Genomic DNA, 55123 nt, shown 5'->3' with positions numbered 1-55123 from the left:
ACGAGCGCGCCTTCCTCCGGCGCTACCTCACCTGACCCAGTCGTGATCATGCGCGGGCTGGTCATCCTGCTGCTGTTCCTCGCCGTGTCGACGATGGCGTCACCGGCCGCGGGGGACGTGGTCGGCGCCGGCGCCGACGCGCGTTTCACCCAGACGATCGCCGGGACCGAGCTGACGGTGGTGGTGCGGAGCGCCGCCAAGGTCCCGGCCGACCTGCGCGTGGAGGTCGTCGCCTACCGCCCGGTGCCCGACCTGGCGGTGCACCTGGCGATCCGGTCGACGGAGACCGGGCACACCTCGCGCGCCACGGTGACGTTGAAACGGGACCGCCCCGGCGTCCACCCCGCCACCCTGCGGGTCACCCGGGCCGGGCCGCACGAACTGGAGCTGCGGGCCGGCGGCGACGTCTCCGTCGTGCCGTTCCGGATGCTCGTCTCGGCCGCCTCGCCGTGGGAGTTCCTCATCCACGGCGGGCTGTACGCGGCCGGCATCCTCGTCGTCGGCGGGCTGCTCACCGGCGGCCTGTCCCGCCGCCCCTCCGCGTTCGCCGTGTACGGCGGGGCGACGCTCGCCGTCGTGGCGCTGACCTCGGCCGCGCTGTCGCCCGCCCTGCCGCCGCCGGTCCCCGACGGGGCCGCGCCCGCCCCGCCCGTCCCGCAGACCGGCCGCCCCTACGCCCTGGCGCGCGTCGCCACCATCCCGGACCGGCCCGCGACCGGCGAGGACTTCACCCTCCGCCTGGACCTGCACGACGGTTCCACCGGCCGCCCGGTCGACGACCTCAACCTCTACCACCAGGCGCTCGCCCACCTGGTCGTGACCAGTGACGACGGCGGCTTCTTCCGCCATCTCCACCCGTTGCGCACCGCTCCGGGCCGGCTGGAGGCCCGGCTGCGCGCCGACCGGCCCGGCCGTTACCTGGCCTACGCCGAGGTGGAGCGTGAGGGCTCCGGCACCCAGCTCGTCTCGGCGGAGTTCACGGTCACCGCCGCGGCCGGCGCGCTCGCCGCACCCGCCGTGCCCGCCGAATCGGGGGCGGGCACGGGGGCGCCGGTGCTGACGCCGGCCCGGCCGGTGGCGGGGCGGCCGGTCACCGTCGAGCTGGACACCGGGCAGGGCGGCATCCAGCCGTGGCTCGGCATGGCCGGGCATCTGATCGTGCGCGACCGGGAGGGCGGCTTCCTCGGCCACGTGCACGAGTCCGGCTCGATGAACGCCGGCCCGGACGTCCGGCCGCCGCAGGAGGGCGCCGCCGCCTACGGGCCGCGGCTCCGGTTCACGTTCAGCTTTCCGGAGCCGGGCCGCTATCTCGCCTGGGTGCAGTACGCGAGGAACTTCCACATCGAAACGGTGCCGTTCGTCATCACGGTCGCCGGGGAGGACGTCACGCCATGAAACGGCTCATGATCGCCGGCATTCTCGTAGCGGTCGCGGTCCTGGTCTTCGCGCTCGGCGGCTGGGGTTCCGGCGACGTGGAGGCACGCGCCGCCGGCCGGCTCTACTCGGTCACCGTGACGGTGCGCGAGCCCGCCGCCCGGCCGCTCACCGTCGGCATCGAGGTGGCCCCCGCATCGGCGGACACCGTGACGGTCTCGACCGTGATGCCGCAGATGGGGCACGCCACCCCGGAGATCTCCGCCCGTCGCCAGGAGGCCGGGCGTTTCCTCGCCACCGGCGAACTGGTCACCATGAACGGCGTGTGGGAGTTCGCGGTGCGGGTGCACGGCGCGGCGGGCGAGGAGGTCGTCACCGTCCCCGTCCTGGTCGCCGGCTGACCCCGCGAAAGGGGTGACCCCGCGGCCGGCGGTGGGGTCGGGCCGCCGGCCGCGGGGTCTTCGGGGGGTGTCACAGGAGGGCGAGTGCCCGGACGGGGGCGCCGTAGCCGCCGCGCAGCTTGGCGGCGCCCACCACGAGGGTCGCGCCCCGGTCCGGAACGGTGTCCAGCGCGGCCAGGTTCTCTATGCCGTACCGGCCGGTGGTCAGCAGCATCCGGTGGACCAGCGGCTCGCGCCTCGTGCCCACGTCGAGGCTGCTCGTGTCGGTGCCGAAGCCGACGACGGACCGCTGGTTGATCAGGAAGTCCGCGGCCTCCGGGCTGATCCCGGGGAACCGCATCACCTGGGCGAGCGCGTCGAACTGGAGGTAGGCGGCCGGGTCGGAGACGCGCCGGTACCATCCGCTGTCGCTGGCGACGAAGGCGCGCTCGGGGATGGGGCCGTTCTTTCGCTCCCACTCCCGGAGGTCCTTCACGGTCAGCTCGGTGATGTTGTCCCGGGCGGCCCGTCCGGCGATGCGGACCACGCACAGGGGGACGACGAGGTCCTCGGCCCTGATCAGGTCCACGGTCGGCAGTCCCTCCCTGGAGTGCGCGGGCACGTCCATGTGGGTGCCGGTGTGCTCGTTGAAGGTCCACTCGGCGGTGTTGAACCCGGCGACGTCCTCGAACATCACCTGCCGTCGCACCGGCCTGCGCACGTAAAGCTGGAACACCGGGAAGTCGGGGCCGAGCGGGTGGGTGAGGTCGAGGACCTTCCCGGTGCGGGCCGCGGCGGCGGGCGGTGCGGCCGGCGGCGCGGCGGCCGGGTCCCCGGCGGCGCGGGCGGGCAGCCAGGCCACCGCCGCGCCCAGACCGCCGCCCACCACGCCCGCGAGCGCCGCCCGCAACGCCTGCCGCCGCCCGACACCCCGCTCCTCCCGGTCCCGGCCCCCGGGACCGGCACCCGCTCCGTCCCCGCCAGGGGAGCCGGGAGCGGCGGCTGTTCCGTCCCCGCCGAGGGAGCCGGGGGCGGCGGTGTCAGGGGGCGGTGGGCCGTGGGGGTGGCCGCAGGCGGCGCCGGGGGAGCCTTCGAGCGCGGCCATGATCGTCTCTGGGGAGCACATGGGACTGCCTTTCTCCGATCCGGCGCCCGGTTCAGCCCTGGGCGGGCGAGTCGGGCGCCATGGGCACCGGCTCGCGGCGTGGCGGCTTCGGCATCCCGGTGAGGGTGGTCAGGTCGAGCGTGGCGGAGGCGTCGGCGACGTATCCGTCCGGTCGTACCAGGACGAGCCTGCTGCCGTTCAGCGCGCCCGCAGGGGCGTACCCGGGAGGAAGCAGGTAGGCGTCCGGGCCGGCCCATTCGCCGTCCGCGTCCGGCTCGGTGGCGCTGAGCAGCACCAGCGGGCGCAGCCGGTCGGCCAGCGGCGCGACGGCGGTCAGCACGTTCCGCACCCGGACGGCGTCCGCGCCGTTCGCGCCGTCGGCGTCCGCGAGGACGACCAGCACGTGCCGCGGGTCGGCGAGCAGCGCGCTCAGGCGCACCTGGGGCCCCTCGCCCACCGGCACGAGATCGGTGTCGGCCAGCCCACGGGGGCCCAGCGCACGACGGCCGCCGCGCGCGCCCACCGCCGGGCTGCGCCGGTAGTCCAGGTCGTCCTGGGTCAGTGTGGGCACGATGCGGCGCTCCATCACGCCGGCCCGGTCGAGCGTGCCGAGCAGCGTGTCGCGCAGGACCCGGCCGATCGGCGAGCGCACGGTCCACAACCGGGTCTGCTGGTGCGCGCCGCGCAGCACCGAGGCGGCCACCGGCGAGCGCTCCGCCTCGTAGGCGGCCAGCAGGGCGTCGGCGTCGGCGCCGTCGTGGATGAGGGCGAGCTTCCAGCCCACGTTGGCCGCGTCCTGGATGCCGGTGTTCAGGCCCTGGCCGCCGGCCGGGCTGTGCACGTGCGCGGCGTCCCCGGCCAGCAGGCAGCGCCCGGACCGGTACCGCGCCGCCTGCCGCATGTGCACCAGGAACCGCGTGCTCCACCGCAGATCCCGGATCGTCACCTTGTACGGCGCCCGCTCGTCGGCGAGCCGCTGCAACTCCTCCAGGGTCGGCGCGGTGTCCGGCGAGCCGACCCCGGTCCCGTCGGCGAACACCCGCAGGCCGTCGCCGGGCAGCGTGACCAGCACCAGCACGCCCTTCGGGTGCAGGTGGTAGTGCGCCTCGCCGGGCGGCACCGGGCTGTCCACGTCGCCGTCGCCGAGCACGAAGCTCTGCGTGTAGGTCTGCCCGCCGAACGGGATGCCGGTGAGCTCGCGGACGCGGCTGTGCGCGCCGTCGCAGCCCACCACCCAGCTCGCCGCGAGCTCCTCGGTCGTGCCGTCCGGCCCGGTGAGCCGTACCTCGACCCGGTCGCCTAGGTCGCTGAGCGTGTCCAGCCGGGTCTGCCACTCGACGTCCACGCCGAGGTCGTGCAGCCGCTTGACCTGGATCTCCTCGACGGCCGGCTGGGTGATGCCGAGCATGGTCGGCATGCCGTTCGGCATCTCGGCGAGCCGTACGGTGGCGACGTTCCTGCCGCCTGACCAGTAGCGGGCGGCGCTCATCCGCAGGCCGGCGTCGATCACCTCGGCCGCGATGCCGTGCCGGGCGAGCACGTCCAGGGCGCCGGGCCACAGGGCCACCGCCCTGGCCTGGTTCGCCGGCCGCTCCCGCGCCAGGTCGATGATCCGGCAGGCCACGCCCTGCCTGCGTAGCTCCGTGGCGAGCGCGAGACCCGTGGGACCGGCTCCGACCACCAGCACGGGCAAAGAATTCTTCACGATGCCGAACTCCGTTCACTTCATAAATGATTTGGCGTCCAGGCCGGATCTTCGTCTGGCAGACTAGTCGGAGACGGCGTGTCGCCCATTCCCGTAAGGAAGTAGTTCGGGAAGAACTAACGACCCGGATTCGTGCCTCCAAGGAAACGCGCGATGTCTCTTAGGGCGTATTGACATGCTGCTTAGGATCCCTATCCCCGCGTGATGGCCCGGACGGCGGGTGAGCGCCGCATACCCTGCCGAGGTGAGCTGAACGGCTTTCTGGATTGTCAGCACAACTGAAGAAATGGGGATTTGATGATCCAGTTCGGTGTTCTGGGTTCTCTCGAAGTGCGGACAGCGGCGGGGGCCCGTTCGCCCAAGGGTCCCAAGGCGCGACAGGTCCTGGCCTTACTCCTGCTTCGAGCCAACGAGGTCGTCGACGTCCACACGCTCGCCGAGGAGCTGTGGGACGTGAACCGTGCCCGGGGTGGGGTGGGGGCCATCCGAACCCATGTCTACAACCTGCGTTCCGCGCTCGCGGCCGACGAGGTCACCAGCGCGGCGGCGGACATGCTGGTGACCGAGTCCACCGGCTACATGCTGCGGGTGGAGCCGGCCCAGCTCGACGCCCTGCGGTTCGCCGAGCTCGTGGAGCGGGGCCGCGAGCTGTTCGGCGCCGGGATGGTCGCGGAGTCCGCGCGCGGCCTGCGGGAGGCCCTGGCCATGTGGCGGGGGCGGGCGCTGGCCAACGTCACACCCGGTCCCGTGCTCTCCCGGCACCTCACCTACCTGGAGGAACTACGCACCAGGGCCATCGAAATGCGCGTCGAGGCGGACATGCTGCTCGGCAACCACCGGGAGCTGGTCGCCGAGCTGCGCACGCTCATCGCGGCCAGCCCGCTCAACGAGTGGTACCACACCCAGCTCATCGACGTGCTCTTCCGCTCGGGCCGCCGGGGCGAGGCGCTGCGGGCCTTCCACAGCCTGCGCAAGCTCCTCGACCAGGAGCTCGGCCTGGAGCCCTCGGCGGACGCCCGCAGGCTCCAGCACGAGATCCTGGCCGCGGGCTCCGAACGGGTGCCGGGCGACACCTGCGCCGTCTGCGCGCACGCCCGCTGACGGCGGAGGTAGGGATTTCTTTCCTTTACGCCGAGATGAATGGGGGTTACGTTACGTGTGCTCGGCAAACTCCGGTTATCCAGGGAGGGCGATCATGGCCGGATGCACCTGCGGACACGGGTCCTCGTGTTCCTGCTCCAAAGGCTGCAGCTGCGGCTGCAACGGCTGACCTTTTCAGCCCGGCTTCTCGGCCTGGCTTCTCGGCCTGGCTTCTCGGCCTGGCTTCTCGGTCAGGCTTTTCAGTCCGGCTTTTCCAGCTCGGCGTCGGCGGGCAGGTTCCGGTACTCGCGTCAGAGGATCGTTTCGCTTTTCGCACGCGAAGAACTCGCGGGCTGGGACCACGACCTCCGGCGCCGCACGCTCGCCGGTCTCCGCGCACCCTGACCGTCAGGGGCGCTCCTCCTCGGCGGAGAGTTCGAGGATGCGCGCGTGCAGGACGGACCGCTGGTGCAGGGCCGCCCGGAGGGCGCGGTGCAGGCCGTCCTCCAGATACAGCTCGCCCTGCCACTGGACCACGTGCGGGAACAGGTCACCGTAGAAGGTGGAGTCCTTCGCCAGCAGCGAGTGCAGGTCGAGCACGGCCTTGGTCGTGATCAGCGAGTCCAGCCGGATCTGCCGGGGCGGGATCTGAGCCCACTCCCTGCTCGACAGACCGTGTTCCGGATAAGGGCGTCCTTCGCCGACCATCTTGAAGATCACCCTATGCAGTTTATGGGGAAATCCGGGTTCGTGCCTTCCCGAAATGCCCTCCGCAGGTCAGATGCCCTGGGAGAAGGTGTCGCAGCGCCGCGGTTCGCCGCTCTCGTAGCCGGTGGTGAACCATTTCACCCGCTGTTCCGAAGTGCCGTGGGTGAACGCCTCCGGGTTCACCCGGCCGGTCGACCGCTCCTGGATCCGGTCGTCGCCGACGGCCGCGGCGGCGCTCAGCGCCTCCTCGATGTCGGACCGGGTGAACGGCTTCGCGTAGAAGCCGGTGTCCACGGCGTTCTTCGCCCACACCCCGGCGTAACAGTCGGCCTGCAACTCCAGCCGCACGGACCCGCTCTGCGCGCCGCTCCGGTCGCCCTGGACCTCGCTCATCGTGCCGGTGAGATTCTGCACGTGGTGGCCGTACTCGTGGGCGATCACGTAAGCCTGGGCGAACGGGCCGCCCTCGGCGCCGAACTGGCTCTTGAGCTGGTCGAAGAAGCTCAGGTCCAGGTAGACGCGCTGGTCGCGCGGGCAGTAGAACGGGCCGACCGAGGAGTCCGCCGTGCCGCACCCGGTCTGCACCACGCCGGAGTAGAGCACGGTCTTGGCCGGCCGGTAGGAGTCGCCGGCGAAGGCGCCCCGCCAGTAGTCCTGGATGCTGTTGACCACGCCGACGACGCGGCACTTCTCCGACTGGTCGGCGTCCTGACCGGTCCGGCACTGGGCGGACAGGTCGGAGTTCGGCTGGAGCTGCGGCTGTCCGGCGCCGGTGCCGCCGCCGGTGATCGCGCCGGGGTCGAATCCGAACAGCAGTGCGGCGATGAGCGCGACGATCCCGGTGATGCCGCCGCCGATGGCCAGCCCGCCGCCGGGAAACCCGCCTCTGCCGCCCGTGTCCTCGACCTGTGAGGAGTCGAGCTGGGCGTCGTCCCTGAAGTCCATCCCACGTCCCCTTCCGACCGGGGGCCCGGCCGTGCGACGGCAGGCCGGGCCGCCCGCCCCTCCTGCCCCGAGAGGACGGGGGCAATCCCTGCCCAGGTTCCGAAGAGAGCCGCCGGCACGGTGGAATCGCCTGGGAGCCTGGGACCGATCAACGCCCGCGGGTGCCGATGAGGACGGTGGCGTTGAGGTCCTCCGAGGTGGCGGTGCGGGGGAGGAGGCCGTGGGCGGTGAGGGTCTCCACGGCCTGGGGGGCCTGGTGCTCGCTGGTCTCGACGAGGAGGTGGCCGCCGGGGGACAGCCAGTGGGCGGCCTCGGCGATCACCCGGCGGACGATGTCGAGGCCGTCGGCGCCGCCGTCGAGCGCCACCCGCGGCTCGTGGATGCGGGCCTCGGTGGGCAGCAGCCGGATCGCCTCGGTGGGGACGTACGGCGGGCTGGCGACCAGGAAGTCGACCCGGCCCCTCAGCGAGGCGGGCAACGGTTCGTAGAGGTCGCCCCGGTGGACGCGGCCTCCGGCGGCGGCGAGGTTGCGGCGGGCGCACCGCACCGCGGCGGGATCCAGGTCGACGGCGTGCAACTCGACCGGTCCGAGGGCCGCGGCGAGCGCCGCCCCCAGCGCACCCGTGCCACAACACAGATCGACGACGACGGTCTCCGGCCGGTCGGAGCTGGGCGGGGTGGTCTCCGGGCGGTCGGCGGCACGCACGACGGTCTCCGGGCGGTCGGCGGCAGGCGGGGTGGTCTCCGGCCGGTCGGGGGTGGGCGGAGTGGTTTCCGGGGGGTTGGTGGTGGGTGGGTGGGGGAGGGCGGCGGCCTGGGTGACGAGGAACTCGGTGCGGCGGCGGGGGACGAACACGCCGGGGTCCACGGCTATGCGGAGGCCGCAGAAGTCCGCCCAGCCCAGGACGTGTTCCAGAGGGTGGCCGAGTGCCCGGCGGTCCACCATGACGGCGAGGTCGGCCGGGGTGCGTGCGGTGGAGACGATGAGTACCGCCTCGTCCTCGGCGAAGACGCAGCCGGCGGCGCGGAGCCTGGTGACGATGGCGGGGAGGGAGAGAGCGGACGAGGGAACCGACATGAAAGGCGCCTTTCGGAACTGCCGACGGGCGCTCTCCCGGCCGCCTACGTCGCGCGGGCGGAGGGGTCGTGAGGCGAGAGCACCCAGCCTGATCTGGCGGTAATGGGTCTCACCTCCCCAGGGACGTCCTCTGCTGGCGTCGGAAACAGTACCACCCGCCCCCGTCCGTGCCCCGTTGACCGGTCCGCCAAGGGGGAGGTCGGTGATCGCGTACGCCATGGTCCTCCGCGGGGGTGTGCCGGACCCCTGGTAAGGCGGTGCCCGTCTCGTCGCGCCGAGGGCTCCGGGACGGCGGTTGGCTGGAAGGAGCAACCGGCTGGAAGAAGGGCGAGACACGATGAGGCGCAGAATCCTCGGCGGAACAGGTATATCGGTCAGCGAGGTCGCTCTCGGCACGATGATGTTCGGCGCCATGGGCAACCCCGACCACGACGAGTCGATCCGCATGATCCACACGGCCCTGGACGCCGGCGTCAACTTCCTCGACACCGCCGACGTGTACTCCGGGGGCGAGTCGGAGGAGATCGTCGGCAAGGCCCTCAAGGGGCGGCGGGACGACGTCGTCCTCGCGACGAAGTTCTTCCACCCCATGGGGCCGGACGCCAACGACCGGGGCGGTTCGCCGCGCTGGATCGTCCGGGCGGTCGAGGCCAGCCTGCGCCGGCTCGGCACCGGTTGTCGGACCTGGCGGCCGAGGCGGGGATGCCGCTGACGCACCTGGCCACCGCGTTCGTCCGGGCGCATCCCGCCGTCACGTCGGTCATCATCGGCCCGCGCCGCCCGGAGCACCTGGCCGACCTGCTGGCCGGCGCGGATGTCGAACTGACCGGGGACGTCCTCGACCGGATCGACGAGATCGTCCCACCCGGCGTCAACCTCAACCAGGACGACATCTACCACACACCCCCGCCCCTGTCCGACAAGCGCCTCCGCCGCCGCTGAGGGTGTGCGTGCCCCTGTCCGCCAAGTGTCTGTGCCGTTGTTGAGGGTCTCCGGGGTTGTTGAGGGGCGGGTAAGTGCTGGTTAGGGGGTGGTTTTGGGTGGGTTTTTGGAGTTGTTTGTAACACTTGGGGTTCTCGTCCCACTTCCTCATGTCGGAACAACACCCGGGACGAAGGGGGGCAGGCGGTGACGGACGACGCTCAGCGGTTCACCACCATGTACGACGAGTGCCGGAACCGAGTGTGGGCCTACGCGGTCAGCCAGGCGGGCCGGCAGGTCGCGGACGAGGTGGTGAGCGAGACGTTCGCGATCGCCTGGCGGCGGTTCGACGACGTGCCGGATCCCGCCCTGCCGTGGTTGCTGGTCGTCGCGCGCAACGTGCTGCGCGACAACATCCGCGCCGAGATCAGGCGCGAGTCGCTCGCCGACGAGCTGCGGGCCTGGACCGAGGAGGACCACGCGGAACGGGTGGCCGAACGGCTGGCCGTACTCAACGCGATGGCCTCCCTGACCCAGGACGAGCGCGAGATCCTGATCCTCGTCGCCTGGCAGGGGCTCAGCAGGCGCGACGCGGCCCGCGTCGTCGGATGCTCCACGGCGGCCTTCCGGGTGCGGCTGCACCGCGCCCGCAGGCGGCTGGCCGAGGCGATGAAGACGGCCCCGGCGGCCCGTCCCCGGTCCCGGGTGGGCAATCTCACTGAGGAGTGGTCATGAACCCGATCGACCAGTTGCGGGCGGCCCGCCCGGCCCACCTCGACACGCCGGTGGACGAGCGCACCCGCGCCGCCGAGCTTTCCCGCGCGATGTCCCAGGCCAGGCCCCAGGCCAGGCCCCAGGCCATGTCCCGGGGGCAGGCGCGGGACCGCCGCAGGACCGTGAGGCCGGTGTGGGGGCTCGGCCTGGCCGGTGTGGCGGCGACCGCCGCCGTGGCCGTCGCGGTCACCGCGACCGGCGGCACCACGCCGACGCCGCGCGCCCCGTCCGCCGCCGCCGTCACGCAGAGCGGCCAGCCGGCCGTCCGCCTCTCCGCCAAGCAACTGCTGCTCGTCGCCGCCGAGTCGTCGCTGAAGGCGCCGGCGGCGAGCGGGGACTACTGGTACGTCGAAGGCGTGGCCGGCACCGCCGAGCAGGTGGGTACGGCGGAGCGCTACCTGGTGCACAGCACGACCCGCACCCGCCTGTGGGTGGCCCGCTCGCCGAAGGTCGAGAGCTGGTTCGTGAACCAGCACCTGGGCTCGAAGCCGGCCCCGGGCGCGGAGGACGCGTGGAAGCGGGACGGTTCGCCGACGGAGTGGGAGGTGTCGATGGACAAGCCTTCCGCCGCCGGGGAGAAGGCGATGAGCCTGACCCTCGACAGCAAGGGCGGCAAGCCGTTCGGCAACCCGATCAACGTGGGCGACAAGGTCTTCGAGCTGGCCGGCCGGAACGTCTCGGTGGCCCAGCTCCAGGCGCTGCCCGCCGACGACGCCGCGCTGAGGCGGTACCTGCTGGCGGGCTACGAGGGCCACGGCACGGAGTCGGACGAGAAGCAGGACGCGGACTCCTGGCTCTTCCAGGTGACCTCCGGCCTGCTGAGCGAGATGCCGGTGAAGCCCGCCGTACGGGCCGCGGCGTACCGGGTGCTCGCCGGGATCCCCGGGGTGCGCTCGCTCGGCGAGGTGACCGACGTGCTGGGCCGTAAGGCGCAGGGCATCGCGCGGACCGAGACCGGGCGGACCGGCAGGTACGAGCGGCAGCTCCTGGTGGACCCGGAGACCGGGGTCCTGCAGACCGACCAGATCGTGGCCGTCGAGCCGACCGGCCCGAACGCCTGGGCGAAGCCCGGCACCATCACCTGGTGGTCCGCCACCACCACGGCGACCTGGACGGATGACAAGCCGGTCAAGCCGTAACGCGCACGCCGAAAGCCCGTCCCGCCGTCGTCTCGGCGGGGCGGGCGATCGCGGTTTCAGGAGGGGACGGCGGGCCGCCCGGCCAGGTGCTGGTGGACGAGCCGGTTGAGGTCGTCGCGCAGGTCGAGGTCGCGGGCGACGTCCAGCAGGGCGCGGGCCAGGATCGGCTCGGGGGTGCGGTCGGCGACGACGAGGCCGACCCTGGGCGTCTGGGCGGGCCGTTCCATCCGGATCACCCGCATGCCCTCGGGCACGCCGAACATGTGCAGCCAGGCGTGCGCCACGACGCTGGACCAGCGGTGGGTGGCGACGTGCGCGTAAAGGGCGGAGACGGTGTCCGTCTCGATCGCGGGGACGGCGGTGACGCCGTTGGCGAGGAAGATGGCGTCCAGGATGCGCCGGTTGCGCATCTCGCCGGACAGCAGGCACAGCGGCAGGGCGCTCACCTCGGCCCACCGGACCACCTCCCGATCGGCCAGTTCGCCGTCGTCGGGGGTGAGAAGCAGGTAACGCTCCTCGTACAACGGGGTGGCCTGGACGCCGCACAGCTCGTCGTCGAGGTACGTCATGGCCACGTCGATCTCGAAGTCGGTGAGCTGCCGGTTGACCTCGCGGGAGGACAGCGAGGTCAGGGACACCCGGGCGTGCGGGTGGCGCTCGCAGAAGGGCGAGGTGAGCAGGGAGGCGGCGGGCAGCGCGGTGGGGCAGAATATCCCGCGATCACCCCTCTTCTGTCATCGCCCGGGGCCGGGCCCCCTCACCCGTAGAGGGCGGCGAGTCTGGCGGCGAGGCCGTCGAGGAGGCGGTCGAGGCCGTAGGAGCGACGGCACCGCCTGCGTCTACGCCGGCATGCGGGCCACTCCCAGAATCGGGTGAGGGTCAGAAGATCCTGCCGAGCACGCCGGACTCGATGACGATGAGCCCGCCGATCACGACGAACACCCCCGGCACGATCCACCGCCCGTACCGCTCGACGACCTCGATCACCTTCTTGTGCGAGCCGAGCCAGGACCCAGCCAGGCACCACAGGGCCACCCCGGCGGCGAACACGGCGACGGTCACCACCGCCGGCCCGGCGCCGATGGTACGGAACACCGGGGTGTAGATCGACAGGTTGTCCGCCCCGTTGGCGATCGTCACCCCGGCCACCGCGACCGCGCCGGAGGCCACCGGCGGCGGATCCGCGTCGCCATCCCCCGCCCGGACGGCCGCGACCAGGCCGCGCACCCCGAGCGCGAACGGGACCAGCCCCAGCAGGCCGACCCACCCGTCGGGCACCACGGTCAACCCCAGCGCGGCGACCGCCGAAACGGCCACCAGCACCGCGATCCCCGCATACTGCCCCACCCAGATCTGCCACGCCTTCGGCGCCCCACCCGTCCGCGCCGCCAGGAACAGAACGGTGAGCACGATGAGATCGTCCACATTGGTGCCCGCGAACATCCCGGCCGCCGCCACCACCGTCCCCGCGATACCGTCCATGCCGGCCGAACTTACCCGCATCAAGCACCGGCGGGCAGCGTCGAGCGCCGGCGGGGGAGCGGCGGCCCTGACGAGCAGCGTCAGCTCGTCGTGCAGGCTAAACACTCTGCGAAAGAAGCGACTGCTGAAGTAATGTCACGGAAAGGTCGGCTTATCTGGATAAATGGTCTTTAATTTGGGCTTTGGTCGAGGAGCGGGTGTGACCGGTTCGCGGTGGTGGGACCTGCTGATCGGCCTGGCGGTCGCCGTATTGCTGGCCTGGGCGGCGCTGGTCGCGGCACTCGCCCTCGCGCGCCCGCGCGGCGGCCTCCTGCGCGAGGCCCTGCGGCTGCTGCCGGACGTGCTGCGCCTGGTCCGCCGCCTGGCCGCCGACCCGGAACTGCCCCGCGGGGTGCGCGTCCGGCTGGGGCTCCTGCTGGCCTACCTGGCCCTGCCCATCGACCTCGTCCCCGACTTCATCCCCGTCCTCGGGTACGCGGACGACGCCATCATCGTCACCGCCGTGCTCCGCGGCGTCGTACGCCGTGCGGGACTCGGCGCCGTCCGCCGCCACTGGCCCGGCACCGACGACGGGTTCGCCGCCCTGTGCCGCCTGACCGGGCTCCCCCGGTAGTCTGGAAGAACGGCGGTGGGGCCCGCCGTCCCCGGGCGACGGGGAAAACCGCGGCCTGAGCGCCGCCAACGGTCCCTACCAGATGTGTCGTGTCCATGCTGGTAGGAGGATCGCCGTGGCAGACCGTTCCGTTCCCGCCGGCCCCGGCCGGCGGATGCCGCGCGAGCGGGCCGGCTCCTGGCCGGTGCTGGTCGTCGTCTCCGCCGGGGGCCTGCTCGGGGCGCTGGCCCGGTACGCGATCTCGGTGGCGTTGCCGCATCCGCCGGGGGCGTTCGCCTGGTCCACCTTTCTGGTCAACGTGTCGGGATGCCTGCTGATCGGCGTGCTCATGACCCTGATCGGCGACGTGTGGAGCGGGCGGCGGCTGCTGCGGCCGTTCCTGGGCGTCGGAGTCCTCGGCGGCTACACCACGTTCTCCACCTACGTCGTGGACATCCACCAGGCTATGACCGCCGGCGCGGCCGGAACCGCGCTGGCCTACCTGCTCGGCACGCTGGCCGGCGCCATGACCGCCGTGTGGGCGGGCGCGGCAGGCACCGCCTGGGCGCTGGAAACCGCCAAGGGAAGGAGGCGGCGATGAAGCTGGAAGGACCCGCGCTGCGGCTGACCGTCTTCGTCGACGAGACCGATCAGTGGCATCACCGGCCGCTGTACCACGAGATCGTGCACCGGGCGCACGCGGCAGGGCTGGCCGGCGCCTCGGTGCTGCGCGGCATCGAAGGATACGGCGCCTCCAGCCGCATCCACACCACCCGGATCCTGTCCCTGTCGGATGACCTGCCGGTGGCGGTCGTCATCGTCGACGCCGAGGACCGGATCCGCGCCTTCCTGCCGGAGCTGGCGGAACTGGTCATCGAGGGCCTGGTCATTCTGGACCCGGTCGAGGTGATCCACTACGTCGGCCGTCCCGGGAGGAGTGAGGACGGGTGACCGTGCTGCTCGTCGCGCTCGGCGCCGCGATCGGGGCGCCGCTGCGCTACCTGACCGACCGGTTCGTGCAGTCCAGGCACGACTCGGTGTTCCCCTGGGGCACCATGACCGTCAACGTCGCCGGGTCGCTGATCCTCGGACTGCTGGCCGGCCTGCCCGCGGGCACGGCGCTCACCGCCCTGGTCGGCACGGGCTTCTGCGGCGCGCTGACCACGTACTCCACCTTCAGCTACGAAACGCTTCGCCTCGCCCAGGAGGGAGCCCGCTTCTACGCCGCCGCCAACGTCGTGGCCGGTATCGTCGCCGGCCTCGGCGCCGCCGCACTCGGCTTCACCCTGGCCCAGGCGCTCACCACCTGATCCTCGGCCGGACACTCACCACCTGATCCCCGGCCGGACGCTCACCGCCCCACCCCTGGCCCTGACCAGCGCCGGGGGCAGGCCCGTCGGGCGCGAATCTCGCCCGCTCAGGAAACCGCCCGCGGAATCATCATCTCGCGAATCGGGCATATCCCGTAGGCTGATCGCTTCAAATCGATCATCGGAGACGCCCGTGAGCGACCCCAATCCCACTGCCGCCGATGAGTGGACCCAGTGGGACACCCACCCCTCGCCCCCCGCATACTGGCCGGGCCTCGGAGACGAGCACCGACGCGGCTTCGAGATCGACCGCAGGGGTGTGAAGGTGGTCGCCGGCGGTCTTCTCAAGCTCGCCACCGCCACCACCAGGTACGACGCCTACCCCAGGGACTACGGCTTGAACGACGACCACTGGGCGTTGCCGCGGGAGATCGGCAGGCTGCTCGTCAAGGCCGAAAACGTGTTCGCCTCGTACTGGCGGGATCTGCACTGCGAGACGGGGATGGCCGGGCTGCTGATCGAGCGTGCCTCCCAGCGATACGACCTCGCGGACCAGCCCTTACTCGGCGACATCCCCATGGCCGAGCTCGACAGGCGGGTCATCGGACTTCTGTCGGGCGATCTGCCGAGCAGCTTGCTGGGCGAGCTGAGCGAGTTCTACCCCAACGGCAGCGAGTCACTGGAACTGCCCGGGGCGATCGACTACGGCGTCGGCAACATGACCGCGGAGAAGGCGAAGCAGGACCTCATCCCCTATCCGGTCTTCGGCACCAGCGGTTTGATGTCCTTCGGGCCGGCCGGCGATGCGCTGGCCGAGCTCTCGTACGCGTTGGTCGGCCGCGCCCAGGACCTGCGGGATGCGCCGTGGATCGGCGACGCGGCGGACAGGGCGCAGAACGCGTTGCGTCAGATCCACGGGAACGCGACCGCGCTGGCCGCGGTCGCGGCCCGGCTTGACACGGCGGCCACCCGGTTCAAGGAGGTCGCCGAGTGGTGCAGGGACAACTTCGAACGCGCGGTGGACCCGGACCGCAGCGGCTGGGACGAGTTCTGGGATCTCGGCGGTACCCCCGACAGCCGGACCCGCAGCTTCCTTGCGGCACCGAACAGCGCGTTCAACGACATCTACGACAACATGCCCAAACTCCTCACGCAAGATCTGCCCGGCCTGCTCGTCACCGACCAGAAGCTCACCGACCTCCGGGAGAGCCTGCAGCGGGTTCGGACGCGACCCAAGACGTCAGAGTTCCTCAAGGAGAACGACGCGGCGTTCATGGTCAGCCGCGGCAGGACCCTTGAGGGGTACGAGGAAGCGGAGAAGGCGTTCGGCTGACCGGTGCTCCGGCCACGCCCGGAACGTGAGCGACCTTCCGCCGCCGTAGAGCACGGTGACCGTGCCGCTCGCCGTGCTCGGCGCCCCGGTGTGGCGATCATCACACGATCCGGGTTCCCGCCGGTGAAGCCCGCTGTGGCGGCCGTTGCTTACCTGGCGCGTAATCGCGGCTCCCGCCTCCCGGCTGACATCTTTCAGGTGTCGCACCGATAGAGCCGAAGGGGCCGACATGACCACCTTGACCGTCACCACCGACCGGACGAAGTTCCTGCGCCTCGCCCTCGCCGCGGACGCCGTCGTCACCGGCGGCAACGGGCTGATCTACCTCGCCTTCGCCGGCCCCGTCAGCACCCTGCTCGGCCCTGACGCCGGCCTGCTGCGCGGCATCGGCGCCTTCCTCCTGGCGTACGGCGTCGCGGTCGGCTTCCTGGCGAGCCGTCCCGCGATCAGCCCCGCCGCCACGAAGGCCGTGATCGCCCTGAACATCGCCTGGCCCCTGGCCAGTATCGCGGCAGTCGTCACGGGTGCCACCCACTTCACCACGGCCGGCGCGATCTGGGCCGTCCTCCAGGCCGTGGTGGTCGCCGGTTTCGCCGGACTGCAGATCACCGGCCTGCGCGGGACCCGCGTCAACTGAGACCCGGTCGCACAGCCGTTCTGCCGTCTCGTCAGATCCGCTGCCGGTCAGCGAGACGGGCTACCACGATCAGAAGTGCGTGGTGACGCCGAACGCCTCGCGCAGGCGGGCCATGTCGTGCAGGTCGCGTTCCCTGGGCCGGTAGCCCTGATGGAAGGCGATCTGGCGGTCGGCGGACAGGCAACGGACCCGCACGCCCTCTATCGTGCCTGTGACGAAGCCCGCGGCGGGGTAGAAGTACGCGCCGCCGCGGTCGTCCAGGTGTTGCACGGCCGAGCCGTCCTCCGCGAAGTGCAGGGGGTGCAGGTCGAGTTCGTGCTCCCGGTCGTCGGCCATGACGAACCTGGCGGGCCGCCCCGGCACCGCGCCGGGCCGCTCGGCGTACCCGAGCGACTCCAGCGTGGTGATCACCTGTGGCTCCTGCTCCGCGCGGTGGAGCAGGTCGAGGTCATGGTGCTCCCTGGTGACCCGCCCCACCAGGACGTCGATCCCCCAGCCGCCGGCCACCCAGACCTCGCATCCGGCGGCCTCCAGCACGTCCAGCAACCGCAGCATCTCCCCGATCGGCAGCACCGGCACCCCTTTCTCTCCAGGGGGAGACTACCGAGCGGTCCGACCTGTCTCCGGCGACAGCCCATGACGTGGCCCGCCTGACAGGTACCGTCCTCAGGGCGGATACGGAAGGAATGTGTCGGCCACGACGTCGGCGGCGTCCTGCGGCGAGTCGCAGCGGCGGTATAACCGGTGGGAGAGACCGACGGCGTTGGGAGGGGCTTTGCCTGAAGGGCACACGATCCACCGGCTGGCGGCCGAGTTCCGGGCGCGGTTCGCGGGCCGGGGTGTGCGGGTCAGCAGCCCGCAGGGCAAGTTCGGCGCCGCCGCCGCGCTGCTCGACCGGTCGGTGCTGACCGACGCGGACGCGTACGGCAAGCACCTGTTCCTGCACTTCGGTTCGGGGCCGGGGACGCGGATGGTGCGCGTGCACCTGGGGCTGTTCGGCAGGCTCGACTTCGCGCGGACGCCGAACGACGACACGGTCCGGCTGCGGATCAATCATCGCGCGCGGATCGCCGACCTGCGGGGGCCGACGGCCTGCGAGCTGCTGGAGGAGCGCGCGTCCATCCTGTCCCGGCTCGGTCCCGACCCGCTGCGCGCCGACGCCGACCCCGACCGCGCCTTCCAGCGGATACGGCGCAGCCGCCAGCCCATCGCCGCGCTGCTCATGGACCAGAAGGTGATCGCGGGTGTGGGGAACGTGTACCGCGCCGAGGTGCTGTTCCGGCACAGGATGAGTCCCGAAAAATCCGGCCAAAGCGTCACGCGTGCCGAATGGGAGCTGATCTGGGCGGACCTGGTCGGGCTGATGGCCGACGGCGTACGGGCCAACCGCATCGACACCGTCCGCCCCGAGCACACCCCCGAGGCCATGGGCCGGCCGCCACGCGTCGACGACCACGGCGGCGAGGTCTACGTCTACCGCCGCGCCGGGCTGCCGTGCCACGTCTGCGGCACCGAGATCCGTACCACCGTGCTGGCCGCGCGCAACCTGTTCTGGTGTCCCGGCTGCCAGGGCGGGCTCAGCTCACCGCCCGCTTCACCAGCGCGCTGATCCGCGCCTCCACCTCGGCCGTCACCTCGGTCAGAGCGAAACCGGCGGGCCACATCGTGCCGTCGTCCAGGTTCGCCTGGTCGCTGAACCCGAGCGTCGCGTAGCGGGTCTTGAACTTCGCCGCGCTCTGGAAGTGGCAGACGATTCTGCCGTCCAGCGCGTAGGCGGGCATCCCGTACCAGAGCTTCGGCGCGAGGGCCGGGGCGCTGGCGGTGATGACGGCATGGACCCGCTCGGCCATGATCCGATCCGATTCACCCATCTCGGCGATCTTCGCGAGTACGTCACGCTGGTCCTGCGCCGCCTTGTCCGCACGTGAGCTGCGGCGCGCCGCCTTCTTCTGGTCCTGGGCGTGCTCCTTCATCGCGGCCCGCTCCTCGGCCGTGAATCCCTGGTAGCTGGTGCTCATGGCGGATTTCCCCTTGCGAATCTTGATTTCGGATCTTGAGAAGGGACCTCGGCGGCTGCGCTGCCGGTTTCCTGGACGACCTCGGCCCACCGGCCTGTACGTCGCCGCCGATCACGATGCGGAGCTCACCGGTCCTGGATCAGCCCGAGGACGTTGCCGTCGGGGTCGGTGACGGTGGCCACCAGGCGGCCGCCGCCGACCTCGTGCGCGGCCTCCTTCACGGTGGCTCCCGCGGCGGTCACCTCGGCCAGCTTCGCCTCGATGTCCTCCACGTGCCAGTAGGCCACCGGCGAGGTCATGCCCTGCGGGCCACCGTCAGGCACCAGTCCGATGTGCTGGCCCTCGGCATCGAAGCCGACGTAGTAGGGCGAGTCGGTCTGCGGCTGGATGCCGAGCAGGGCCGCATACACCGCCTTGGCCGTCGTCAGATCGGACACGGGGTGCAAGACGGTCTTGATTCCCTGGGTGGTCATGGTCACTCCGGTGGTCGTGGGTCACATCGAGCCGCTGTGTACGTATGCACACCTTCTCTCCCGGCCTGGCCGACCCGCATCCGTGGTGACCACGGAACCTAACCACGGACCCCGACCACGGAACCTAACCACGGACCCCGACCACGGACCCCGACCACGGACCCCGACCACGGACCCCGACCACGGACCCCGACCACGGACCCCGACCACGGACCCCGACCACGGACCCCGACCACGGACCGACGGCACGGATCGTACGGTGGCCGTTGCGGCATGGTGGACGGGGTGACGCTGTTTCTCGGGCGACTGCTGCCCGCCGGTGGGCACGCCGGGAGTTCCGATGCCGGCGACCGTCTGGCCGAGGCCCGGACCGTCGTGGCCGGCAACCCGGTCGCCACCGCCATCGTGGAACGGGCCCAGGCGCTGCTCGACAATGACCGGGAGCGGTTGCTCGCCACGGCAGACGCGTTCGACACCGCCGGCTGCCGCTACCAGTCGGCGCGCACCCTGGTGCTCGCGGGCGGCGCCCACGCCGCCCGCGGCGCAGCCGCGCTGGCCGATCTCAACCTCGCCCCGACGGCCCCGCCCCGACACCCGTAAAGCCCGTCTGCCGCCTGCTGAGAGAACCGGCCGGTCAGCCGGGGCGGAGGGTGTGTCCTGGCCGCCAACGGCGGGACCGAATCCTTGGATATATCCCGCCAAATCCTCCGAAAGACCTCGCTCGACAAGATCAATCTCTAAGATCATTTTCATGTCGTTCCTTTACAAGAGCCGCCGAGCCGTCGCGGGGGTCGCCGCAGGCACCCTCTTCCTGGGTCTCGCGACCGCCCCCGCGCAGGCGGAAAGCGGCGGCCACGTCGCCCGCTTCCTGCAGCAGGCCATGGATGAGGCACGATTCCAGGACGTGCTCGACCTGGCCCCGCCAGGATCCGCCCAGGCGCGCATACTCGCCGCCACCGAGGAAAAAGAGGCCAAAACCTCCGAGGAGTACGCCCGCCTGTTCGCGTCGGCGGCCGACCCCCAGCCGATCGTGCAGCAGCCGCAACTCGACGTGACCGTTCTCGAACTCGACCGCTACGGCAGGCCGCTGTCCTCCGGCACCGTGCTGATGAGCCCCCAGCACCCGCGCGGCGTCGTCGTCCCCGTCGACCGCAACCTCCACACCACCGCCGTCCGCTGGCGGCAGTGGGACGACAGCGGCTGGTACGCCAACCAGGGCCGGGGCACCATCGACATCGTCCCCGGCCGTGAGCAGGCGCCCATCGACTTCATGTCGCCCTACCCGGCCTCCGTGCTGAAGCTGATGGTCGCCTTCGGCGTGCTGCGTCTGGTCGACAAGGGCACCATCGCGCTGACCGACACCTACGACTACCGCCCCACCGAGGCCAGCTCTCTGTGTCTGGGCGAAACCAGCAACACGGTCGCCAACTACCTCGAAGCCTCCCTCACCTCCTCCAGCAACCCCGCCACCTGCGCACTGGTCAAGCTCCTGCACGACAAGGGCGCCGTCGACGAGCTCAACCAGACCTTCCAGAGCCTCGGCCTGGAAACCCTCCAGTTCAAGAACACCAACCCGGCCAGCGGCGGACGCTGGTCCAACCCCGTCACCATGACCTCCCTCGACACCGCCAAGCTGCTCGCTCTGGTCAACGGCCTGCCCGACAAGGCCTGGACCGCCCCCAACGGCGCGCCGGTGACCGCCGCCGTGCTGAGCGCGTCCTCCCGCCAGGTGTTCAAGCGGCACCTCGCCGCCCAGGGCTGGAACGACATGCTCTCCTCGGCCAACCGGTGCGGCGGCTCGTACCCGGCGGCCGGCATCCCGCAGAAGGTCGCCGACCGGTGGATCGGCGCCGACGGCACCGTCACCGTCGCGGGCAACAGGTTCGGCAGCGACGTGCGCCCCTGCAACACGGCCGCCGAGGTGACCTTCTCCCACAAGACCGGCTGGGTGGGCAACTCCGGCGCCGACGCCGGCATCGTCAAGTCGCTGCCCGGCAAGGACGGCAGGCACTACATCGTGGTCGCCTTCACCAACCTCGGCACCCAGTACGTGGACGCCGACCGGCCGCCCGCCGAGCCCGGCCTGCTCCCCGTCACCTACACCGAGAAGCTCGCGAAACTCGGCCACGCCATCGACGCCTACGAGACCAGCCGTTCCGCACGCCGCTGACCACCTTCTCGGGTACGGCCCGGCCGGGCCGTACCCGAGTCACGGCGGCCGGCGAGGTGGCTGTCCGCGCGGCCCTGGATATGTGACCGCGTACCTGCAGAAGCTGGGACTGGACATTTTCGGTCTCGACCTGTCGCCGGTGATGATCGATCTTGCCCGTGAGGCGTATCAGGGACCTGCGCTTCGAGGTCGGTTCGATGGACGCCCTGGACTCGGCCGATGGAGGGCTGCGGGGGATCGTGCCCTGGTACTCCGTCATTCATACGCCCCCGCGGGATCTGTGTGGCCGCGGTGGCGCTGAGCCAGCCAGGCGGCGTGCCGGGGAGCCGTCCTCGTCCACCTTGAGCGTGGCGGCTCGGCGGTCAGAGATCCGACCCGGGGCGCACGTAGCCCTCCACGCGGACCCGGACATATTCCGCGCTTTCGGCCGAGGCGATGCCCTCGGGTGAGGCCGCTGCGAAGTTGTCCTGCCGGTCCCAGCTCCAGTATTGGTAGAGCGGCACGGTGCCCGGCTCGTGGTTCCTGTAGATGTACGCCTGGACTCCCTTACGCACGTATCCCGCGCTCTCGGCCGAGGCGATGCCCTCGGTGGTCGCCGTGCTCATGTAGTCGCCGCGCTCGCTGTTGTAGTAGAGGACCAGCGGTTTCTGCGTGCTGGTGTCGGTGGGCCTCGCGAGAACCCATGCCTCCTTCGTCCGGATCCACTGGTATCCGGTTTCGCGGGCGTGGTCTGCGGCCGTGACGGCGGAGTAGTTGTCTTCCCGGTCCCAGTTGTAATAGGTGACCAGGTTCATGAACTGTTCGCCGTCGGCGTGGGCCGGCGGTACCGCGACGGCGCCGAGGGCAATCAGGAGCACGGCAGCTCCGAGTCCGAGCGAACGACCAGTCCGGATCATTGGCAGCCTCCAGGGGGGCGCGGGCGGCGACGGCCCGCCCTCTCGCCAACCAGGTTGGCGCCCTGCGCGAGCAGATTGAATACGAAGAACTTCGTAGAGACGTACGCGCACTGTGTGGCTAAGGCAATGGACAGGAATGCCGGTTGTTTCGGTAAACGACCGGCATTCCTGTCTTAAGACCTCTTGGGACCTGTTCGACCCGGATCCATGACACCGTTCTCGATTCGCGACCACGTCGGCCGAACTTCTCGCAGACGGCCGCCTTGGGCTCCTGAACATTCGTGCAGGTCCGCTTGGTCCCGAACGCTATGGCGCGGGCGGGACGGCTTCCAAGTTCAGCACCGTGAACGTGCCGGGTTCGCCGTCCCAATAGATGATCGTGCTGGGCTCGGAGGAGGTGCCCACGCCGTACGTGCCGCTGCCCTTGCCGATGGCGGCCACCTCGGCGGTGGCGGCGTCGTAGACGGTGCTCCCGGCGAACAGGAACCGGTCGAGGATCGGGAACCGGGTCAGTGGCGAGACGCCGCTGAGGGCGATCGTGTTCGTGCCGTCGAGGTACTGCACGAACGAGCCTTGCCCGTTGCGCCCGAAGCACCAGGAGGGTCCGCACCGCAGGCTCTGTGCCGACGCGGGCACGGTGATCTCGGTCTGCGCGCCCCGCGCCAGGTCTACGAGCTTGGTCTGGTTGCGGTCGTGGCCCTTCGGACCGTCGGCCGCGTCCACGGCGTACGGCCATTTCATCAGGTGCAGCCCGTCGCTATAGGGCACGCGCGCCGCCTCGCCGCCCGCGAGGGCGATGCTCCAGACGTCGCCGGAGAGCTCGGACACGGTGGCCGAGCAGGTTGACGGCCTGCTCTGGGGGGCGAGTAAGGAGGGAGACGAGTCCTCCGAAGAAGCCGACTGGGACGGAAACGCCAAGAGGGGCCGACTTGGATGGGGTCGGCCCCTCTTGAACTTCTGCCTCAACCAGGCGCGGAGGATGCGAGATTCGAACTCGCGAGGGGTTGCCCCCAACACGCTTTCCAAGCGTGCGCCCTAGGCCAACTAGGCGAATCCTCCGCCGGAAAGCTTACCCGACTTTCGGCGTGAAGGTGACCGCGAATCTCTGCAGCAAGCACTCGCGTACCCGGCTAGACTGTTGATCGGACCCCTCGCGCGGCGTCATCCTGTGAACCTCCCCAGGGCCGGAAGGCAGCAAGGATAAGCGGGCTCTGACGGGTGTGCGGGGGGTCTCTTAGCTGGAGGGGACCCCTAATGAGCCTCGCGCTGTACCGAAAGTACCGGCCCGGGACGTTCGCTGAGGTCAAGGGCCAGGAGCATGTGACCGAGCCGCTGCGGCAGGCATTGCGGTCGGGGCGGATCAATCACGCCTATCTGTTCAGCGGTCCTCGCGGGTGCGGCAAGACCTCCAGTGCGCGCATCCTCGCCCGTTCGCTCAACTGCGAGCAGGGGCCGACCCCCGATCCGTGCGGTCAGTGCGAGTCGTGCGTGGCGCTCGGCCCGACCGGTCCGGGGCACCTCGACGTCATCGAGATCGACGCGGCCTCGCACGGTGGTGTGGACGACGCCCGTGACCTGCGGGAGCGGGCCTTCTTCGCGCCGGTGTCCGCGCGTTTCAAGATCTACATCATCGACGAGGCGCACATGGTGACCCGCGAGGGGTTCAACGCGCTGCTGAAGCTCGTCGAGGAGCCGCCGCCGCACCTGAAGTTCGTCTTCGCGACCACGGAGCCCGAGAAGGTCATCGGGACGATCAAGTCCCGCACCCACCACTATCCCTTCCGGCTGATGCCGCCGACCACGCTGCGCGCGCTGATGGAGGAGATCCTCACCTCCGAGAAGGTGCCCTTCGAGGCGGCCGCGCTTCCCCTGGTGGTCCGGGCCGGCGCCGGTTCCGCGCGTGACTCCCTGTCGATCCTGGACCAGTTGCTCGCCGGGGCCGACGACGCCGGCATCACGTACGCCAGGGCCGTCTCCCTGCTCGGTTACACCGACGGCGACCTGCTCGACGAGGTGATCGGCGCGTTCGCCGCGCGGGACGGCTCGCTGGTGTTCGGGGCGGTCAACCGGGTGATCGAGGGCGGGCACGACCCGCGCCGGTTCGCGATGGACCTGCTGGAGCGCTTCCGCGATCTCGTGATCCTGGCCAACGTGCCGGAGGCGGCGGGGAGCGGGCTCCTCGACCGTCCCGCCGACGAGCTGGAGCGGCTGGAGGGGCAGGCGCGTTCCATGGGGCCGGCCGAGCTGACCCGGGCGGCCGAGGTGTTCAACACCGGTCTGACCGAAATGCGTGGGGCCACGTCGCCGAGGCTGCTGCTGGAGCTGATGTGCGCCCGGGTGCTGCTCCCGGCCGCCGAGCAGGGTGAGGCCTCACTGCTCGCCCGCCTGGAGCGACTGGAGCGCGAGGGTCCGCCCGCGCCCGCCGTACGCGCGCAGGCTCCGGCCGGCGTGGTCCAGGGGCGGGCCGCGGCGCCAGCCGTACAGGCGCAGGCGCCCGCCGTGGCGCAGGCTCCGGTGGAGGAGAGCGCGGCGCCCGCGCGGGCTGAGGCGTCCGCCGCGGGGGACTGGCCCGCGGCCGCCGTTCCCGGGGCGGCCGCCGTCCCCGGGGCGGGGGGTGCTCCCCGGCAGGTCCCGCAGGCTCAGGAACCGCCGCAGGCGCAGGCCGCCGCCCCGGTGGCGAGCGGGACGGGCGGGTTGCAGGAGATGTGGCCCGCCGTGCTGGGGGCGTTGAAGCAGCGCAGCATCGTGGTGTGGGCCAACGTCAACACCAACGCCCAGGTGGTCGGCGTCGAGGGCAACATCGTCACGCTGGGCTTCGCGCAGGTCGGCGCGATGAAGAACTTCGTGGGCGGCGGCAAGGACGCGGTCGTGGCCGCCGCGCTCGGCGACGTGCTCGGCGGCCAGTGGCGGGTCGAGGCGGTCGTCGGCGGGGGCGGGCCTCCGGGCGGCGGCTCGGGCGGTGGTTCCCAGGGCGGTCCGCAGGGCGGCCGGCCGGTACGGCCGGGCGGTGGCGGGCCGCAGAGCGGGCCCGGCGGCGCTCAGCCGCAGGGTCGCCAGCCCGGAGCGGGGCCACGCGGCGGCGGCGCCTTCCCCGCGGCCGGGCACACCGGTCCGGCGCAGGTGGCCGCCAACGGGTCCGAACCGGCCGCGCGGACCAAGCCACAGGTCGTCCAGGACGCGACGGACGCCCCCGAGCCGAAGATCGACGCCAAGGCCACCACCGACGAGTCGTGGCCCGACGCGCCCCCCGGCGACGACCCGGGCTCGCCGCCCGCGATGAGCGCCGGCCCCGGCCTCGCCGCCGCCCGCTCGGCCGCGCAGGCCGCAGCCCAGGCCGCCCAGGCCCGCCCCCGCCCGAGCGGCGGCGCGCAGGGCTGGCCGGACGCGATCCCCGCCCGGCAGAGCGCCCCCGCAGGCGACGTCGACGAAGTGGACCCCCTCAACGACGAAGACGCCGACGTCGACGAGCTGACCGGCATGGCCCTGATCCAGCGCGAGCTCGGCGGCCGAATCATCGAAGAGATCGACCACAGCTGACCCCGTAACGCGCTACCCGCCCGGCACCTCACCCCCCCCAGACTCCGTGACGCGCGGGTCGCCCCACGCCTCACCCCCCCAAACGCCGTGACGTGTCAGCCGCTCGGTTCAGGGGGTGGTGAGGCGGAGGCGGGCGGCTATGGCTCGGTGGTCGTGGTCGGGGAGTAGGGCGGTGACGCGCTCCAGGATGTGCGGGTCGTCGTGGCCGTGCTCGGTCTGCGCGTAGGCCCACAGGTCCTCGCCGGTGCCCTCGCGCAGCAGGCGGGCTCTGACCTGGCCTTCCAGCTCTTCGCGCTCCCTGCGGATCGCGGGGGCCTCGGAGCAGGGGAGCAGCGGGCCGGGGTAGGCGCGGGCCAGGGCGGCGGGGTCGCGGGTGGCGATGAGGTGCTTGAGTTCCAGGAAGTCGGCCTCGACCGCGCAGGACAGCCGGTACGGCTTCGCGGCGATGGCCCGGCCGAGCTGGCCGCGCAACCGGTGGATCTCGGCCCGGATCGTGACCGGGTTGCCCTCGTCGCCATAGAGATGGAAGGAGAGCTGCTCGGCCGTCATCCCGTCCGGATACAGGCAGAGCAGGGCGAGGATCTCCGCGTGCCGCAGGGACACCTGGATCCGGCGCCACCCGTCCAGCCGGACGTGCGGGGAGTCGGTGCCGAGGAAGCCGAGTCTGAGCACGGACGGCGCGCCGGGCGAGTCGCAGCGCAGCAGGAACCCCCCGCCGAAGGGGGTGAGCAGGCCGGTGTTGCCGCCGGGCAGCATGACCCGGTCGCCGGAGGCGGGCAGCCGCACCCGGTGGCCGCACCTGCCGTCGGGGTCGCCGGCGATGACCCGGCCGGTCGGGGTGACGAGGGCGCCGGGCTCGGCGCGCGAGCCGCGGGCGAACGCCTCGTAGCGGGCGCGCAGCCGGCCGTCGCGCTCGTGCGCGCGCAGCGCGAGCTGGCCTTCGGCGAGCCGGGCGGTGGTCTCGACGAGGGCGACCGTGGCCGGGTGCAGCTCCTGCCTGGCGGCGCTGATGTCGAGACAGCCGAGGATCTCGGTGGTGTCCGGGTCGATGATCGGCGCCCCCGCGCAGGACCAGTCGTGCAGGACGCGGGCCATGTGCTCGGCGGAGTAGACGTGCACCGGGCGGCGGACGGCGAGGGCGGTGCCGATGCCGTTGGTGCCGACGGCGCTCTCACTCCAGGCGAACCCGTCGCTCAGCCCCACCCGGTCGCCGTGCCGCATCGTGTGCCGGTCGCCGTACCGCCACAGGATCCGGCCGCCGGCATCGGTGACGATCATGATGTGCCCGGTGTCGTCGGCGAACGGGAGGAGGGTGTCCGTCAGCAGCGGGAGCAGCGCGTGCAGCGGATGGGCGAGCCGGGCCTCGGTCAGCTCCGTGGCCTCCAGGGCGAGCGGCGCCGACCGGACCTCGGGATCGATGCCGGCGTCGAGCGAACGCCGCCAGGAGTCGGAGATCAGCGGGCGCGGGCCGGTTTCCCCGGCGGGCTCGCCGTTCATCGCCGACTCGTGCCATCGCCGCAGCCGTCCGGGGTCGTCGTCGAGATCGAGATCGTCGCCGAGGTCGGTGGACGATAGGGCCCGCAGGCGGCCGCCGGTCATCTGCCACCCCCAGTAATCATGTCACTTCGGGAAGCATCCGGGTTACGGCCCTAACTCGCAACCGATTCGACCAATTCGGCTGTGTGCACAGGGTGATTGAACGAGCGCAACGTGTGTGCAACGTAGGTTTGGCTACCTTCATGCCCACGCCTCGCCGTGGTGCGGCCGATCCGGTGGGGGGGAAGGCCGGGTCCCGGACGTCTGGAGGGGGGCCGGGACCCGGCCAGGGGCGCCGTCGGCACGGGCGGGGCGCGCGCTCGGGGCTCGGGCGCCGGCGAGTGTGACGGAACACGGGCCACCGCCAGTGCAACACCTCGGCGAAACACCGTAGGCTCATGACGACGAACGTCACAGACGCGGAGCCATGAGGAGCGCACGACGGTGAATCCAGGGGATGTCAACCTGCAGCAGCTGCTGGAGCAGGCACAGCTCATGCAGCAGCAGCTCGTGAGCGCCCAGCAGGAGCTTAACGACGCGCAGGTCGAGGGCTCGGCGGGCGGGGGGCTCGTCGTCGCCACCGTCAACGGTGCCGGCGAGTTGCAGGAGCTGAAGATCAAGCCTGAGGTCATCGACCCGGGAGACCCGCAGGAGACGGCCGACACGGTCGCCGATCTGGTCATCGCGGCCATTCGCGACGCCGTCCGCGCCGCGTCGGAGCTGCAGCAGGAGAAGCTGGGCCCGCTCGCACAGGGCCTCGGGGGCGGCCTCGGACAGCTGCCCGGGTTCTAGCCATGTACGAAGGCGTCGTCCAGAACCTGATCGACGAGCTGGGGATGCTCCCGGGCGTCGGTCCCAAAAGCGCGCAGCGGATCGCCTTCCACCTCCTGGCCGCCGACCCGGCCGATGTGAACCGGCTCGCGCACGCGCTGCTGGAGGTCAAGGAGAAGGTCCGCTTCTGCCGCGTGTGCGGGAACGTCGCGGCCGAGGAGGAGTGCCGGATCTGCCGTGACGCCCGCCGCGACGAGCACGTGATCTGTGTCGTCGAGGAGTCCAAGGACGTCGTGGCGATCGAGAAGACACGCGAGTTCCGCGGGCGTTATCACGTGCTCGGCGGCGCGATCAGCCCGATCGAGGGCGTCGGCCCCGACGATCTGCGCATCCGCGAGCTCATGACGCGCCTGGCCGACGGCCAGGTCACCGAGTTGATCCTCGCCACCGACCCCAACCTGGAGGGGGAGGCGACGGCGACCTATCTCGCCCGTCTGGTCAAGCCGATGGGTCTGAAAGTGACACGACTGGCCAGCGGTCTGCCGGTAGGCGGTGACCTCGAATACGCCGACGAGGTGACCTTGGGCCGCGCGTTCGAAGGACGAAGGTTGCTGGATGTCTGATGAGTGGAACGGCCTGGCCGACACGATCGCCGGCCATGCCCGGAACTATCTGGACGGCCTGACCAGGCTGGCCAGGGGCGAGGGCGGCGACGCCATGCTGCCCCTGCTGCTGATGGAGGTCGCGCAGGTCAGCCTGGCCGGCGCCCAGCTCGGCGCCAGCCAGGACGTGATCCTGTCCGGCAACTACGAGCCGCCGCTCAGCGAGGACCCCGACCTCGACGAGATCCGTACGGCTCTCGCCGAGCGACTGGGCCCGGTGGACGACTACGCCGAGGTGTTCGACCCGTACAAGGACACCGGGGTCACCGCCTACCGGCTGTCCGACGACCTGACCGCCGTGGCCGCCGACCTCGTGCACGGCATGCGGCACCACCAGGCCGGGCGTCCGCTCGAGGCGCTGTGGTGGTGGCAGTACTCCTACTTCAACACGTGGGGCAACCACGCGGGCGCCGCGATGCGCGCGCTTCAGGCGCTGGTCGCGCACACCCGGCTCGACGTGGTGGACGAGCGCACGACGGTATGAGAAAGAGGGCGAGGATGTGGACGACGGCTTGGTTGTCCACATACTGAGCCGGCACTGAGGGCGCTCCGAGGCAACCCCGTAAACTGTCAGCTCCACTGCCTTTTTGCTTCGGAGATTTCTCGTGGCACTCGTTGTTCAGAAATACGGTGGTTCGTCCGTCGCCGACGCGGCCAGCATCAAGCGGGTCGCCCAGCGGATCGTCGCGACGAAAAAAGCCGGCAACGACGTCGTCGTGGCAGTCTCCGCGATGGGTGACACCACGGACGAGCTGCTGGATCTGGCGCAACAGGTCTCGCCGCTGCCACCGGGCCGCGAGCTCGACATGCTGCTGACCTCGGGTGAGCGCATCTCGATGGCGCTGCTCGCGATGGCCATCGCCAACCTCGGTCACGAGGCCCGCTCGTTCACCGGCTCCCAGGCAGGCGTGATCACCGACTCCTCGCACGGCAAGGCGCGGATCATCGATGTCACGCCGGGGCGGATCCGGGAGGCGATCGACGCGGGCCAGATCGCGATCGTGGCCGGTTTCCAGGGCGTCTCCCAGGACAGCAAGGACATCACCACGCTCGGCCGTGGCGGCACCGACACCACCGCGGTCGCGCTGGCCGCCGCGCTGGGCGCCGACATGTGCGAGATCTACACCGACGTCGACGGCGTGTTCACCGCGGACCCGCGCATCGTGTCCGCGGCGCGGCGCATCCCGCGCATCTCCTACGAGGAGATGCTGGAGATGGCGGCCTGCGGCGCCAAGGTGCTGCACCTGCGCTGCGTGGAGTACGCGCGCAGGTTCAACATGCCGATCCACGTCCGGAGCTCGTTCAGCCAGCGAGAAGGCACGTGGGTCGTCGCCTCTCGTTCGACCACCAGTGACAGTGAAGGAAGCGAGATGGAGCAGCCGATCATCTCCGGCGTGGCACACGACCGGAGCGAGGCCAAGATCACTGTTGTCGGGGTGCCCGACAAGGTCGGAGAGGCAGCCACGATCTTCAAGACGCTGGCCGGCGCCGAGGTCAACATCGACATGATCGTGCAGAATGTCTCGGCCGCCGCCACCGGCAGGACCGACATCTCCTTCACGCTCCCGGTCACCGACGGCCCGACCGCGCTGACCGCGCTCACCAAGATCCAGGACCGGATCGGCTTCGAGTCGCTCCTGTTCGACGACCAGATCGGCAAGGTGTCGCTGATCGGCGCGGGCATGCGCTCGCACCCCGGCGTCACCGCCACCTTCTTCGCCGCCCTCGCCGACGCGGGCGTCAACATCGAGATGATCTCCACGTCGGAGATCCGCATCTCGGTGATCGTCGGTCAGGAAGAGGTCGACACGGCCGTCACCGCGGCCCACCACGCGTTCGACCTCGACGCCGAGCAGGTCGAGGCCGTGGTTTACGGAGGTAGTGGACGATGACCAAGCCGACTCTCGCCGTCGTCGGCGCGACCGGTGCCGTGGGCACCGTCATGCTCGACATCCTCTCCGGCCGTCCCGACGTGTGGGGCGAGATTCGCCTGATCGCCTCTCCGCGGTCCGCGGGCAAGGTGCTCAAGGTGCGAGGTGAGGAGGTCGTCGTCCAGGCGCTGGCCCCCGAGGCGTTCGACGGGGTCGACGTCGCGATGTTCGACGTGCCCGACGAGGTGTCCGCGGAGTGGGCGCCGATCGCCGCCGCCCGCGGCGCGGTGGCCGTGGACAACTCCGGCGCCTTCCGGATGGACCCGGACGTGCCGCTGGTCGTGCCGGAGTGCAATCCGGAGGCGGCCAGGGTTCGCCCGAGGGGCATCATCGCCAACCCCAACTGCACCACGCTGTCGATGATGGCCGCCATGGGCGCGCTGCACCGCGAGTACGGGCTGCGGGCCCTGGTCGTGGCGTCCTACCAGGCGGTGTCGGGTGCCGGGGTGTCCGGTCCGGAGCGGCTCTACGACGAGATCGCGGCCGTGGCCGGCGACCGCACGATCGGCACCGTCGCCGGTGACGTGCGCAAGGCCGTGCCCGACCTCGCCGACTCGCCCTTCCCGGCTCCGCTGGCGCTCAACGTGGTGCCGTGGGCGGGCTCGCTCAAGGACGGCGGCTGGTCCTCCGAGGAGCTCAAGGTGCGCAACGAGTCGCGCAAGATCCTCGGCATCCCCGACCTGAAGGTCTCCGCGACCTGCGTCCGGGTCCCGGTGGTCACCACGCACTCGCTCGCCGTCCACGCGACCTTCGCGAAGCCGGTCACCGTCGAGGGCGCCCGGGCGATCCTGTCGGCCGCGCCCACCGTGGTCGTGCTCGACGACCCGGCCGCCGGTGTCTTCCCGACCCCGGCCGACGTGGTCGGCACCGACCCCACCTATGTGGGCCGGATCCGCCAGGCGCTCGACTTCCCGGACACGCTGGAGCTGTTCGTCTGCGGCGACAACCTGCGCAAGGGCGCCGCTCTGAACACCGCCGAGATCGCCGAGCTCGTCGCCGCCGAGCTCACGTCCTGACCCGGACCCGGCCCCCTCGCCTCTCCGGGGAGGGGGCCGGGCTGTCCGGTGGCCCGGCCTACAAGCGGTCACCCGCCGGAGACCAGGGAGCGGCGACCAGGCGTGGTGCGACCCCGGCCGACACCCGTGAGCCGCCGTCTCCGGTGGCCGGGGCGCGTCGGTCCGCCGCCGCGGTGTCGTCGCCGCGGTGCGGTCCCGGGGACCAGAGGCGTTGCGCCTGTGGTCCTGGGGACCAGAGGCGTTGCGCCTGTGGTCCTGGGGACCAGAGGCGTTGCGCCTGTGGTCCTGGGGACCTGAGGTGGTGCGCGAGCCGGTAGGTCGCGAGGGGCGGCGAGCCGGCTCCGAGCCACTGGCCATAGCCGGGCTGTTCATAGCCGGGCCGTTCATAGCGGGGTGGCTCGTAGCCGGGCCGCTCGTAGCCGGGCCGCTCGTGGCCGGGCTGCTCATGGCGGGGCTGCCCGTGGCCGGGCTGTGCCTGCCCTGGCTGCGCGTACCCGGGCTGTGTGTAGCCGGGCTGTGTGTAGCCGGGGGCCGGGTGTCCGGCGTGGCCGGACGGTGGCCGTCCGGCGTACTCGGCCGTGGGCCGGTCGCCGACCGTGGCGCCCTGTCCGGGGCGGATGGCCGCGTGCAGGGCTGGGCGTGGTTCCGGGCCGGCCGGCTGGGGGGCGTGCGGGGCGACGGGACGCTCCTCGCGCCGGTGGGCGGGCCGGTCATCGCGGGGCGCGGTGGAGCGCTTCGCGGCGTGCAGGCGGGGACGGTCGGGCCTGGCGGCCGAGTCCGTCTCCTTGGTGGAGCGGATCGAGTCCGTCTCCTTGGTGGAGCGGAAGAGGATGTCCCAGTGATCGGATTCACGGGCGTAGAGGTCGCCGTTGGGCGCCCGGCGCAGCGGCGCGCCGTCCTCACGGACACCGGCGGCCGGGAAGTGGCCGGTGATGTAACGGTCGACGCACGCGTTGGGCGTGATGTCGAGCTTGTAGCCCTTGCCGTGGCTGTACGGGCCGGGCGCGTGGCCGGTCTCGGTGCCGCCGGTGACGACGATCGGGCAGCCGCTCCGCTGCTTCAGCCTGATCACGGAGTCGACCGTCTCGGCCCGTACCGCCGTCAGCGACGTGCAGGTGCGGATGCGGCGGTCGGTGCAGTTGCCGGTCGAGCTCCACTTGAGCCCGGCGTCGCGGAGCTGCCGCATGGCCTGGACATGGCCGAGCCGGACCGCCGCTTTGCGGTGCGCGTGCGCGCGCCGGTGCGGCCCGGAGCGGACCTTGCCGATATTCTCGTTGCCCTGTGTGTTCGAGGCGTGAGCGAGTTGCGCGGTCGCGGTGAAGATCCCACCGGCGTCATAGGTCCGTGCGATGGCGCGGCCGGGCGCGAGCTCCGGCATGTGGTCGGGCACATGGATGGGTGAGGACGGCGCGTTCATGGCGGTGATCGCGCCGTCACCCCTGCCCACGGTCGGATCGACTGCTTTCTGCCGGCCGCCCAGCCAGCTCGAATACGACGCCGGATATGCCGACTCGTATGGAGATGGGAAGCCGGCTCGTGAGCCTCCTGCCGTACCGGATCGGGTGACCTGGGCGGTCGCACGGCTCCGGTGCATAATGTCGTGCCTGGTGGATTTCAGGCTCGGTTTATGGGAGCCGTCGCTTATTGCGCCGGCCCCCGCCTCGCCTTCGTCCGTGCCGGCGTCGGCCAGCGTGGTCGTGGCTCCCGCCGTACCGGCCAAGGCCGTGGCGAGAACGGATGCCTGTACGGCGAGCAGCACACAAGCCGCAAGCCGTACGGGCACCTGTTTACATGGACTGGTCCCCATGTTGATCCCTTTTCGCGGATTGCCCTTCCGCCTGGAGGATCAATCCCACGATTACCCGCGAGTGATCCCTGATCTCGGTCACTCTTTGCGGTGTGGTGGTGATCACCGTCAGGGTTCATGACCTACCTAAGGGACGAGTCGTACAGTGACGAACGTGGTGGAACCGCCCCAGCGCAGCAGTCGAGGATCGGAGAGGACCCGCGAGCTCATCGTCGAGACGGCACTGAGGCTGTTCCGCGAGCGTGGCTTCGAAGCCACCACGATGAGGGCCATCGCCGCCGAGGCCGGGGTCTCCGTGGGGAACGCGTACTACTACTTCTCCTCCAAGGAGGCGCTGGTCCAGGCGTACTACGACCGTGCTCAGCGGGAGCACGAGATCGCCTGCGAGGAGCTGCTCGCCGTGGAGACCGGGTTCGAGGCGCGGCTGGGCGGGGTGCTGCGGCAGTGGGTGGTGGTGTCGGAGCCGTACCACGAGTTCGCGGTGAAGTTCTTCAAGCACGCGGCCGAGCCGAGCAATCCGCTCAGCCCGTTCAGCGCGGAGTCGACGCCGGCGCGGGAGTCGTCGATCGGCATCTACCGGCAGGTGGTCGAGGGGGCGGCCGACCGGATGGACTCCGAGCTGCGCGAGGAACTGCCCGAGCTGCTGTGGCTGATGTCGATGGGCGTCGTGCTCTTCTGGGTGCACGACAGGTCGCCCGGGTGCCAGCGGACCTACCGGCTCATCGACCTGACGGTGCCACTGGTCGGAAAGCTCGTGGGATTGTCGCATCTGCCTGGTTTGCGAGGGATCGCCAGAGACTTTATTGCCGCCATGCACGAACTCCGCGCGTGATTCATGGGAATACGCGCACCAAAGCATTACCCTCGGCATTTGACATGACACGCTAAGTAGGTAGGTGTGGAGGGTTCATGGGCTGGGTGGCAGTAGTGGCGGTGGCCGTGTTCGTGGTCATGGGCATCACGTTGACGGTGCTCCGGCGCAGGGGCAGAAGCGACGAGGAGCACGGTTCCGTGGCCCTCGACTTCGCGACCAACCTCGCGCTGGCGATCTATCTGCTGGTCCTCGCCTATGCCGCGGTCCTCTGCCGAGACGCGATCAACGCCGCGAACACCGACGTCGCCGCCGAGGCGGAGAGCCTGACCGAGCTCTACTGGTCGGTCTCGTCGATCCCCGAGGCCGGGCCCGTGCGGGAGAAGATCAAGTCCTACACCGAGCAGTCGATCACGCTCGACTGGCCGCTGATGACCCAGGACCGGCTGTCCGACGTCGCCGACCGCAGCCTCGACGAGTTGCGCGCCGGCCTGTTCCAGCTCCGGCCCGCCGACGAGACGCACAGGGAGATGCGCCAGGAGGCCCTCGCCAGGGCCGCCGAGGTGAGCCACGCCCGTGGCATCCGGGCCGCGGACGCGAGCACCCGCCTGGAAGGGATCTTCCTGATCTCGATGGTGATCTCCGGCATCGCGGTCATCGTGCTGCCCTGGACTCGCGGCATCCGTCCCACCGTCACCTCGGTGGTGAGCGACGTGGTCCGGCTGGCCATCGTGGTCACCGGCATCGTCTTCATCCAACTGCTGAGCCACCCCTTCAGCGGTGTGGGCGCGGTCGAGCCGTCCGCCCTGCAAACGGCCCAGCAGCAGTTCGACCGCATCGACGACCAGATCCTCACCTCCCCCGGCGGCTGACCGAAGGCCCTCTCCAGGGGCCGGCCGGTGACCGTTCTCACGGCTGCCGGTCAGCCCCTGAGCCGTGTCCGGGGCGGGTTTCGGTCGCGTCGCGCTGTCCCTGGGGTGTCCCTCCGGTGGTGGTCAGCGGGTGGCCGCTCGCCACCCGGCGAGCGCGGTGTCCGCCTGCCGCGCGTACTCCGGGAAGCGGAGGGACTTCGCGAGCTGCCACAGCGTCCCCTGGAGGCTGCGCGCCTCCGCGACCAGCCGGTACGCCGGGTCCTCCGGGTCCGCGCCGTACGCCCGCACCGCCTCGCCGCCGTCGAGGAGCCGGCTCCGCCGCAGGCAGGCGAGATCCCAGCCGACCGGTCCCGAGCAGGTCTCCTCGAAGTCCGTCCACAGCAGGCCCTCGCCGGTGGCCAGCAGGTTCCCCGGATGCGCGTCGCCGTGCAGCGCCTGCACCGCCCCGTACGGCCGGCGCAACTCCTCGCTCAGCCGCCCGTGCGCGGCCCGCAACTCGGCCAGCGCCTCCGCGTCGAAGCCCGTCCCCGCGAGGACGTCCAGCAGGTGGGCGGTCTCCTCCAGCGCCGGACCCAGGTGGGGCAACTCGCCCGGGTAGCCGCGCAGCGCGTCGTGCAGCTCGGCGAGCGCCCTGCCCACCTCGGCGGGCTCCAGCCGCCGATCGGGGTCGTGTTCCACATACGTCCAGAAGGACATGGCGACCCCGTCCCGTTCGAACGGCTTCGCCGGCAGCAGGTCGCTCACGGGCACCACCGGGGCGCCCGCCTCGTGCAGATGCGACACCACCGCCACCTCCCGCGCCAGCGCCTCCGCGGGCCGGGGCCGGCCCAGCGTGGTCACCGTCGGAATCCTCGCCACGATCGGCGCCGGCCGCAGCCACACCCGCAGGTTGAAGGAGTCGCGCAACACCACCGGATCCGTCACCCGGATCCCGTACTCCCCGGCGATCGACACGGCCACGGCCACGGCATCCCTCATCGCCCCAGTATCGGACGGGGGCCCATGCCGGGGCATCCGAAATACGCCCGGCCGCTGCCCCTCCGCCTGCGGGCGGCCGGAGGCTGGGGGCGGGGTGGTGGTGCCGTCGGCGGTGTTCGTACCGGGAAGGGAGGGGTGGGGGCCGGTGGTGGTGCGCCTGCCAGGTGGGCGGGGTGGGTTGTCGGTGGTGTTCGTGGCGGAGTGGGGGCGGTGGTGCTGCCCTGGGGGGAGGGTTTGGGGGAGGGGCCCCGCCTGGGATGGTGCCGCAGGCGGGGTTAGTGGTGGGTTATCGGCGGAGTCTGGTGGCGGCGCCCAGGGTTACGGCGCCGATCACGGTGACGAAGACGACGATGATCGTGTTGCGGTCGGTGCCGGCGCGGCGGGCGGCGAAGCGTTCCAGTACGGAGTGGCGGTTGGGGTTCCAGTCGCGCTCGGGAGGCTGGGGGGCGGCCTTCGGGGGCGGTTCGGGGGTGGGCTCCGGGATGGGCTCGGGGGCCGCGATGGGCGTCACCGGGCGCGGGGGTACGGGGGCGGGGCGTTGTACGGGTGGGGCCGGTATCTGGGGCTTGCGGGGTTTGGCGGGCTTTGCCGGCTTCGCGGGTTTGGCTGGCTTGACGGGCTTGACCCCGCCGGGGACCGGTGGAATGGCCGGGGCGGGCGGTATCGGGGGGACGACGACATCCGGTGGCCGGGGCGGTTCGGGGATCGTGACGCGCAGACCCGCGGCGACGCCCACGCTCGGGGCCTGCGGGGCAGGCGCGCGGAACAGCCCGACGCCGGCCGCCAGACGCAACCGCCCCACGCCGACCCCGAGCGCCACGCCCGCGGCGTCCCCCGGCGAGACGGCGACGAGGGCACCGGCCCGCAGCAGTGAGCCGTCCTGGGGGGAGTCGGCCGCGTCATCCGAGGAGAGGGAGGCGCGGGCTCCGGCGCGGAGTGAAGTGCCGTCGGGGGAGGAGAGGGAGGCGCGGGCTCCCGCGCGGAGTGAAGTGTCGTTCTGGGAGGGTTCGGCTGCGTCATCCGAGGAGAGGGAGGCGCGGGCTCCGGCGCGGAGCGAAGTGCCGTCGGAGGAGGAGAGGGAGGCGCGGGCTCCCGCGCGGAGTGAAGTGCCGTTCCGGGAGGGATCGTCCGCGTCGTTCTCGGAGACCGAGGCGCGGGCTCCCGCGCGGAGCGAACTGCCGTCGGGGGAGGAGACGGAGGCGCGGGCTTCGGCGCGGAGCGGAGTGTCGTCCGGGGAGGTGGCGGCGGCTTCGGTGCGTAGTGAGGTGTCCTGCGGGGTTACGGCAGTGGTGGCGTCGGCTTGCGATGTGCCGTTCTGGGGGGTGACGACAGTGTCGGTCTGAGTGTCAGCGGTGGCTCCGGCGCGCAGGGGGGTGTTCTCCGGGGGGACGGCGGCTTCGGCTCGCAGGGTGGTGCTTTCCGGGGAGGTGGCGGCGTCGGCCCGCAGGGTGGTCTCGTTCGGGGAGACGGTGGTGGTTCGGAGTGTGGAGTCCTCCGGGGAGGAAGCGGCTTCGGCTCGCGGAGTGGTGTTCTCCGCGAGGGTGTCGGGAGTTCGTTGGGTGGAGTCCTCTGAGGGGAGGAAGTGCTCCAGGGATGTGTCCAGGCGGGACGGTGGTTGTCCGGCGGACGGCGGGCTCACGTAGGCGACCCTGGACACGCCCGCCCGAGCAACCCCCGACGAGACCGCCTGGGTCACCCCGTGCGAGTCCATCCGAGATCCCGAGTACGAGTCCGCCCGGGACAGCCAGGACGAGTCCGCCCGGGACACCGAGGACGAGTCCGCACGGGACTCCCAAGGCGAGCTCACCCGTACAACCTCGGACGAATGCCCCCGGGGCACCGCAAGCGAGGTGGCTTGGGGTGGGTTTTCGGGGGATATGTCGAGGGTGGGGGTGAGGGATAACGCGAATAGGGGGAGGGCGGTCAAGGACATCGGGCCGAGTAAGGCTCGGCGGTGGCGGCGGTTGTGCGCTGGCTTCTCGTACCGGCTCCTCACGAGATGAGTTTAGGCACGTCAAAGGATTCTTGGCCGGGTATTGCGACAGATGCCGGATGGATTCGGTGCCATACCGTCCAGTTGGTATGCCATAACCCTTGACGCCCCCCGGTCATACTGGGGCAAGCTACGACAGAACGACATTCTGGATGGAGGCGACCGATGGCCGCGGAAGCGCGCTGGGGGATGACGATCCCGTTCTACGATCGAACGCTGTCCGAATCCCGGGAGCTGGTCGCGGAGCTGCCCGCGCTCGGCTACACGGACGCCTGGTCGGCGGAGGTCAGCGGGACGGACGGGTTCACCCCGCTCGCGCTGGCCGCTGAGTGGGCGCCGTCGCTGCGGCTGGGCAGCGCCATCGTGCCGGTCTCGACCCGCGGGCCGGGGCTGCTGGCGATGTCCGCGGCGACGCTGGCCGACCTGGCGCCGGAGCGGTTCGTGCTCGGCATCGGCGCCTCCTCCCCGGCGATCGTCGAACGCTGGAACGCCGGGGAGTTCGTCAAGCCCTACGCCCGTACCCGGGACACCCTCCGTTTCCTGCGCAGGGCGCTGGCCGGGGAGAAGGTCTCCGAGCGCTACGAGACCTTCGAGGTGCAGGGCTTCAAGCTGGAACGCGCCCCCGCGACGCCACCCAGGATCGTGCTGGCCGCGCTGCGCCCGCGGATGCTCCGGCTGGCCGCCGCCGAGGCCGACGGCGCGATCACCAACTGGCTCTCGCCGGCCGACGTCAGGAAGGTGCGCGCCGAGACGGGCCCGGACACCGAGCTGATCGCCCGCCTGTTCGTCTGCGTGAGCGAGGACGCCGAGCAGGTACGCGAGCTGGCCCGCCGCCTGCTCGCCGGCTACCTGACCGTGCCCGTCTACGCCGCCTTCCACGACTGGCTCGGCCGCGCCGAGGTGCTCCGCCCGCTGCACGAGGCGTGGGCGGCGGGCGACCGCAAGGCCGCGCTGAAGGCGATCCCGGACGAGGTCGTGGACGACCTCGTGGTGCACGGGGACGCGGCCACCTGCCGGGCCAGGATCCGGGAGTACGTGGCCAACGGGCTGACCACCCCGGTCCTCGCCCCCGTCCCCGGCGGCGTCTCGATCACGCAGGCCGTACGCGACCTGGCGCCGAGCGCAGGGTGAGCGCGGCGGAGGTCCTCGCCCGGGACGCGGTCGACCAGGCGCGGGCCGTGCGCGCGGGGGAGGTGTCGCCGCGCGAGCTGGCCGAGGCGGCGATCGCCCGGATCGAGGCGCTCGACGGCGAGCTGAACGCCGTGGTCCACCGCCGTTTCGAGCGGGCGCTGGCGGAGATCGACGCGATCGCGGCCGATGCGCCGTTCCGGGGCGTGCCGACGCTGCTCAAGGACCTCGGCTGGGCGTCGGCGGGCGATCCGTACCGGGAGGGGTCGCGCGCGCTGGACGGCGTGGTCGTGGACACCGACTCCTACGACGTGGCCAAGCTGCGCCGCGCCGGGTTCGTCATCCTCGGCCGGACGAACACCCCCGAGTTCGGCACCACCGTCACCACCGAGCCATTGGCCGCCGGGCCGACCCGCAACCCGTACGACCCGGCGTACTCCAGCGGCGGGTCCAGCGGCGGTTCGGCCGCGGCGGTGGCGGCGGGCATGGTGGCCGTGGCGACCGCCGGCGACGGCGGCGGGTCCATCCGCGTCCCGGCGAGCCTGTGCGGCCTCGTAGGGCTCAAACCGGCGCGCGGGCGGATCAGCATGGGCCCGGCCGTCGGCGAGGGCTGGGCCGGGTTCGCGGTGACCGGGGTGCTCACCAGGACCGTGCGGGACACCGCCGCGCTGGGCGGGCGCCTTCGCCGGGTGAGGGAACGCGGGGCCCGCCGCGCGCGTTAAGCGGGACGACGGCCGGGTAGTACCGGCGCCACGATCCCCTCTGGGAGGAGCCCACGATGGCCAAGGTGGGGCGGAGCGCGGCGTTATGGCGGGCTTACCGCGAGGTGAACAGCCCGGGGACGCCCGGCATCGGCGTCCGGGTGCGCGGCATCCCGCGGATGCTGGCCGCCGTCCTCCGCGGCGACTATCCGGGCATGGGCAAGGGCAGGCTCGCCATGATGGGGCTCGGCGTGGTCTACCTGATCTCGCCGATCGACGTCATCCCCGACTTCCTGGTGCTCATCGGGGTGGTCGACGACTTCGGCGTCTTCCTGTGGCTGATGACCTCGCTGCTCGGTGAGAGCGGGCGTTATGTGACGTGGGAGCGCACGCACGACGCTCCCACGTTCCTGGACTCGCCCTCCTAGAGCTGTTCCATCCGCAGCCACGCCCGGGACGGCAGCGGGTGGCCGAACAGCCGGGCGGCGTTGCCGTAGGCGACCCTGGCGATGTCGGCCGGCGGCAGGCTGCCGAGGTTGCGGGCCACCGAGCGCTGGGTGTCGGGCCAGGTGGAGTCGGAGTGCGGGTAGCCGCTCTCCAGCAGCACGTGGTCCAGCCCCACGGCGAGCCGCACGCCGGACAGCGCGTGGTCGTTGAGCGTGCCGAAGTAGAAGTTGCGGCGCAGCACCTCGCTCGGCTTCAGCCCGCCCTCCCACGACGACTCCCCGCCCACCGTGTGGTCCAGCGCGTAGTCGGCGCGCTCGGCGAGCATCGGCAGCCAGCCGACGCCGCCCTCGACGACGAGGATGCGCAGGTTGGGGAAGCGCAGCGGCACGCCGGACCAGAGCCAGTCGGCGCAGGCGAACATCGCGCTGGTCGGGATCAGCGTGGTGATGGCCTCGATCGGGGTGTCCGGCGAGGGCACCGGCGCCCAGGACGCGGAGCCGGTGTGCAGGCACACCACGGTGCCGGTCTCCTCGCAGGCCGCGAAGAACGGGTCCCAGTGGCCGCTGTGGATGGACGGCAGCCGCAGCCGGGTGGGGAACTCCGGGAAGATCACCGCTTTGAAGCCGCGGGCCGCGTTGTCGCGGATCTCCTTGGCCGCCACCTCGGGGTCGGGCAGCCAGGGGAGCTGCATCGCGATGATCCGCTCGGGGTAGGTGCCCGCCCACACGTCCACGTGCCAGTCGTTCCACGCGCGCAGCACGGCGAGGCCGAGATCCTGGTCGCGGGTCTTGGCGAAGGGCATGCCCGCCTGCCCGGCCAGCATGCCGGGGAAGCAGAGGGCGGCCCAGACGCCCGCGCGGTCCATGTCCTCGATGCGGGCCTCGATGTCGTGACAGCCGGGCCGCATCTGCTCGAAGCGCACCGGGTCGAGGGTCCACTGCTCAGGCGGCATGCCCGCGCCGACGTCGACCCCGGCGCAGGGGTAGGTGGCCCCGCCGTACTGCCAGACCTGGTGGCCCGACCCGGTCTCCACCACTTTCGGGGCGAGGTCGGCGTACTTCTCGGGCAGCCGTCCCTCGAACATGTCAGGTGGCTCGATGAGGTGATCATCTACCGAAATGATCACATAGTCGCGCCGCCTCGGCTCTGGGTCGGTAAGCAGCGGCGTAGTCACATGGGAAACCGTATGACGCTGGCATCACACAGAACAAGCTGGGAGGTCTCCAAGCTGTATCTCTTCATTCACCTCGTGGACGGGACGGCCCGGCGAATGGGGCGGAACGGTCCACGGGATGTTCCGGACCCTCTCCACGGCGGCGCCGTCGATGACGAGAAACATTCTCGCAGCAACCTTCGCCCGCACCACCCGAACGGCGAACCCGGTCCCCACTCCACCCCGGCCCCCAGGTGAAACGCGCCACCGGGTACCTCGAATTCGAGGGGATCGATCAGGCGCTTTACCCTAAGCACGCCATCTCTTCGCGATTGGGGCTTGGGTGTCCTCCGCCATCAGACCGGGCGTCGTCGAACCGGTTGTCCCGCACCCGGTGCTCCAGCCCCGGACTCCGCACGACCGCCTGCTCCACGCCACCCGCTGGGTCCTGCTGGCCGTGCTGACCTTCGCCGTCTTCGCCGTCACGGTCAACGGCGAGCCGGCGCCGCGCCCGGTCCGGGACCTCTACGCGGGGTTGCGCGCGGGCACGGTGACCCAGGTGGTCGCGGACCGGTCCTGGCCCGGTTACGGGCAGCTCCTGTGGTCGGAGGGCCCGACCCGCTGGTCGCGGGCGATCGGGGTGCCCAAGGGCGAGGTGTGGGACCCGGTGACGACCCGCCTCGACGAGGCGAGACTGGCGCCGGTGCGCGCCTCCCACCTCGCCGCGATCGCGGCGGCCGGCCGAGAGGGCGGGCGCGTGGTGCCGGTCACCGACCCGCCCGGCGGGCCGGGCCTGTGGGCGTATGCGGAGCTGCAACGCGTGTGGGCGCCGCTGGCCCCGCTGGGGGCCGCCGCCGGGGCGCTCACGCTGCTGCTGATGCTGGGACTGCCGGAACGCCGCTACGCCACCCGCTGGGCCTGGTTGTGGATCTTCCTGCGCGGCGGGATCGTGTTCTACGTCCTGCTGGAGCCCTATCCGCTGTGGCGCAGGCCGTACGACGTGCTGACCCCCAGGGGGCCGCTGAACGCGGCGCAGGGGCTCCTGGTGGCGATCGTGGCGACGTTCCTGCTGGTCATGGTCCCTTTGTAGCGTCCGCCAGCTCTTCCTCGGGCTCGTCCGCCGCCGCCTTGATGTCGGCCGCCTCCCTGCGGATGAGGAAGAACCAGCCGCCGACGGCGATCCCGATGAACAGCCACCACTGCACGCCGTACGCCAGGTTGAGCCCGCCGCCCTCGCCGACGTCGGGCGCGGGCACCGGCTCGGGCTCCGCCGCGGCGGGCCGCTGCCCGGTCAGCTCCACATAGCCGCCGGGGATCCGGTACGGCAGGCCGCGGCCGATCGCGCCGGCGTCGATCAGCAGGACCTGGCCCGGCGGGAGGCCGGCGCGGTTCCTGATCCCGGAGGTCTCCTCGGTCTCGCTCGGCCGCAGCCGCCCGGTGACGGTGACCTCGCCGGTGGCCGGCGCGGGCACCTGGGGCATCGCGTCGGCGGTCGCGCCCGCGGGCACCCAGCCCCGGTTGACCAGCACCGCCTGGCCGGAACCCGTGACCAGCGGGGTCAGCACGTAGAAGCCGAGCCTGCCCTCCTGGGGGCGGCGGCGCACGACGAGCTGGTGGGCGGTGTCGTAGGTGCCGGAGACGGTGACGGTGCGGTACTCGTCCGCGTCCCTGACCGGCTCGCCCGGGCGGGCCAGGGTGTCCAGCGGGGCCGCGCCGGCCCGCAGGTTGGCGGTGATGTGGTGGCTCGCGGCCGAGCGTTCCTCGAAGCGCCCGAACTGCCACCGGCCGAGGAACACGAAGGCCGGGATGACCAGCAGCACCACCACGTGGAACGCCAGCCAGCGAGGGGTCAGGAGGAACCTGTACACCCACCCAGCGTAGGCATCGCCACCTCCGCCCCCGACTCCGGGCGGCTCTCAGGCCGGGCGCGGCTCGCGGGCGCGGCACTCCCCGGCCTCGGGGGCGGGGTCCGGGACCCGGGGGGCCAGCCGCAGGCCGGGACCGGGAAGCGGGGTGATCTCGCGGGCGGAGCCGACCTCGTGGCCGTCGGCGCAGCGGAAGTACTGCTCGACGTCGGCGCCGCAGCCGCGGTGGGTGAGGAGCACGGGGGCGCCGTCGTCGGCGAGGTAGCGGTCGCCCCAGTGCATGAGGGCGACCATGATCGGATACAGGTCGATGCCCTTCTGGGTCAGCCGGTACTCGTCGCGCTGGCGCTGCCCCGGCTCCCGGTAGGGGACCTTGCGCATGAGGTCCTCCTCGACCAGGCGGGTCAGCCGGGCGCTGAGCACCTGCCGGGGGGCGCCGGTCGCCGCCTGCATGTCCGCGAAGCGGCGCACCCCGCCGAACGCCTCCCGCAGGACGAGCAGCGTCCATTTCTCGCCGACCACGCGCAGGGTGGCCTCGATCGAGCAGTTGTCCACGCGGAAGGGCACGCTCATGGCGGAATCGTAGGTGGTCATTCCGTTCCTTCCAATCTTCCCTGAGTCTACTTGACAGACTCAGGACGCTGTCGGCAGGCTGAGTCCATGCTCCGAACTCAGCCTTTCCCTCCCGTGTTACAGCCCGCCGACACGGTGGTGGTGCGGCCGGCCGGCCCGGACGACGAGGAACCCGTCCGCGCCTTCCTGGCCGGGCTGTCCCTGCGCACCTGCTCCATGCGGTTCTTCGCCGGCGTGACCCGGCCGAGCGCGAGCATGGTCAGGTCCCTGCTGGCCCTCGACGGCGGGCGCGACGCCCTGCTGGCCGTGCACGCCGTCACCGGCCAGGTCGTCGGGCACGCCATGAGCTACCGGTACGCCGGGACGTCCCAGGTGGAGATCGCCGTCGTGGTGGCCGACGAGTGGCAGGGGCGCGGGCACGGCTCGCGGCTGGTCGGCGTCCTGCTCGCCCGGGCCGTCGCCGAAGGGGCGGAAACCGTCGGTATGGACGTGCTCGGGGACAATCGCAAAGTATTATCGATGATCAGAAAGAGGTGGCCGGAGGCGACCGCGCGGGCGGTTCAGGGCACGGTGGAGATTGTCGCCGCTCTCTGAAACGCGGTACGGCCATTTGCGGAACAACGTTCTGTTACCGCACCATTGACCTCGTGAAGAGTGTCAAGAACGGGCGTGACGGTCGTACCCGGATCATCGACGGCGCATTGCGCAGGTTCAGCCAGGACGGCGTCTCCGCCACCACCCTGGCCAGTCTCCGCGAGGAGAGTGGCGTCAGCGTGGGCAGCTTCTATCACCACTTCGCCAGTAAGGAGCATGTCTTCGGGGTCCTGTACGCCGAGACGCTGGCGATGTACCAGGAGGCGTTTCTGGCCGAGCTGGTCCGCCACGAGAACGCCCGCGACGGGATCGAGGCGATCGTCGCCTTCCACATGACCTGGTGCGGCGAGCACCCCGAGCGGGCCCGCCTGCTGATCAGCGAGCGCCCGCCACGCCGCAACGAGCCCGGCGGCACGGAGGTCGCCGAGTCCCGCCGCGCGTTCTTCCGCCAGGTGGCCGACTGGTGGCGGCCGCACATGAAGGCGGGCCTGCTCCAGCCGGTGCACGCCACCATGTGTTACGTACTGTGGCTCGGGCCCGCCCAGGAGATGTGCCGGCTGTGGTTCAGCGGCGCCCACCAGCCCTCCGACGAGGAGATCGCCGGCCTGTGCGAGGCCGCCTGGCAGAGCCTGCGGCAGCCCGCCGCCTGACCCCGAGGCGGCGTGGTCGCGCGGGCACCCTCCGCGATACTCGCTGGTAGGGGCTATTGTCGCGATTGTGGGTGTTGGCGAATTCCCTCGGGTGCGGCCGCGGGCCCTGGTGCTGGCCAGGCTGCCGGCCGACGCCGTCCAGCGCCTGGCCGCGGTCGCCGAGGTGGTCTCCGCCGACGAGTTCCCCGAACTGGCGGGCCGACCCGCGTGGGGGTTCTCCGACGAGCGGCTCGCCGACCTGGTGATCGGGACCGGCGCGCGGGTGCTGGTGACCGACGGGGACGAGGTGCGCGGCGCGGTGCTCGGGCTGCCGCTGGACATCGTGGCCTGCGTGCGGGCGCCCACCCGGGTGGACGTCCGGCTCGCCCGTGAGCGCGGCGTGGCCGTGCTGCACTCCGCCGACCACGACGTGGACGCGGTCGCCGAACTCACCGTCGCCCTGCTGTTCGCGGTCAACCGGCACATCGTCACCGCCGACCGCGACGTCCGGGGCGGCCGGGTCTACCGCCGCGGCCTGCCGCCCGCCCAGCGGCACCGCGGGGTACGGCTGGCCGGCCGTACCTTCGGCATCGTGGGCCTCGGCCGGGTCGGCACGGCGGTGCGGTGGCGGATGCGCGGGCTGGGGATGCATGTGATCGCCTGCGACCCGCACGTGCCGGAGGCCGGGCACACACTTCCCGCCCTGCTCGCCGAGGCCGACGTCGTGTCCGTGCACGCCGAGCTGACGGCGGAGACCAGGGGGCTGATCGGCAGCGCGGAGTTCGCCGCGATGCGGCCGGGCGCGATCTACCTGAACACCGCGAGAGGCGGCCTGCACGACGTGGCGGCCCTGGTGGACACGCTGCGCGGCGGGCATCTCGGCGGGGCGGGGCTCGACCACTTCGAAGGGGAGTGGCTGGACCCGGATCATCCGCTGGTCCGGCTGTCCAACGTGGTGCTCACCCCCTGCCTGGGGGAGGCGACCGGGGACAGCGAGGCGGAGCGGGCCGGGCTGGTGGTGGACGACGTGGTGCGCGTGATCAGGAGCCGCGAGGTGTGACAGGGCGGACCCGGGGGCGGGACCGGGCAGGGACGGCCGCCTGGGTGCGGGTGTACGGGAGGAAGCCCCGCGCCCGGGCGGTCAGCGCCCGCCGTCGCTCAGTGCGCGGGGGCGAAGGCGGTGCGGGTGGGCACCCGCCAGACCTTCTGGTCCAGGGAGATGTCCAGGCGCAGGTCCTGGCGGCGGCGGCTCAGGCCGGGCACCCGGACCCGGTCGTGCACGTCGAAACGGCCACGGCGGGGATAGCCGAACCCGAGTTCCCCGGGCAGCACGCGAAGCTCGTCCCTGTTCCCGCAGGCGGGACAGGTCCACGCGACGAGATCCCGGCCACGGTTGTAGTCGTGGCAGGCGCGGAAGTACTCGTCGGGGACGAAACGCGACTCACATGCCAAGCAGGGGATCAACATCCAAGATCCACTCCCTGTCGAAAAAGATCACGGCGGCTACCGCCCAGACGTATCGCGAAGCGCTTGACCGCCACTTGCAGAACGCTTGCCCCGTTGGGTGACCGGAAGGTGGCGTTCCGTGTTCCGGATACTAGCGGGACTCAAGTGATCAAATACCTGCTACCCGGGCAGAAGTGATCGTAGTGGCTTTCCGGCCGGCGTCGCCGAAAGTCGCATCACCGAGATCACCCGAATCACCGGAATCACCAGGATCACCCGGATCGCCGGGCGCCGGGGCGCGCGATGGCAGGATGGGCCGGTGAACGTCCCAGCCAGCCTGCTCGACCGGCTCCGCGACCGGTTGCTCGAATCCGGCTACACGATCGACGGCGTCCGCGAACGCCTCGGTCCCGTCGCCGCGGCCGCCCTCTCCCGCGAGGAGCTCGTCCCCGCGCTGCGCGCCACCGCGGACGGCGACCCGCTCGCCGCGCTCGTCCGGCTGTGGTGGCTGGGCGTGCCCGTGGAGGGCCCGGAGCTGCCGCTCGACGTGGCCGGGCTGGTCGAGGCCGGGCTGCTCGCCCCGGAGCAGGGGCGGACCGTGCGCGCCGCCGTCCACCTCCAGCCGTGGGAGGGCGACGGCTACGTCGTGTCCGACCGCAAGGTCAGGCCGGGCGACCCGCCGCTGCACCCCGGCCACGTGGTCGGCGCGGGCGGCGCGTCCGCCAACCTCGCCCAGCTCGTCACCCGCCGCCCGGTGGACAGCGCGCTCGACCTCGGCACCGGCTGCGGGGTCCAGGTGCTGCACCTCGCCGGGCGGGCCGCCCGGGTCGTCGCCACCGACGTGAACCCGCGCGCGCTGGAACTGGCCCGGCTCTCCTGGCGGCTGTCCGGCATCCCGGACGAGACGGTGGAGGCCCGCGAGGGGTCGATGTTCGAGCCGGTCGAGGGCGAGCGGTTCGACCTGGTGGTGTCCAACCCGCCGTTCGTGATCTCGCCGGGCGGCGGCCTGACCTACCGGGAGACCGGCGAGGAGGGCGACGCGTTCTGCCGCGACCTGGTACGGCGGGCGCCCCGGCACCTCGCCCCCGGCGGCCACTGCCACCTGCTGGCCAACTGGCTGCACGTCAAGGGCGAGGACTGGCGGGACCGGGTCGGCGGCTGGCTCACCGGGACCGGCTGCGACGGCTGGGCCGTCCAGCGCGACGTCCAGGACCCGGCGGAGTACGCCGAGCTGTGGCTGCGCGACTCCGCCGAGCAGGGCACCCCCGCGTACCGGGACCGCTACGACGCCTGGCTCGCCCGCCTCGAAGCCATGGACGTGACCGGCATCGGCTTCGGCTGGATCACGCTGCACGACTCGGGCACCCTCGACCCGGTGGTCCGGGTGGAAGAGCTCACCCAGCGGGTGGAGCTGCCGGTCGGGGCCTACGTGGAGGACGTGCTGCGCTCGGTCACCACGGCGCACCGGCTCACCGGCGACGAGTTGTTCGCCGCCGCGCTGAACACCGCGGAAGGCGTCGTGGAGGAGCGGATCGGCCCGCCCGGCGCGGAGGACCCGGCCCGGATCGTGCTCCGGCAGACCCGCGGCCTGCGCCGCACCGCGGCGGTGGGCACGGTGGAGGCCGCGCTGGCAGGCGTCTGCGACGGCACGCTGCCGCTGGGGCCGCTGCTCGACGCGATCGCGGAGCTGACCGGGCAGTCCGCCGACGAGGTGCGCCGCGCCGCCCCCGAGCCGGTCCGCGCCCTGCTCGCCGAGGGCTTCTTCACCCTGTGACCAGCCGCTTGATTCGCTGTTGATCCGATGTTGACCGCCGGGCGCGATGCTCGGAACGTGGGCACGGACCCGGGGGGTTCGAGGTCCGTGCAAGCCCGGCCGGTCGTCACGTGAGGCGGCTGACCGTCGCGTGGAGCATCCGGAACACCGGGCCCCCTAGCGCCGCGCGACGGTCGATGATCGGCCGGGCGCCACGTTGGGGAGAGGGGATCCGGGAGACCGGTGGCGCGGTTGGGGAGCCGCGTCGCCGGTACCCGGAGGCGGCACCCAGGGTGGCGACAGGACGGGAGCTCAGGTGATCAACCATGTGCGGATGACTCGGCTCGACGACGACCTGTTCCTCGGCCTCGACGGCCACGACGACCCCGGTCCCGCGCGCTCAGCTGCTGACCTGGTCGAGATCGAGAAGTGCGCGCAGGTCCTCGGCCTCGGGGGCGCCGATCCTGGTGAAGACGTCCAGGGCGCGGCGCAGGCACTCGCGGCTCCTGGTGGCACTGCCCAGGCCGCGCAGCGCCCGGCCGAGGACGGCGAGTGACTGGCCCTCGCCGTAGGGGTGGCCGATCTCCCTGCTGAGCGTCAGCGCCTGCTCGGCGTGCCGTACGGCGTCGGGGAAGCGGCGGGCGGTGATGAACGTCTCGGCGAGGCGGCAGCACACCCGCTGCTCCCACACCCGCTGGTTGCTGGCGCGGAAGAACGACAGGCACTCCGCGTGGTGGTGCACCGCCTCGGTCAGGCGGCCCACCCGGGACAGCACGATCCCCAGGTGGTAGCGGGCCCTCGCGGTGCCGGCGCCGCTGCCCATCTCGCTGAAGATGGCCAGGCCGCGTTCGGCGGCGGCGATGGCGTCCTCGGGGTGGCCGAGCCCCAGGTGGTCGCGGGCGGAGTAGCTGAGCACGAGGGCCTCGCCGGCCGGTGCGCCCATGTCCCGGTAGACCCGGCTCGCCGCGTCGAACCAGGCGAGCGCCTCGTGGTGGCGGCGCCGGCGGCCGGCGACGACGGCCAGCGCGTTCAGGGTCTCGCCGGTGACGACGCGCTCGTTCAGGGCGCCGGCCAGGTCCAGGGAGGCGCGGAACTGCTCCTCGGCCTCGTCCAGCCGGTTGGCGCCGAAGAGCACCCGGCCCAGCACGTAACGGGCGCGCAACTCGCTGCGCCGGTCGTGGGTGGCGAGGGCCGCGGCCAGCGTCTCGCGGGTGCGCCGGTCGAACTCGCGCATGTGCGTGCCCGATTCGAGGAACGGCTCCATCGCCACCAGCAGGTCGGCGGCGGGCAGCAGCGTGCCGTCCTCCTTGTGCTCCTTGCCGGGATCCCTCCCCGTCGCCCGCTCGGCCGCCTGGCCGATCGCCGCGAACAGCGCCTCGGCCTCGACGGTCAGCCACGCCACGGCCTCGTCCGCGGTGGAGAAGGTGCGTCCCGTGCCGTGCACCGACAGGTAGCTGGAGATCATGCTGCCCTCGTAGGCCAGCCGGTGGGCCTCCTTGGCCGAGGCGAGGTAGTAGTCGAGCAGCCGGCCGAGGGCCCGGTTCCGGGTGTCGGGGTGCTCGGAGTCCGCCGCGGCCCGCCTGGCGAAGAGCCTGAGCAGGTCGTGGAAGCGGTAACGGCCCGAGGCCGGGGACTCCAGCAGGCTGGCGTCCACCAGCGACTCCAGGACGTCCTCGGTCTCCACGGGGTCGCGGTCGAGCACCGCCGAGGCGGCCGGCAGCGAGATGTCCGGCCCGCTGGGCAGCGAGAGCAGCCGGAACGCCCTGGCCTGGGCCTGGTCGAGCTGGCCGTACCCGAGGGCGAAGGTGGCGTCCACGGCGAGGCCGCCGACCTTGAGCTCGTCCAGCCGGCGGCGTTCGTCGGCCAGCCGGGGGACCAGCGAGGCGACCGTCCAGGCGGGCCGTGCGGCCAGCCTCGCGGCCACGATGCGCACGGCCAGCGGGAGGAAGCCGCAGGCGGCGACCACGTCCATCGCCGGAGCCCGCTCGGCTGCCACCCGTTCCGCGCCGGCCACCGCGGCGAACAGCGACAGCGCCTCGTCCGGCTCCATCACGTCGAGGTCGATCAGCCGGGCGCCCGGCAGGTCGGCGAGCTTGGCCCGGCTGGTCACGATCGCCGCGCAGCCCGGGGTGCCCGGCAGCAGCGGGGTCACCTGCTCGGTGCCGTGCGCGTTGTCCAGCAGCACCAGCATCCTGCGCTCGGCCAGCAGCGACCGGTAGAGCGCGGACCGCTCGGCGAGACCCTCGGGCAGCACGTCGGCGGGCAGGCCCATCGCCCGCAGGAACGCGGCGAGCGCGGTCTCCGGCGCGGTCTCCTCGTCGCCGTGGCCGCGCAGGTCGGCGTAGAGCTGGCCGTCCGGGAAGAGGTCGTCCACGTCGTGCGCGACGTGCACGGCCAGGGTCGTCTTGCCCACGCCTCCGATCCCGGACACGGCCACCACCGGGACGCCCTCGCCGGTGAGCAGGTTGCGCAGCCGGCCGACCGCCTCCCTGCGGCCGGTGAAGTCGCTCACCGGCGCGGGGAGCTGCGCGGGGCGCGGCAGGTCCTCGGTCACCTCGGGCCGCGCGGCCTCCGCGGGCTGCCCGCCAGCGGCCGGCCGTACCGGCTCCGGCGGTGCGGGGGCGAGCGCGAGGGCGGGGTCGGCGGCGAGGATGCGCTGGTGCAGGGCGGTCAGCTCGGGGCCGGGATCGACGCCCAGCTCCTCGACCAGGGACTCCCTGGTGTCGGTGAACACGGCGAGCGCGTCGGCCTGCCGCCCGCAGCGGTAGTAGGCCAGCATGAGCTGGGCGCGCAGCCGCTCGCGCAGCGGGTGTTCGGCGGTGAGCGCGATCAGGTCGGAGACGACCTCGTTGTGCCGGCCGAGGCCGAGGTCGAGTTCGACGAGCGACTCGACGACGTTGATCCGGCGCTCGGTGAGCCGGTCGCGCTGGTGGTCGGCGTACGGGCCGACGGCTCCGGCCAGCGGCTCGCCGCCGCACAGCTCCAGCGACTCACGCAGCAGCGCGGCGGCCTCGCCGGCCCGGTCCGCGCGCCGGGCGGTCTCCGCCCGCGCGACGCCGCGCTCGAACAGCGTCAGGTCCAGCGCGCCCTCGGGCAGCCGCAGCGCGTAGCCCTTGCCGACGGAGGTGAGCAGATCGGGCCGGGCGCGCGGCGAGCGGTCCGGCTCCAGCACGGCGCGCAGCCGGGAGACGTAGGTGCGCAGCGCGCCGAGCGCGCGCGGCGGCGCGTCCTCGCCCCACACCGCGTCGATGATCTCGGTGGGCGTGACCGCGCGCCCCTCGCGCAGGAGCAGCATCGCGAGGATGGAACGTTGCAACGGGGTGCCGAGTTCGAGTTCCAGCCCGTCCCGCCAGGCCCGCACGGGACCGAGTACGGCGAAGCGGAGCCCGTCGTCAGAGCCCTGAACTGCCATTTTCCCGATACCCCGCACTAATGGGACGCTTTATGGCCCAAATGATAGATCCTGCGATGCTTACCACGAAGGCATGGGTTGCCTCGTTCATCCCTCGTTGCTGGCGTGTTCACCGCTATCCGCCGGCTGCAAGCGGGTTGCAGCCGACGGCAAATGATCATTCAGTGGAGTGCAGGCGTGATGGTTTATCAATGAGACGCCTCCCCGGGAAAAGGGGTCACCCCTCAAGCACAAGGAGCCGGAAATGCGCCGCCTGACTCGCGCCCTTCTCGGAATGGCCGCCGTGGGAGCCACCTCGCTGGCCCTCGTCCTCCCGGCGACCACCGCAGCCACCGCCGCGACCACGACCGCCGTGACCGCGCAGACCTCGGCCGCCGTGACCGCGCAGACCTCGGCCGCCGACCGCCTGCTCTCGTCCTCGCGCTGGTGGAACGGCGACTCCCGGGCCCAGACCGCCGGGCGAGTGTGGAACACCGGCGACCGGGTCTACGTCGAGGGCCGGGTGCAGGACAAGAACTCGCCCACCTGGCTGTGCGGCTACACCCAGGTCAGGTTCGAGGAGGAGGACGGCGACGAGAAGGGCTACTGGGCCAGGAAGTGCGGCTCCGACGGCTCCAACTACTTCCGCTTCTCCCGGTACGACGTCCAGGACGTCCGGGTGCGCACCTGCTACTGGGACACCCGCTACGACACCACCCGGCTGTGCGGCCGGTGGGACTACGTCTACGAGGGCGACCGGGACTGACCGCTTTCGGACAACGCTCGGCGTCGCCGGCCCGACATATTCCAGGCCCGCCCGGAGGGATCCGGGCGGGCTGTCCACGTTATGCCGCCTCGACCAGACCGAGCCGCCGGTGCAGGTGCTCCCGTACGGCCGGCCATTCCGAGTCGAGGATCGAGTAGTAAGCCGTGTCGCGCACCGTGTCGTCGGCGCCCCGGCTGTCGGCCCGCCGTACCCCGTCGAAGTGCGCGCCGATGCCCTCGATGGCCGTCCGTGAGCGCAGGTTGCGCACGTCGGCCTTGAGTGAGACGCGGTGGACCCGCCAGGTGTCGAAGGCGAGGGAGAGCATGAGGTGCTTGCTCTCCAGGTTGACCCCCCTGCGCTGGGCCGAGGCGGCCAGCCAGGTGTAGCCGATGTCCGCCACGGACGGGACGTCGCCGACCATCCCGCGCGCGCCCGGCGGCCAGGGCAGCGGTCCCTGCCAGTACTCCAGGTGCATCAGACGGGTGGCACCGACGATCCTGCCGGTGTCCAGCCACCGGATGGCGAAGGGCATCGTGCGACCCTCCGCCTGCTCAGCCTGAGCGGCCTCCACGTAGGAGGCCATCTCATCCCGGCCTGCGGGAACACGGGTGAAGGTATAAGTAGAACGATCTTCACTCGCCGCGGCGACGAGGTCGTCCACCACCGCGAGGCTGAGAGGTTCCAGGCGCACGGAGCGCCCGGACAAGGTGACGAAAGCGGGCATGCGGACATGATGAGGTGCGCATGGCACCTTATGGTGCGTCGGATGATGACGATTCGATGACCATCGGGGAAACGCCGCTGTTCAGCAGGGGTTTTCCGGGTCTCCGGCAGCTGTCTCCACGGGTCTCCGGCGCCCGGGTGGCGGGCGCCGGAGATCCGCGGTCGGGATCGGTGTCCAGCCGGTGCCCGGCCGGTGCCCGGCTGGCGCTCAGCCAGTGCTCAGCCGGTGCTCAGCCGGTGCTCAGCCGGCTGCGATCCGTGGCACCAGGGTCGCGTGCCGGTGGGCCTGTGCGACGGGCCGTTCGGCGGCCAGTTCGGCCAGCGATCCGGCCAGGTGGTCCAGCGAGTCGGCGATCCACGGCAGGCTCAGCGGGTCGTCGGCGTCCAGCGCGGTCAGCCGCTGCTCGGTTGTCTCGCCGTAGAGCAGGCTGCTGGCCACCCGGACGCGCAACGCCGCCGGCTCGTCGCCGAACGCGTGACCCGGCAGCACGCCGATGCCGTACCGGTCCAGCAGCAGCGTGACGAGCTCGTCCGACGTGGTGACGCCCAGCCCGTCTCGCAGGTGCTCCAGGTCGGGATAGATGTAGAACCCGCCCTGCGGCGGCGCCACCGCCGCGCCGGCCGCCGCGAACCGGGCGTGCACCGCCCGTGCCACCGTGCCGTGCAGCGTCCTGCTCCGCTCCACCCGCTCGGCCAGCTCGGCCGGCTCGGTGAACGCGTAGGCGGCGGCCTGCTGGACCGGGGCCGCCGGGCTGGACCAGATCTCGCTCGCCACCGCCAGCAGCCGGGCGCGCAGGTCGTGCGCGTGCTCCGGCAGCCGGGCCACGCCGATGCGCCAGCCGCCCAGCGCGAGGCTCTTGCTCAACCCGGTGGTGATCACCGTGCGCTCCGGGGCGACCTCCGCCGGGCTCAGGTAGCCGGTGGCCGGGTCGTGCACCAGGTCGCGGTAGATCTCGTCGGAGATGATGACGAGGTCGAGGTCCCTGGCGATCTGCGCCAGGCGGCGCACGGTCTCGGGGCCGGCCAGCGTCCCCGACGGGTTGTCCGGCAGCGTGACCAGGAGGGAGCCGACGCTGCGCCCCTGGGCCCGCGCGTGCAGCACCGCCGACCGCACCAGCTCGGGATCCGGCGCCCCACCCTCGCCGGGGGACGCAGGCACGAGCAGCGGCCGAGCGCCGACGAGGTCGGCCTGCGCCGCGTAGCTCACCCAGCTCGGCATCGGCAGCACGATGTCGCCGCCGATCGCCAGCAGCAGGCCGTACAGCAGGGGCTTGCTGCCCGGGCCGGACACCACGAGATCCGGGTCGGTGGGCAGGCCGCGCCGCCCCCAGTAGCCGGCGGCCGCCTCGCGCAGGGCGGCGGCCCCCGCGACCGGGCCGTAGCCGTTGCTTCCCGACGCCGCGATCAGGCGGCGCCGTAGCGCCGGGTGGACGGGCAGCCCTGCCTCTCCGAAGGCGAGATTGAGCACCCGCTCCCCGGCGCGCCGTCTTCGGTCGATGTCTTCGTTGGCCGCCAGGGTGGCGGAGAGGGTTAGGTTCATGAGGGTGCCTCCTGCGTCTTGTTCGGAACGTTCCCAGGGTGATGGGGTACAGGCATCACGACAAGCGAGGCTTTTTGTGGGTGGGCGTAAGGAAGTCTGATGCTCGATCTGCGCCGGTTAATGGTGATTTGCGAGTTCGCCAGGCGGGGTAGTATCGCGGCGACCGCCGTATCGCTGGGTTACAGTCCGTCCGCCGTCTCCCAGCAGCTCGCCGCGCTGGAGCGGGAGGCCGGCACCGCGCTGCTCGACCGCACCGCGCGCAGCGCCGAGCTCACCGACGCCGGGCGTCGCCTCGTCGTGCACGCCGAGCGCATCCTGTCCATGGTGGAGGCCGCGGAGAGCGATCTCTCCGCGCAGGTCGCCACCCCGTCCGGCAGAGT

At 71.9% G+C, this 55123-nt stretch carries 59 protein-coding genes, 1 tRNA gene and 1 other RNA gene (2 of these 61 only partly in view); 37 read left to right on the top strand and 24 right to left on the bottom strand.

The window, feature by feature from the left end; genetic code table 11:
- The 3 genes in view from QSK26_RS31325 to QSK26_RS31315 are tightly spaced (at most 13 nt apart) and all read left to right on the top strand, a layout consistent with a single transcriptional unit that may run on beyond the window.
- Positions 1 to 35: the 3' portion of an acyl-CoA thioesterase gene (locus QSK26_RS31325; RefSeq protein ID WP_285778901.1), read on the top strand. 520 nt of this gene lie to the left of the window's left edge; the window shows 35 of its 555 coding nt (coding positions 521-555); its start codon lies beyond the left edge, outside the window; it ends in the stop codon at positions 33 to 35.
- 13 nt (positions 36 to 48) lie between these two features.
- On the top strand, positions 49 to 1395 hold the full coding sequence (locus QSK26_RS31320) for a DUF8832 domain-containing protein (RefSeq protein WP_285778900.1): 1347 nt from the start codon (positions 49 to 51) through the stop codon (positions 1393 to 1395).
- Complete coding sequence (locus QSK26_RS31315) at positions 1392 to 1775, top strand: hypothetical protein (protein ID WP_285778899.1); 384 nt, start codon at positions 1392 to 1394, stop codon at positions 1773 to 1775. The genes QSK26_RS31320 and QSK26_RS31315 overlap by 4 nt, the downstream gene beginning before the upstream one ends.
- Before the next feature lie 70 nt (positions 1776 to 1845).
- On the opposite strand, the gene QSK26_RS31310 is transcribed toward QSK26_RS31315, so the two are convergent.
- Positions 1846 to 2880, bottom strand: coding sequence for a cyclase family protein (locus QSK26_RS31310; protein ID WP_285778898.1), 1035 nt, complete (start codon positions 2878 to 2880; stop codon positions 1846 to 1848).
- 31 nt (positions 2881 to 2911) lie between these two features.
- Positions 2912 to 4564, bottom strand: coding sequence for an FAD-dependent oxidoreductase (locus QSK26_RS31305; RefSeq protein ID WP_285778897.1), 1653 nt, complete (start codon positions 4562 to 4564; stop codon positions 2912 to 2914).
- 297 nt (positions 4565 to 4861) lie between these two features.
- Between QSK26_RS31305 and QSK26_RS31300 the strand changes: the two genes are divergently transcribed.
- Entirely contained in the window at positions 4862 to 5665 is an 804-nt protein-coding gene (locus QSK26_RS31300; protein WP_285778896.1) for an AfsR/SARP family transcriptional regulator, read from the top strand.
- A 387-nt stretch (positions 5666 to 6052) separates the two neighbouring features.
- Here QSK26_RS31300 and QSK26_RS31295 read toward each other — a convergent pair whose 3' ends face one another.
- The 3 genes from QSK26_RS31295 to QSK26_RS31285 form a co-directional block, all read right to left on the bottom strand.
- Positions 6053 to 6364, bottom strand: a complete 312-nt coding sequence (locus tag QSK26_RS31295; protein WP_285778895.1) for a type II toxin-antitoxin system VapB family antitoxin — start codon at positions 6362 to 6364, stop codon at positions 6053 to 6055.
- 57 nt (positions 6365 to 6421) lie between these two features.
- Positions 6422 to 7297 (bottom strand): KPN_02809 family neutral zinc metallopeptidase, encoded by an 876-nt coding sequence (gene ypfJ / locus QSK26_RS31290; RefSeq protein ID WP_285778894.1) that lies wholly within the window; start codon positions 7295 to 7297, stop codon positions 6422 to 6424.
- A 148-nt stretch (positions 7298 to 7445) separates the two neighbouring features.
- Positions 7446 to 8375, bottom strand: coding sequence for a putative protein N(5)-glutamine methyltransferase (locus tag QSK26_RS31285; protein ID WP_285778893.1), 930 nt, complete (start codon positions 8373 to 8375; stop codon positions 7446 to 7448).
- 337 nt (positions 8376 to 8712) lie between these two features.
- Between QSK26_RS31285 and QSK26_RS31280 the strand changes: the two genes are divergently transcribed.
- From QSK26_RS31280 to QSK26_RS31265, 4 genes are all read left to right on the top strand, one after another.
- On the top strand, positions 8713 to 9087 hold the full coding sequence (locus QSK26_RS31280) for an aldo/keto reductase (RefSeq protein WP_285778892.1): 375 nt from the start codon (positions 8713 to 8715) through the stop codon (positions 9085 to 9087).
- Entirely contained in the window at positions 9078 to 9317 is a 240-nt protein-coding gene (locus tag QSK26_RS31275; RefSeq protein WP_285778891.1) for an aldo/keto reductase, read from the top strand. Before QSK26_RS31280 ends, QSK26_RS31275 begins: the two co-directional genes overlap by 10 nt.
- Before the next feature lie 186 nt (positions 9318 to 9503).
- Positions 9504 to 10031: an RNA polymerase sigma factor gene (locus tag QSK26_RS31270; protein ID WP_285778890.1), complete on the top strand. Its 528-nt coding sequence runs from the start codon at positions 9504 to 9506 to the stop codon at positions 10029 to 10031.
- Complete coding sequence (locus QSK26_RS31265; protein WP_285778889.1) at positions 10028 to 11209, top strand: CU044_5270 family protein; 1182 nt, start codon at positions 10028 to 10030, stop codon at positions 11207 to 11209. The genes QSK26_RS31270 and QSK26_RS31265 overlap by 4 nt, the downstream gene beginning before the upstream one ends.
- Before the next feature lie 56 nt (positions 11210 to 11265).
- Here the strand turns inward: QSK26_RS31265 and QSK26_RS31260 are convergent, their stop codons facing one another.
- Positions 11266 to 11889, bottom strand: coding sequence for a LysR family transcriptional regulator substrate-binding protein (locus QSK26_RS31260; protein WP_285778912.1), 624 nt, complete (start codon positions 11887 to 11889; stop codon positions 11266 to 11268).
- Between the two features lie 199 nt (positions 11890 to 12088).
- Positions 12089 to 12691 (bottom strand): cadmium resistance transporter, encoded by a 603-nt coding sequence (locus QSK26_RS31255; RefSeq protein WP_285778888.1) that lies wholly within the window; start codon positions 12689 to 12691, stop codon positions 12089 to 12091.
- 199 nt (positions 12692 to 12890) lie between these two features.
- On the opposite strand from QSK26_RS31255, the gene QSK26_RS31250 reads away from it, so the two are divergent.
- The 6 genes from QSK26_RS31250 (at position 12891) to QSK26_RS31225 (ending at position 16563) form a co-directional block, all read left to right on the top strand.
- Positions 12891 to 13304, top strand: coding sequence for a YkvA family protein (locus QSK26_RS31250; RefSeq protein ID WP_285778887.1), 414 nt, complete (start codon positions 12891 to 12893; stop codon positions 13302 to 13304).
- 115 nt (positions 13305 to 13419) lie between these two features.
- The gene (locus QSK26_RS31245) at positions 13420 to 13884 is read left to right on the top strand and encodes a FluC/FEX family fluoride channel (protein WP_352244426.1); all 465 of its coding nucleotides are present in this window, start codon (positions 13420 to 13422) and stop codon (positions 13882 to 13884) included.
- Positions 13881 to 14234 (top strand): DUF190 domain-containing protein, encoded by a 354-nt coding sequence (locus tag QSK26_RS31240; protein ID WP_285778886.1) that lies wholly within the window; start codon positions 13881 to 13883, stop codon positions 14232 to 14234. The genes QSK26_RS31245 and QSK26_RS31240 overlap by 4 nt, the downstream gene beginning before the upstream one ends.
- Positions 14231 to 14593, top strand: a complete 363-nt coding sequence (gene crcB, locus QSK26_RS31235; protein ID WP_285778885.1) for a fluoride efflux transporter CrcB — start codon at positions 14231 to 14233, stop codon at positions 14591 to 14593. The genes QSK26_RS31240 and crcB overlap by 4 nt, the downstream gene beginning before the upstream one ends.
- A 193-nt stretch (positions 14594 to 14786) precedes the next feature.
- Positions 14787 to 15926 carry a hypothetical protein gene (locus QSK26_RS31230; RefSeq protein WP_285778884.1) on the top strand — a complete coding sequence of 380 codons (1140 nt, stop codon included), beginning with the start codon at positions 14787 to 14789 and terminating at the stop codon, positions 15924 to 15926.
- 229 nt (positions 15927 to 16155) lie between these two features.
- Complete coding sequence (locus QSK26_RS31225) at positions 16156 to 16563, top strand: hypothetical protein (RefSeq protein ID WP_285778883.1); 408 nt, start codon at positions 16156 to 16158, stop codon at positions 16561 to 16563.
- Between the two features lie 69 nt (positions 16564 to 16632).
- On the opposite strand, the gene QSK26_RS31220 is transcribed toward QSK26_RS31225, so the two are convergent.
- The gene (locus QSK26_RS31220; RefSeq protein ID WP_285778881.1) at positions 16633 to 17136 is read right to left on the bottom strand and encodes a nucleotidyltransferase domain-containing protein; all 504 of its coding nucleotides are present in this window, start codon (positions 17134 to 17136) and stop codon (positions 16633 to 16635) included.
- A gap of 202 nt (positions 17137 to 17338) precedes the next feature.
- Between QSK26_RS31220 and QSK26_RS31215 the strand changes: the two genes are divergently transcribed.
- On the top strand, positions 17339 to 18172 hold the full coding sequence (locus QSK26_RS31215) for an Fpg/Nei family DNA glycosylase (RefSeq protein WP_285778880.1): 834 nt from the start codon (positions 17339 to 17341) through the stop codon (positions 18170 to 18172).
- Here QSK26_RS31215 and QSK26_RS31210 read toward each other — a convergent pair.
- Both QSK26_RS31210 and QSK26_RS31205 read right to left on the bottom strand, forming a co-directional pair.
- Entirely contained in the window at positions 18141 to 18581 is a 441-nt protein-coding gene (locus tag QSK26_RS31210; RefSeq protein WP_285778879.1) for an iron chaperone, read from the bottom strand. The two genes, QSK26_RS31215 and QSK26_RS31210, sit on opposite strands and share 32 nt — an antisense overlap.
- A 125-nt stretch (positions 18582 to 18706) precedes the next feature.
- Complete coding sequence (locus tag QSK26_RS31205) at positions 18707 to 19054, bottom strand: VOC family protein (protein WP_285778878.1); 348 nt, start codon at positions 19052 to 19054, stop codon at positions 18707 to 18709.
- A 285-nt stretch (positions 19055 to 19339) separates the two neighbouring features.
- Here QSK26_RS31205 and QSK26_RS31200 point away from each other — a divergent pair, with 285 nt between their 5' ends.
- From QSK26_RS31200 to QSK26_RS31190, 3 genes are all read left to right on the top strand, one after another.
- Positions 19340 to 19654, top strand: coding sequence for a hypothetical protein (locus QSK26_RS31200; RefSeq protein WP_285778877.1), 315 nt, complete (start codon positions 19340 to 19342; stop codon positions 19652 to 19654).
- Between the two features lie 151 nt (positions 19655 to 19805).
- Positions 19806 to 21224: a serine hydrolase gene (locus tag QSK26_RS31195; protein ID WP_285778876.1), complete on the top strand. Its 1419-nt coding sequence runs from the start codon at positions 19806 to 19808 to the stop codon at positions 21222 to 21224.
- A gap of 82 nt (positions 21225 to 21306) precedes the next feature.
- Entirely contained in the window at positions 21307 to 21525 is a 219-nt protein-coding gene (locus tag QSK26_RS31190; protein ID WP_352244425.1) for a class I SAM-dependent methyltransferase, read from the top strand.
- A 61-nt stretch (positions 21526 to 21586) separates the two neighbouring features.
- Here the strand turns inward: QSK26_RS31190 and QSK26_RS31185 are convergent, their stop codons facing one another.
- From QSK26_RS31185 to QSK26_RS31175, 3 genes are all read right to left on the bottom strand, one after another.
- On the bottom strand, positions 21587 to 22081 hold the full coding sequence (locus tag QSK26_RS31185; protein WP_285778875.1) for a hypothetical protein: 495 nt from the start codon (positions 22079 to 22081) through the stop codon (positions 21587 to 21589).
- A 345-nt stretch (positions 22082 to 22426) separates the two neighbouring features.
- A complete protein-coding gene (locus tag QSK26_RS31180) occupies positions 22427 to 22948 on the bottom strand; it encodes a hypothetical protein (RefSeq protein ID WP_285778874.1) in 522 nt (173 codons plus the stop codon).
- A 145-nt stretch (positions 22949 to 23093) separates the two neighbouring features.
- Positions 23094 to 23179, bottom strand: a tRNA-Ser gene (locus QSK26_RS31175).
- 83 nt (positions 23180 to 23262) lie between these two features.
- Between QSK26_RS31175 and ffs the strand changes: the two genes are divergently transcribed.
- Positions 23263 to 23358: signal recognition particle sRNA small type (gene ffs, locus QSK26_RS31170), an RNA gene on the top strand.
- A 16-nt stretch (positions 23359 to 23374) separates the two neighbouring features.
- On the top strand, positions 23375 to 25657 hold the full coding sequence (locus QSK26_RS31165; RefSeq protein WP_285778873.1) for a DNA polymerase III subunit gamma and tau: 2283 nt from the start codon (positions 23375 to 23377) through the stop codon (positions 25655 to 25657).
- A 108-nt stretch (positions 25658 to 25765) separates the two neighbouring features.
- On the opposite strand, the gene QSK26_RS31160 is transcribed toward QSK26_RS31165, so the two are convergent.
- Complete coding sequence (locus QSK26_RS31160; RefSeq protein WP_285778872.1) at positions 25766 to 27256, bottom strand: GAF domain-containing protein; 1491 nt, start codon at positions 27254 to 27256, stop codon at positions 25766 to 25768.
- Positions 27257 to 27637: 381 nt separating this feature from the next.
- Here QSK26_RS31160 and QSK26_RS31155 point away from each other — a divergent pair, with 381 nt between their 5' ends.
- The 5 genes from QSK26_RS31155 (at position 27638) to QSK26_RS31135 (ending at position 31573) form a co-directional block, all read left to right on the top strand.
- A complete protein-coding gene (locus QSK26_RS31155) occupies positions 27638 to 27985 on the top strand; it encodes a YbaB/EbfC family nucleoid-associated protein (protein WP_285778871.1) in 348 nt (115 codons plus the stop codon).
- Positions 27986 to 27987: 2 nt separating this feature from the next.
- Positions 27988 to 28587: a recombination mediator RecR gene (gene recR / locus QSK26_RS31150; RefSeq protein WP_285778870.1), complete on the top strand. Its 600-nt coding sequence runs from the start codon at positions 27988 to 27990 to the stop codon at positions 28585 to 28587.
- Positions 28580 to 29110: a DUF5063 domain-containing protein gene (locus tag QSK26_RS31145; RefSeq protein WP_285778869.1), complete on the top strand. Its 531-nt coding sequence runs from the start codon at positions 28580 to 28582 to the stop codon at positions 29108 to 29110. The genes recR and QSK26_RS31145 overlap by 8 nt, the downstream gene beginning before the upstream one ends.
- A gap of 121 nt (positions 29111 to 29231) precedes the next feature.
- Complete coding sequence (locus QSK26_RS31140; RefSeq protein ID WP_285778868.1) at positions 29232 to 30518, top strand: aspartate kinase; 1287 nt, start codon at positions 29232 to 29234, stop codon at positions 30516 to 30518.
- Positions 30515 to 31573 carry an aspartate-semialdehyde dehydrogenase gene (locus tag QSK26_RS31135; protein ID WP_285778867.1) on the top strand — a complete coding sequence of 353 codons (1059 nt, stop codon included), beginning with the start codon at positions 30515 to 30517 and terminating at the stop codon, positions 31571 to 31573. Before QSK26_RS31140 ends, QSK26_RS31135 begins: the two co-directional genes overlap by 4 nt.
- 58 nt (positions 31574 to 31631) lie before the next feature.
- On the opposite strand, the gene QSK26_RS31130 is transcribed toward QSK26_RS31135, so the two are convergent.
- Positions 31632 to 33020 carry a hypothetical protein gene (locus QSK26_RS31130; protein WP_285778866.1) on the bottom strand — a complete coding sequence of 463 codons (1389 nt, stop codon included), beginning with the start codon at positions 33018 to 33020 and terminating at the stop codon, positions 31632 to 31634.
- Between the two features lie 514 nt (positions 33021 to 33534).
- On the opposite strand from QSK26_RS31130, the gene QSK26_RS31125 reads away from it, so the two are divergent.
- Together QSK26_RS31125 and QSK26_RS31120 are read left to right on the top strand one after the other, a co-directional pair.
- Positions 33535 to 34212, top strand: coding sequence for a TetR/AcrR family transcriptional regulator (locus QSK26_RS31125; RefSeq protein ID WP_285778865.1), 678 nt, complete (start codon positions 33535 to 33537; stop codon positions 34210 to 34212).
- Positions 34213 to 34289: 77 nt separating this feature from the next.
- Entirely contained in the window at positions 34290 to 35063 is a 774-nt protein-coding gene (locus QSK26_RS31120) for a bestrophin-like domain (protein WP_285778864.1), read from the top strand.
- Positions 35064 to 35186: 123 nt separating this feature from the next.
- On the opposite strand, the gene QSK26_RS31115 is transcribed toward QSK26_RS31120, so the two are convergent.
- Both QSK26_RS31115 and QSK26_RS31110 read right to left on the bottom strand, forming a co-directional pair.
- Entirely contained in the window at positions 35187 to 36041 is an 855-nt protein-coding gene (locus tag QSK26_RS31115) for an aminoglycoside phosphotransferase family protein (protein WP_285778863.1), read from the bottom strand.
- A 286-nt stretch (positions 36042 to 36327) separates the two neighbouring features.
- Positions 36328 to 37752 carry a hypothetical protein gene (locus tag QSK26_RS31110; RefSeq protein ID WP_285778862.1) on the bottom strand — a complete coding sequence of 475 codons (1425 nt, stop codon included), beginning with the start codon at positions 37750 to 37752 and terminating at the stop codon, positions 36328 to 36330.
- Positions 37753 to 38199: 447 nt separating this feature from the next.
- Between QSK26_RS31110 and QSK26_RS31105 the strand changes: the two genes are divergently transcribed.
- Genes QSK26_RS31105 through QSK26_RS31095 form a run of 3 tightly spaced genes read left to right on the top strand, consistent with a single transcriptional unit; the run spans position 38200 to position 40291 of the window.
- On the top strand, positions 38200 to 39165 hold the full coding sequence (locus tag QSK26_RS31105) for an LLM class F420-dependent oxidoreductase (protein WP_285778861.1): 966 nt from the start codon (positions 38200 to 38202) through the stop codon (positions 39163 to 39165).
- Positions 39162 to 39884 carry an amidase family protein gene (locus QSK26_RS31100; protein WP_285778860.1) on the top strand — a complete coding sequence of 241 codons (723 nt, stop codon included), beginning with the start codon at positions 39162 to 39164 and terminating at the stop codon, positions 39882 to 39884. The genes QSK26_RS31105 and QSK26_RS31100 overlap by 4 nt, the downstream gene beginning before the upstream one ends.
- Before the next feature lie 56 nt (positions 39885 to 39940).
- A complete protein-coding gene (locus QSK26_RS31095; protein WP_285778859.1) occupies positions 39941 to 40291 on the top strand; it encodes a YkvA family protein in 351 nt (116 codons plus the stop codon).
- Here QSK26_RS31095 and QSK26_RS31090 read toward each other — a convergent pair.
- Complete coding sequence (locus QSK26_RS31090; protein ID WP_285778858.1) at positions 40288 to 41394, bottom strand: amidohydrolase family protein; 1107 nt, start codon at positions 41392 to 41394, stop codon at positions 40288 to 40290. The two genes, QSK26_RS31095 and QSK26_RS31090, sit on opposite strands and share 4 nt — an antisense overlap.
- Positions 41395 to 41806: 412 nt before the next feature.
- Between QSK26_RS31090 and QSK26_RS31085 the strand changes: the two genes are divergently transcribed.
- Positions 41807 to 42553: a hypothetical protein gene (locus tag QSK26_RS31085; RefSeq protein ID WP_285778857.1), complete on the top strand. Its 747-nt coding sequence runs from the start codon at positions 41807 to 41809 to the stop codon at positions 42551 to 42553.
- On the opposite strand, the gene QSK26_RS31080 is transcribed toward QSK26_RS31085, so the two are convergent.
- Complete coding sequence (locus tag QSK26_RS31080; protein ID WP_285778856.1) at positions 42537 to 43331, bottom strand: SURF1 family cytochrome oxidase biogenesis protein; 795 nt, start codon at positions 43329 to 43331, stop codon at positions 42537 to 42539. The two genes, QSK26_RS31085 and QSK26_RS31080, sit on opposite strands and share 17 nt — an antisense overlap.
- Positions 43332 to 43379: 48 nt before the next feature.
- Positions 43380 to 43922 carry a winged helix-turn-helix transcriptional regulator gene (locus tag QSK26_RS31075; RefSeq protein ID WP_285778855.1) on the bottom strand — a complete coding sequence of 181 codons (543 nt, stop codon included), beginning with the start codon at positions 43920 to 43922 and terminating at the stop codon, positions 43380 to 43382.
- 93 nt (positions 43923 to 44015) lie between these two features.
- Between QSK26_RS31075 and QSK26_RS31070 the strand changes: the two genes are divergently transcribed.
- From QSK26_RS31070 to QSK26_RS31060, 3 genes are all read left to right on the top strand, one after another.
- Complete coding sequence (locus QSK26_RS31070; protein WP_285778854.1) at positions 44016 to 44495, top strand: GNAT family N-acetyltransferase; 480 nt, start codon at positions 44016 to 44018, stop codon at positions 44493 to 44495.
- Between the two features lie 53 nt (positions 44496 to 44548).
- Positions 44549 to 45145, top strand: coding sequence for a TetR/AcrR family transcriptional regulator (locus tag QSK26_RS31065; RefSeq protein WP_285778853.1), 597 nt, complete (start codon positions 44549 to 44551; stop codon positions 45143 to 45145).
- Positions 45146 to 45212: 67 nt separating this feature from the next.
- The gene (locus tag QSK26_RS31060) at positions 45213 to 46184 is read left to right on the top strand and encodes an NAD(P)-dependent oxidoreductase (RefSeq protein WP_285778852.1); all 972 of its coding nucleotides are present in this window, start codon (positions 45213 to 45215) and stop codon (positions 46182 to 46184) included.
- Between the two features lie 98 nt (positions 46185 to 46282).
- On the opposite strand, the gene QSK26_RS31055 is transcribed toward QSK26_RS31060, so the two are convergent.
- Positions 46283 to 46576: a hypothetical protein gene (locus QSK26_RS31055; protein WP_285778851.1), complete on the bottom strand. Its 294-nt coding sequence runs from the start codon at positions 46574 to 46576 to the stop codon at positions 46283 to 46285.
- Between the two features lie 313 nt (positions 46577 to 46889).
- Between QSK26_RS31055 and QSK26_RS31050 the strand changes: the two genes are divergently transcribed.
- Positions 46890 to 48344: a DUF7059 domain-containing protein gene (locus QSK26_RS31050; RefSeq protein WP_285778850.1), complete on the top strand. Its 1455-nt coding sequence runs from the start codon at positions 46890 to 46892 to the stop codon at positions 48342 to 48344.
- 379 nt (positions 48345 to 48723) lie between these two features.
- Here the strand turns inward: QSK26_RS31050 and QSK26_RS31045 are convergent, their stop codons facing one another.
- The gene (locus QSK26_RS31045; RefSeq protein WP_285778849.1) at positions 48724 to 51735 is read right to left on the bottom strand and encodes an AfsR/SARP family transcriptional regulator; all 3012 of its coding nucleotides are present in this window, start codon (positions 51733 to 51735) and stop codon (positions 48724 to 48726) included.
- A gap of 244 nt (positions 51736 to 51979) precedes the next feature.
- Here QSK26_RS31045 and QSK26_RS31040 point away from each other — a divergent pair, with 244 nt between their 5' ends.
- A complete protein-coding gene (locus QSK26_RS31040; protein WP_285778848.1) occupies positions 51980 to 52480 on the top strand; it encodes a hypothetical protein in 501 nt (166 codons plus the stop codon).
- A gap of 79 nt (positions 52481 to 52559) precedes the next feature.
- Here QSK26_RS31040 and QSK26_RS31035 read toward each other — a convergent pair whose 3' ends face one another.
- Together QSK26_RS31035 and QSK26_RS31030 are read right to left on the bottom strand one after the other, a co-directional pair.
- Entirely contained in the window at positions 52560 to 53204 is a 645-nt protein-coding gene (locus tag QSK26_RS31035; protein WP_285778847.1) for a GNAT family N-acetyltransferase, read from the bottom strand.
- Positions 53205 to 53444: 240 nt separating this feature from the next.
- A complete protein-coding gene (locus QSK26_RS31030; RefSeq protein ID WP_285778846.1) occupies positions 53445 to 54743 on the bottom strand; it encodes a pyridoxal phosphate-dependent aminotransferase in 1299 nt (432 codons plus the stop codon).
- 99 nt (positions 54744 to 54842) lie between these two features.
- On the opposite strand from QSK26_RS31030, the gene QSK26_RS31025 reads away from it, so the two are divergent.
- On the top strand, positions 54843 to 55123 hold the 5' end (the start) of the coding sequence (locus tag QSK26_RS31025) for a LysR family transcriptional regulator (protein WP_285778845.1). Its footprint extends 829 nt past the window's final position; the window shows 281 of its 1110 coding nt (coding positions 1-281); its start codon is at positions 54843 to 54845; the stop codon falls past the right edge of the window.

The organism is Microtetraspora sp. NBRC 13810, assembly GCF_030268685.1.
Taxonomy (GTDB): domain Bacteria; phylum Actinomycetota; class Actinomycetes; order Streptosporangiales; family Streptosporangiaceae; genus BSRQ01.
The sequence above is the reverse complement of the archived record's forward strand: the minus strand, read 5'-3'. Positions and strand labels throughout refer to the sequence as shown.

Coding starts and splice junctions, on each gene's coding strand:
- QSK26_RS31320 (WP_285778900.1), top strand. CDS start 49: ATGCGCGGGCTGGTCATCCTGCTGCTGTTCCTCGCCGTGTCGACGATG.
- QSK26_RS31315 (WP_285778899.1), top strand. CDS start 1,392: ATGAAACGGCTCATGATCGCCGGCATTCTCGTAGCGGTCGCGGTCCTG.
- QSK26_RS31310 (WP_285778898.1), bottom strand. CDS start 2,880: ATGTGCTCCCCAGAGACGATCATGGCCGCGCTCGAAGGCTCCCCCGGC.
- QSK26_RS31300 (WP_285778896.1), top strand. CDS start 4,862: ATGATCCAGTTCGGTGTTCTGGGTTCTCTCGAAGTGCGGACAGCGGCG.
- ypfJ (WP_285778894.1), bottom strand. CDS start 7,297: ATGGACTTCAGGGACGACGCCCAGCTCGACTCCTCACAGGTCGAGGAC.
- QSK26_RS31285 (WP_285778893.1), bottom strand. CDS start 8,375: ATGTCGGTTCCCTCGTCCGCTCTCTCCCTCCCCGCCATCGTCACCAGG.
- QSK26_RS31280 (WP_285778892.1), top strand. CDS start 8,713: ATGAGGCGCAGAATCCTCGGCGGAACAGGTATATCGGTCAGCGAGGTC.
- QSK26_RS31275 (WP_285778891.1), top strand. CDS start 9,078: ATGCCGCTGACGCACCTGGCCACCGCGTTCGTCCGGGCGCATCCCGCC.
- QSK26_RS31265 (WP_285778889.1), top strand. CDS start 10,028: ATGAACCCGATCGACCAGTTGCGGGCGGCCCGCCCGGCCCACCTCGAC.
- QSK26_RS31255 (WP_285778888.1), bottom strand. CDS start 12,691: ATGGACGGTATCGCGGGGACGGTGGTGGCGGCGGCCGGGATGTTCGCG.
- QSK26_RS31240 (WP_285778886.1), top strand. CDS start 13,881: ATGAAGCTGGAAGGACCCGCGCTGCGGCTGACCGTCTTCGTCGACGAG.
- QSK26_RS31225 (WP_285778883.1), top strand. CDS start 16,156: ATGACCACCTTGACCGTCACCACCGACCGGACGAAGTTCCTGCGCCTC.
- QSK26_RS31210 (WP_285778879.1), bottom strand. CDS start 18,581: ATGAGCACCAGCTACCAGGGATTCACGGCCGAGGAGCGGGCCGCGATG.
- QSK26_RS31205 (WP_285778878.1), bottom strand. CDS start 19,054: ATGACCACCCAGGGAATCAAGACCGTCTTGCACCCCGTGTCCGATCTG.
- QSK26_RS31195 (WP_285778876.1), top strand. CDS start 19,806: ATGTCGTTCCTTTACAAGAGCCGCCGAGCCGTCGCGGGGGTCGCCGCA.
- QSK26_RS31165 (WP_285778873.1), top strand. CDS start 23,375: ATGAGCCTCGCGCTGTACCGAAAGTACCGGCCCGGGACGTTCGCTGAG.
- QSK26_RS31160 (WP_285778872.1), bottom strand. CDS start 27,256: ATGACCGGCGGCCGCCTGCGGGCCCTATCGTCCACCGACCTCGGCGAC.
- recR (WP_285778870.1), top strand. CDS start 27,988: ATGTACGAAGGCGTCGTCCAGAACCTGATCGACGAGCTGGGGATGCTC.
- QSK26_RS31145 (WP_285778869.1), top strand. CDS start 28,580: ATGTCTGATGAGTGGAACGGCCTGGCCGACACGATCGCCGGCCATGCC.
- QSK26_RS31135 (WP_285778867.1), top strand. CDS start 30,515: ATGACCAAGCCGACTCTCGCCGTCGTCGGCGCGACCGGTGCCGTGGGC.
- QSK26_RS31120 (WP_285778864.1), top strand. CDS start 34,290: ATGGGCTGGGTGGCAGTAGTGGCGGTGGCCGTGTTCGTGGTCATGGGC.
- QSK26_RS31115 (WP_285778863.1), bottom strand. CDS start 36,041: ATGAGGGATGCCGTGGCCGTGGCCGTGTCGATCGCCGGGGAGTACGGG.
- QSK26_RS31110 (WP_285778862.1), bottom strand. CDS start 37,752: ATGGACTCGCACGGGGTGACCCAGGCGGTCTCGTCGGGGGTTGCTCGG.
- QSK26_RS31105 (WP_285778861.1), top strand. CDS start 38,200: ATGGCCGCGGAAGCGCGCTGGGGGATGACGATCCCGTTCTACGATCGA.
- QSK26_RS31095 (WP_285778859.1), top strand. CDS start 39,941: ATGGCCAAGGTGGGGCGGAGCGCGGCGTTATGGCGGGCTTACCGCGAG.
- QSK26_RS31090 (WP_285778858.1), bottom strand. CDS start 41,394: ATGTTCGAGGGACGGCTGCCCGAGAAGTACGCCGACCTCGCCCCGAAA.
- QSK26_RS31075 (WP_285778855.1), bottom strand. CDS start 43,922: ATGACCACCTACGATTCCGCCATGAGCGTGCCCTTCCGCGTGGACAAC.
- QSK26_RS31045 (WP_285778849.1), bottom strand. CDS start 51,735: ATGGCAGTTCAGGGCTCTGACGACGGGCTCCGCTTCGCCGTACTCGGT.
- QSK26_RS31040 (WP_285778848.1), top strand. CDS start 51,980: ATGCGCCGCCTGACTCGCGCCCTTCTCGGAATGGCCGCCGTGGGAGCC.
- QSK26_RS31035 (WP_285778847.1), bottom strand. CDS start 53,204: ATGCCCGCTTTCGTCACCTTGTCCGGGCGCTCCGTGCGCCTGGAACCT.
- QSK26_RS31030 (WP_285778846.1), bottom strand. CDS start 54,743: ATGAACCTAACCCTCTCCGCCACCCTGGCGGCCAACGAAGACATCGAC.